General features: G+C 72.0%; 50 protein-coding genes, 1 tRNA gene and 1 pseudogene (1 of these 52 cut by a window edge). 26 read left to right on the top strand and 26 right to left on the bottom strand.

What is annotated here, in order from left to right; all coding sequences use genetic code 11:
* Both ACZ7LV_RS30325 and ACZ7LV_RS30320 read left to right on the top strand, forming a co-directional pair.
* Positions 1-1,166 carry the 3' portion of a M18 family aminopeptidase gene (locus ACZ7LV_RS30325; protein ID WP_471943960.1) on the top strand. Its footprint begins 133 nt before the window's first position, so 1,166 of the gene's 1,299 nt are visible here — the last part of the coding sequence; its start codon lies beyond the left edge, outside the window; its stop codon occupies positions 1,164-1,166.
* Positions 1,167-1,283: 117 nt separating this feature from the next.
* Positions 1,284-1,532 (top strand): DUF6458 family protein, encoded by a 249-nt coding sequence (locus tag ACZ7LV_RS30320; RefSeq protein ID WP_471943959.1) that lies wholly within the window; start codon positions 1,284-1,286, stop codon positions 1,530-1,532.
* Positions 1,533-1,592: 60 nt separating this feature from the next.
* Here ACZ7LV_RS30320 and ACZ7LV_RS30315 read toward each other — a convergent pair whose 3' ends face one another.
* On the bottom strand, positions 1,593-3,422 hold the full coding sequence (locus ACZ7LV_RS30315) for an NHL domain-containing thioredoxin family protein (RefSeq protein WP_471943957.1): 1,830 nt from the start codon (positions 3,420-3,422) through the stop codon (positions 1,593-1,595).
* A gap of 59 nt (positions 3,423-3,481) precedes the next feature.
* A complete protein-coding gene (locus tag ACZ7LV_RS30310) occupies positions 3,482-3,868 on the bottom strand; it encodes a cupin domain-containing protein (protein ID WP_471943955.1) in 387 nt (128 codons plus the stop codon).
* Between the two features lie 52 nt (positions 3,869-3,920).
* On the opposite strand from ACZ7LV_RS30310, the gene ACZ7LV_RS30305 reads away from it, so the two are divergent.
* Together ACZ7LV_RS30305 and ACZ7LV_RS30300 are read left to right on the top strand one after the other, a co-directional pair.
* Positions 3,921-4,919 (top strand): helix-turn-helix domain-containing protein, encoded by a 999-nt coding sequence (locus ACZ7LV_RS30305; protein WP_471943953.1) that lies wholly within the window; start codon positions 3,921-3,923, stop codon positions 4,917-4,919.
* A complete protein-coding gene (locus tag ACZ7LV_RS30300; RefSeq protein ID WP_471943952.1) occupies positions 4,916-5,410 on the top strand; it encodes an LURP-one-related/scramblase family protein in 495 nt (164 codons plus the stop codon). Before ACZ7LV_RS30305 ends, ACZ7LV_RS30300 begins: the two co-directional genes overlap by 4 nt.
* Before the next feature lie 167 nt (positions 5,411-5,577).
* Here the strand turns inward: ACZ7LV_RS30300 and ACZ7LV_RS30295 are convergent, their stop codons facing one another.
* On the bottom strand, positions 5,578-6,390 hold the full coding sequence (locus ACZ7LV_RS30295; protein ID WP_471943950.1) for a carbon-nitrogen family hydrolase: 813 nt from the start codon (positions 6,388-6,390) through the stop codon (positions 5,578-5,580).
* Between the two features lie 218 nt (positions 6,391-6,608).
* Here ACZ7LV_RS30295 and ACZ7LV_RS30290 point away from each other — a divergent pair, with 218 nt between their 5' ends.
* Positions 6,609-7,433 (top strand): maleylpyruvate isomerase family mycothiol-dependent enzyme, encoded by an 825-nt coding sequence (locus ACZ7LV_RS30290; RefSeq protein ID WP_471943948.1) that lies wholly within the window; start codon positions 6,609-6,611, stop codon positions 7,431-7,433.
* 146 nt (positions 7,434-7,579) lie between these two features.
* Here ACZ7LV_RS30290 and ACZ7LV_RS30285 read toward each other — a convergent pair whose 3' ends face one another.
* Positions 7,580-8,881: an MFS transporter gene (locus ACZ7LV_RS30285; protein WP_471943946.1), complete on the bottom strand. Its 1,302-nt coding sequence runs from the start codon at positions 8,879-8,881 to the stop codon at positions 7,580-7,582.
* On the bottom strand, positions 8,878-9,531 hold the full coding sequence (locus tag ACZ7LV_RS30280) for a GntR family transcriptional regulator (protein ID WP_471943944.1): 654 nt from the start codon (positions 9,529-9,531) through the stop codon (positions 8,878-8,880). Before ACZ7LV_RS30280 ends, ACZ7LV_RS30285 begins: the two co-directional genes overlap by 4 nt.
* A gap of 240 nt (positions 9,532-9,771) precedes the next feature.
* On the opposite strand from ACZ7LV_RS30280, the gene ACZ7LV_RS30275 reads away from it, so the two are divergent.
* A complete protein-coding gene (locus ACZ7LV_RS30275; protein WP_471943942.1) occupies positions 9,772-10,671 on the top strand; it encodes a D-alanyl-D-alanine carboxypeptidase family protein in 900 nt (299 codons plus the stop codon).
* Positions 10,672-10,753: 82 nt separating this feature from the next.
* On the opposite strand, the gene ACZ7LV_RS30270 is transcribed toward ACZ7LV_RS30275, so the two are convergent.
* The 3 genes from ACZ7LV_RS30270 to pdhA (ACZ7LV_RS30260) are packed head-to-tail and all read right to left on the bottom strand — an operon-like array spanning position 10,754 to position 14,365.
* Complete coding sequence (locus ACZ7LV_RS30270) at positions 10,754-12,196, bottom strand: dihydrolipoamide acetyltransferase family protein (protein ID WP_471943941.1); 1,443 nt, start codon at positions 12,194-12,196, stop codon at positions 10,754-10,756.
* Between the two features lie 10 nt (positions 12,197-12,206).
* Positions 12,207-13,187 (bottom strand): alpha-ketoacid dehydrogenase subunit beta, encoded by a 981-nt coding sequence (locus ACZ7LV_RS30265; protein WP_401675238.1) that lies wholly within the window; start codon positions 13,185-13,187, stop codon positions 12,207-12,209.
* Between the two features lie 2 nt (positions 13,188-13,189).
* Positions 13,190-14,365, bottom strand: coding sequence for a pyruvate dehydrogenase (acetyl-transferring) E1 component subunit alpha (gene pdhA / locus ACZ7LV_RS30260; RefSeq protein WP_471943940.1), 1,176 nt, complete (start codon positions 14,363-14,365; stop codon positions 13,190-13,192).
* A 321-nt stretch (positions 14,366-14,686) separates the two neighbouring features.
* On the opposite strand from pdhA (ACZ7LV_RS30260), the gene ACZ7LV_RS30255 reads away from it, so the two are divergent.
* Positions 14,687-15,373, top strand: a complete 687-nt coding sequence (locus ACZ7LV_RS30255; RefSeq protein WP_471943939.1) for a response regulator — start codon at positions 14,687-14,689, stop codon at positions 15,371-15,373.
* Between the two features lie 75 nt (positions 15,374-15,448).
* Positions 15,449-16,492, top strand: a complete 1,044-nt coding sequence (locus ACZ7LV_RS30250) for a phosphotransferase (protein ID WP_471943937.1) — start codon at positions 15,449-15,451, stop codon at positions 16,490-16,492.
* A 102-nt stretch (positions 16,493-16,594) separates the two neighbouring features.
* Here ACZ7LV_RS30250 and ACZ7LV_RS30245 read toward each other — a convergent pair whose 3' ends face one another.
* Complete coding sequence (locus ACZ7LV_RS30245) at positions 16,595-18,172, bottom strand: protein kinase domain-containing protein (RefSeq protein WP_471943935.1); 1,578 nt, start codon at positions 18,170-18,172, stop codon at positions 16,595-16,597.
* A 336-nt stretch (positions 18,173-18,508) separates the two neighbouring features.
* Between ACZ7LV_RS30245 and ACZ7LV_RS30240 the strand changes: the two genes are divergently transcribed.
* The gene (locus tag ACZ7LV_RS30240; protein WP_471943933.1) at positions 18,509-20,161 is read left to right on the top strand and encodes a Stk1 family PASTA domain-containing Ser/Thr kinase; all 1,653 of its coding nucleotides are present in this window, start codon (positions 18,509-18,511) and stop codon (positions 20,159-20,161) included.
* A gap of 128 nt (positions 20,162-20,289) precedes the next feature.
* Here the strand turns inward: ACZ7LV_RS30240 and ACZ7LV_RS30235 are convergent, their stop codons facing one another.
* Positions 20,290-20,829, bottom strand: a complete 540-nt coding sequence (locus ACZ7LV_RS30235) for a bacterial proteasome activator family protein (protein WP_401675222.1) — start codon at positions 20,827-20,829, stop codon at positions 20,290-20,292.
* A 180-nt stretch (positions 20,830-21,009) separates the two neighbouring features.
* On the opposite strand from ACZ7LV_RS30235, the gene ACZ7LV_RS30230 reads away from it, so the two are divergent.
* The gene (locus ACZ7LV_RS30230) at positions 21,010-21,468 is read left to right on the top strand and encodes a hypothetical protein (RefSeq protein WP_471943932.1); all 459 of its coding nucleotides are present in this window, start codon (positions 21,010-21,012) and stop codon (positions 21,466-21,468) included.
* A gap of 86 nt (positions 21,469-21,554) precedes the next feature.
* Here the strand turns inward: ACZ7LV_RS30230 and ACZ7LV_RS30225 are convergent, their stop codons facing one another.
* A complete protein-coding gene (locus tag ACZ7LV_RS30225) occupies positions 21,555-22,535 on the bottom strand; it encodes an NAD(P)H-quinone oxidoreductase (protein ID WP_471943930.1) in 981 nt (326 codons plus the stop codon).
* Positions 22,536-22,681: 146 nt separating this feature from the next.
* On the opposite strand from ACZ7LV_RS30225, the gene ACZ7LV_RS30220 reads away from it, so the two are divergent.
* Together ACZ7LV_RS30220 and ACZ7LV_RS30215 are read left to right on the top strand one after the other, a co-directional pair.
* Positions 22,682-23,716, top strand: coding sequence for an ATP-binding cassette domain-containing protein (locus ACZ7LV_RS30220; protein WP_471943928.1), 1,035 nt, complete (start codon positions 22,682-22,684; stop codon positions 23,714-23,716).
* Positions 23,713-24,561 (top strand): ABC transporter permease, encoded by an 849-nt coding sequence (locus ACZ7LV_RS30215; protein ID WP_471943926.1) that lies wholly within the window; start codon positions 23,713-23,715, stop codon positions 24,559-24,561. The genes ACZ7LV_RS30220 and ACZ7LV_RS30215 overlap by 4 nt, the downstream gene beginning before the upstream one ends.
* Before the next feature lie 345 nt (positions 24,562-24,906).
* Here the strand turns inward: ACZ7LV_RS30215 and ACZ7LV_RS30210 are convergent.
* Positions 24,907-25,569: pseudogene (locus tag ACZ7LV_RS30210) on the bottom strand (potassium channel family protein); the annotation flags it as partial.
* A 145-nt stretch (positions 25,570-25,714) separates the two neighbouring features.
* Here ACZ7LV_RS30210 and ACZ7LV_RS30205 point away from each other — a divergent pair.
* The gene (locus ACZ7LV_RS30205) at positions 25,715-26,824 is read left to right on the top strand and encodes a potassium channel family protein (protein ID WP_471943924.1); all 1,110 of its coding nucleotides are present in this window, start codon (positions 25,715-25,717) and stop codon (positions 26,822-26,824) included.
* 19 nt (positions 26,825-26,843) lie between these two features.
* On the opposite strand, the gene ACZ7LV_RS30200 is transcribed toward ACZ7LV_RS30205, so the two are convergent.
* The 5 genes from ACZ7LV_RS30200 to pdhA (ACZ7LV_RS30180) are packed head-to-tail and all read right to left on the bottom strand — an operon-like array spanning position 26,844 to position 33,047.
* Positions 26,844-28,391, bottom strand: coding sequence for a molybdopterin molybdotransferase MoeA (locus tag ACZ7LV_RS30200; protein ID WP_471943922.1), 1,548 nt, complete (start codon positions 28,389-28,391; stop codon positions 26,844-26,846).
* On the bottom strand, positions 28,388-29,296 hold the full coding sequence (locus ACZ7LV_RS30195; RefSeq protein ID WP_471943921.1) for an NTP transferase domain-containing protein: 909 nt from the start codon (positions 29,294-29,296) through the stop codon (positions 28,388-28,390). Before ACZ7LV_RS30195 ends, ACZ7LV_RS30200 begins: the two co-directional genes overlap by 4 nt.
* A 54-nt stretch (positions 29,297-29,350) precedes the next feature.
* A complete protein-coding gene (locus ACZ7LV_RS30190; protein ID WP_471943919.1) occupies positions 29,351-30,910 on the bottom strand; it encodes a dihydrolipoamide acetyltransferase family protein in 1,560 nt (519 codons plus the stop codon).
* Complete coding sequence (locus ACZ7LV_RS30185; RefSeq protein WP_401675198.1) at positions 30,910-31,914, bottom strand: alpha-ketoacid dehydrogenase subunit beta; 1,005 nt, start codon at positions 31,912-31,914, stop codon at positions 30,910-30,912. Before ACZ7LV_RS30185 ends, ACZ7LV_RS30190 begins: the two co-directional genes overlap by 1 nt.
* The gene (gene pdhA, locus ACZ7LV_RS30180; protein ID WP_401675195.1) at positions 31,911-33,047 is read right to left on the bottom strand and encodes a pyruvate dehydrogenase (acetyl-transferring) E1 component subunit alpha; all 1,137 of its coding nucleotides are present in this window, start codon (positions 33,045-33,047) and stop codon (positions 31,911-31,913) included. Before pdhA (ACZ7LV_RS30180) ends, ACZ7LV_RS30185 begins: the two co-directional genes overlap by 4 nt.
* Before the next feature lie 175 nt (positions 33,048-33,222).
* On the opposite strand from pdhA (ACZ7LV_RS30180), the gene ACZ7LV_RS30175 reads away from it, so the two are divergent.
* On the top strand, positions 33,223-33,720 hold the full coding sequence (locus tag ACZ7LV_RS30175) for an Lrp/AsnC family transcriptional regulator (RefSeq protein ID WP_401675193.1): 498 nt from the start codon (positions 33,223-33,225) through the stop codon (positions 33,718-33,720).
* 29 nt (positions 33,721-33,749) lie between these two features.
* Here ACZ7LV_RS30175 and ACZ7LV_RS30170 read toward each other — a convergent pair whose 3' ends face one another.
* Positions 33,750-34,340, bottom strand: coding sequence for a TetR/AcrR family transcriptional regulator (locus ACZ7LV_RS30170; protein WP_471943917.1), 591 nt, complete (start codon positions 34,338-34,340; stop codon positions 33,750-33,752).
* Positions 34,337-35,851 carry a 3-hydroxyacyl-CoA dehydrogenase gene (locus ACZ7LV_RS30165; RefSeq protein WP_471943915.1) on the bottom strand — a complete coding sequence of 505 codons (1,515 nt, stop codon included), beginning with the start codon at positions 35,849-35,851 and terminating at the stop codon, positions 34,337-34,339. Before ACZ7LV_RS30165 ends, ACZ7LV_RS30170 begins: the two co-directional genes overlap by 4 nt.
* A 160-nt stretch (positions 35,852-36,011) precedes the next feature.
* Between ACZ7LV_RS30165 and paaN the strand changes: the two genes are divergently transcribed.
* Positions 36,012-37,703, top strand: coding sequence for a phenylacetic acid degradation protein PaaN (paaN, locus tag ACZ7LV_RS30160; RefSeq protein WP_471943913.1), 1,692 nt, complete (start codon positions 36,012-36,014; stop codon positions 37,701-37,703).
* Positions 37,704-37,706: 3 nt separating this feature from the next.
* Here paaN and ACZ7LV_RS30155 read toward each other — a convergent pair whose 3' ends face one another.
* The 3 genes from ACZ7LV_RS30155 to ACZ7LV_RS30145 are packed head-to-tail and all read right to left on the bottom strand — an operon-like array spanning position 37,707 to position 40,461.
* Entirely contained in the window at positions 37,707-38,489 is a 783-nt protein-coding gene (locus ACZ7LV_RS30155) for a TrmH family RNA methyltransferase (protein ID WP_471943911.1), read from the bottom strand.
* Positions 38,486-39,712 (bottom strand): HTTM domain-containing protein, encoded by a 1,227-nt coding sequence (locus tag ACZ7LV_RS30150; protein WP_471943909.1) that lies wholly within the window; start codon positions 39,710-39,712, stop codon positions 38,486-38,488. Before ACZ7LV_RS30150 ends, ACZ7LV_RS30155 begins: the two co-directional genes overlap by 4 nt.
* Entirely contained in the window at positions 39,709-40,461 is a 753-nt protein-coding gene (locus ACZ7LV_RS30145) for a DUF5819 family protein (protein WP_471943907.1), read from the bottom strand. The genes ACZ7LV_RS30150 and ACZ7LV_RS30145 overlap by 4 nt, the downstream gene beginning before the upstream one ends.
* Positions 40,462-40,700: 239 nt before the next feature.
* Between ACZ7LV_RS30145 and paaA the strand changes: the two genes are divergently transcribed.
* From paaA to ACZ7LV_RS30115, 6 genes are all read left to right on the top strand, one after another.
* The gene (gene paaA / locus ACZ7LV_RS30140; RefSeq protein ID WP_471943905.1) at positions 40,701-41,702 is read left to right on the top strand and encodes a 1,2-phenylacetyl-CoA epoxidase subunit PaaA; all 1,002 of its coding nucleotides are present in this window, start codon (positions 40,701-40,703) and stop codon (positions 41,700-41,702) included.
* Positions 41,699-41,986: a 1,2-phenylacetyl-CoA epoxidase subunit PaaB gene (gene paaB / locus ACZ7LV_RS30135; RefSeq protein ID WP_401675172.1), complete on the top strand. Its 288-nt coding sequence runs from the start codon at positions 41,699-41,701 to the stop codon at positions 41,984-41,986. The genes paaA and paaB overlap by 4 nt, the downstream gene beginning before the upstream one ends.
* Positions 41,983-42,702 (top strand): 1,2-phenylacetyl-CoA epoxidase subunit PaaC, encoded by a 720-nt coding sequence (paaC, locus tag ACZ7LV_RS30130; RefSeq protein WP_471943903.1) that lies wholly within the window; start codon positions 41,983-41,985, stop codon positions 42,700-42,702. The genes paaB and paaC overlap by 4 nt, the downstream gene beginning before the upstream one ends.
* Positions 42,696-43,232: a 1,2-phenylacetyl-CoA epoxidase subunit PaaD gene (gene paaD / locus ACZ7LV_RS30125; protein WP_471943901.1), complete on the top strand. Its 537-nt coding sequence runs from the start codon at positions 42,696-42,698 to the stop codon at positions 43,230-43,232. The genes paaC and paaD overlap by 7 nt, the downstream gene beginning before the upstream one ends.
* Positions 43,232-44,290, top strand: coding sequence for a 2Fe-2S iron-sulfur cluster-binding protein (locus ACZ7LV_RS30120; RefSeq protein WP_471943899.1), 1,059 nt, complete (start codon positions 43,232-43,234; stop codon positions 44,288-44,290). Before paaD ends, ACZ7LV_RS30120 begins: the two co-directional genes overlap by 1 nt.
* 116 nt (positions 44,291-44,406) lie before the next feature.
* Entirely contained in the window at positions 44,407-45,543 is a 1,137-nt protein-coding gene (locus tag ACZ7LV_RS30115) for an acyl-CoA dehydrogenase family protein (protein WP_471943898.1), read from the top strand.
* A gap of 204 nt (positions 45,544-45,747) precedes the next feature.
* On the opposite strand, the gene ACZ7LV_RS30110 is transcribed toward ACZ7LV_RS30115, so the two are convergent.
* From ACZ7LV_RS30110 to ACZ7LV_RS30095, 4 genes are all read right to left on the bottom strand, one after another.
* Entirely contained in the window at positions 45,748-46,092 is a 345-nt protein-coding gene (locus ACZ7LV_RS30110; RefSeq protein WP_471943896.1) for a rhodanese-like domain-containing protein, read from the bottom strand.
* 55 nt (positions 46,093-46,147) lie between these two features.
* A complete protein-coding gene (locus ACZ7LV_RS30105) occupies positions 46,148-46,993 on the bottom strand; it encodes a hypothetical protein (RefSeq protein ID WP_471943895.1) in 846 nt (281 codons plus the stop codon).
* A 159-nt stretch (positions 46,994-47,152) separates the two neighbouring features.
* The gene (locus ACZ7LV_RS30100; protein WP_471943893.1) at positions 47,153-48,613 is read right to left on the bottom strand and encodes a DUF2252 domain-containing protein; all 1,461 of its coding nucleotides are present in this window, start codon (positions 48,611-48,613) and stop codon (positions 47,153-47,155) included.
* Between the two features lie 395 nt (positions 48,614-49,008).
* Positions 49,009-49,092, bottom strand: a tRNA-Leu gene (locus ACZ7LV_RS30095).
* Positions 49,093-49,527: 435 nt separating this feature from the next.
* Here ACZ7LV_RS30095 and ACZ7LV_RS30090 point away from each other — a divergent pair.
* The 5 genes from ACZ7LV_RS30090 (at position 49,528) to ACZ7LV_RS30070 (ending at position 55,541) form a co-directional block, all read left to right on the top strand.
* Entirely contained in the window at positions 49,528-50,409 is an 882-nt protein-coding gene (locus tag ACZ7LV_RS30090) for an FhaA domain-containing protein (RefSeq protein WP_471943891.1), read from the top strand.
* 10 nt (positions 50,410-50,419) lie between these two features.
* Positions 50,420-50,929, top strand: a complete 510-nt coding sequence (locus ACZ7LV_RS30085) for an FHA domain-containing protein FhaB/FipA (protein WP_401675146.1) — start codon at positions 50,420-50,422, stop codon at positions 50,927-50,929.
* Positions 50,930-51,069: 140 nt separating this feature from the next.
* The gene (locus ACZ7LV_RS30080; RefSeq protein ID WP_471943980.1) at positions 51,070-52,605 is read left to right on the top strand and encodes a Stp1/IreP family PP2C-type Ser/Thr phosphatase; all 1,536 of its coding nucleotides are present in this window, start codon (positions 51,070-51,072) and stop codon (positions 52,603-52,605) included.
* Between the two features lie 27 nt (positions 52,606-52,632).
* Positions 52,633-54,072 (top strand): FtsW/RodA/SpoVE family cell cycle protein, encoded by a 1,440-nt coding sequence (locus ACZ7LV_RS30075; protein WP_471943889.1) that lies wholly within the window; start codon positions 52,633-52,635, stop codon positions 54,070-54,072.
* A complete protein-coding gene (locus ACZ7LV_RS30070; RefSeq protein ID WP_471943887.1) occupies positions 54,069-55,541 on the top strand; it encodes a penicillin-binding transpeptidase domain-containing protein in 1,473 nt (490 codons plus the stop codon). Before ACZ7LV_RS30075 ends, ACZ7LV_RS30070 begins: the two co-directional genes overlap by 4 nt.
* Positions 55,542-55,640: the final 99 nt, after the last annotated feature.

Below are 55,640 nucleotides of genomic sequence, written 5' to 3'. Positions count from 1 at the left end.
CGGAGACGGACGCCTGGGACGGGACGAGCGGCGGCAGGTTCGTGCTGCGCGGCGGCGCGATCGTGGCCTGGTACGTCCCGGAGGGCGCCGCGCCGCACACCCCGTTCCGGATCATCGGCGCGCACACCGACTCCCCCAACCTGCGCGTCAAACCGCAGCCCGACAGCGGTGCGCACGGCTGGCGCCAGGTGGCCGTGGAGATCTACGGCGGCCCGCTGCTGAACTCCTGGCTGGACCGCGACCTCGGCCTCGCCGGCCGGCTGACGCTGCGCGACGGCACGACCCGCCTGGTGAACATCGACCGGCCGCTGCTGAGGGTGCCGCAGCTGGCGATCCACCTGGACCGCTCGGTGTCCTCGGAGGGCCTCAAGCTCGACAAGCAGCGCCACCTCCAGCCCGTCTGGGGCCTCGGCAACGACGCGCGCGACGGCGACCTGATCGCCTTCCTGGAGGCGGAGTCGGGGATCGCCGCGGGCGACACCACCGGCTGGGACCTGATGGTGCACTCCGTCGAGCCGCCGGCGTACCTCGGCCGCGACCAGGAACTGATGGCCGCCCCACGGCTCGACAACCTGCTCTCCGTACACGCCGGCGTGGCCGCGCTGACCGCCGCCGCGACCGGCGGCGCGGAACCGACCTCCATCCCCGTGCTCGCCGCCTTCGACCACGAGGAGAACGGCTCCCAGTCGGACACCGGCGCCGACGGCCCGCTGCTCGGCGGCGTCCTGGAGCGCTCCGTCTTCGCCCGCGGCGGCACGTACGAGGACCGCGCACGCGCCTTCGCGGCGACCGTCTGCCTCTCCTCCGACACCGGCCACGCGGTGCACCCCAACTACGCCGAACGCCACGACCCGACGCACCACCCCCGGGTCAACGGCGGGCCCATCCTCAAGGTCAACGTCAACAACCGCTACGCCACCGACGGTTCGGGCCGCGCGGTCTGGGTCGCGGCCTGCGAGAAGGCCGGCGTGCCCTTCCAGTCCTTCGTCTCCAACAACTCCATGCCCTGCGGCACCACCATCGGCCCCATCACCGCGGCCCGGCACGGCATCCGCACGGTCGACATCGGCGTGGCGATCCTGTCGATGCACAGCGCCCGCGAACTGTGCGGCGTGGAGGACCCCTTCCTGCTCACGCGCGCGCTGGCCGCCTTCCTGGAGGGCTGAGACACCCGCCGCGGGGCGGGAGTTGACGGGCGGTGAGGACTGCATTCCGGGGGCGCGGGTACCCGACGTCCACCGGAAGCTCCGGAATCACCGGACCGGAACAGGGAGGCAACACTCATGGGCCTCGGCGGGTGCATCATCCTCATCGCCGTGGGAGCCATCCTCACGTTCGCCACCGACTGGGACATGCAGGGTGTCAACCTCGATCTGGTCGGCGTCATCCTGATGATCGTCGGATTGATCGGGGTCACGACGTTCAGCAGCATCGCGCGGCGCCGCCGTGTCGTGATGCCGCCCTCGCAACCGGTCGTGGAAGAGGAACGGCACCACCGGCGCGACGGCTACAGCGACGGGTACGGCGTCTGACGCACGGCGCCTGACGCACGGCGCCTGACGCCGTGTGCCGGCCGGCGGCGCCCCGCGAGGTCAGGCGTCCAGACCGGCCAGCACCAGCGGCAGACGGTCCGTCCCCCGCTCGGTGAGACGGACCGGGACACCCCAGTCCTGCTGGTGGACATGGCAGGCCGGGTACTCGTTCGCGGGGTCGTCGTCGCAGGACGCGGCCATCGCGGAGACATGCAGCACGCCTTCCGCCACGGTGGGATCAAGCTCCACGGTGCGGGACAGGTCGGTCCCCGCGCCCTCGCCGTGCGCCAGCAGCTCCGCAGGCGTGGCGGAGACCAGCAGACGGGTCGAGGGACCGTAGCGGGTGTCGAGCTTCTGGCCCGCGGGCGCCTCGAAGATCACGTCCAACCGGAGCCGCCCGGGGGCCACTTCGGTCGCCGCGCGCTGCGTGCGATGGGCGACCGCCTCCACCCGGACCGCCTCCTCCGGCAACCGCAGCCGGGTCAGGCGGTGCCGCGCCGACTCCACGACGACGATGTCGTCACCGGCCAGCACCGCGTCGCTCGGCTCCCGCAGATCCGTGGCCAGGGTGGTGACCTCGCCGGTCGCGGGGTCGAAGCGGCGCAGGGCGTGGTTGTAGGTGTCGCTGACGGCCACCGAGCCGTCGGGCAGGGCCGTGACGCCCAGCGGGTGCTGGAGCAGGGCCTGACCGGCCGGCCCGTCGCGGTGGCCGAAGTCGAAGAGGCCGGTGCCGACGGCGGTGTGCACCGCGCCGTCGAGATCCACCCAGCGCAGGGCGCTGGTCTCCGAGTCCGCGAGCCACAGCCGCTCCGGCGTCGCCGCGAGGCCGGAGGGCTGGGCGAACCAGGCCTCGACGCCGGGCCCGTCGACCAGCCCCTCGTTGGTGGTGCCAGCCGCGACGGCGACACCGCCGCCCACCGGGTCGTAGGCCCACAGCTGGTGCACTCCCGCCATGGCGATCCACACCCGGCCGCCGAAGAGCGCCACGTCCCACGGCGAGGACAGGTTCACCTCGCGCGCCGGACCCGACGTGGCGTCGCCCTGCATCCACTGCCTGCCGGTCCCGGCCAGGGTGACGACCTCGCCGGAGACGGGGTCCAGGCGCCGCAGGGCGTGATTGACCGTGTCGGCGACCACGACCGAGCCGTCGTCGAGGAGGGCGAGTCCCTGCGGCTCGTTGAAGGACGCCGTCGCGGCCGGACCGTCGGCGAACCCGCGCACGCCGGACCCGATCCGCCGCACCACGCTCTCCCCGTCCTGCGCCAGCTCCACCAGCTGATGCCGGGTCGTGTCGCTGACCAGGAACGTCCCGCCGGGCAGCAGCAGCGCCTTGCCCGGGAACCGCAGCACCGTCGGCTCCGGCTCCGGCGCCACGTACGGCCCGTCACCCCGGCGCAGGGTGCCCTTCGCGGCGTGCTCCGCCTCCAGCTCGCTCACCAGCCGCTCGATCGCGTGCACATGCCCCTCACCGGCGTGCTGCGCCACAACGTACCCCTCGGGGTCGATCACCACGAGCGTCGGCCAGGCCCGCACCGCGTACTGCTTCCAGGTGCCCAGCTCGGGGTCGTCGAGCACCGGGTGCTCCACCCCGTACCGCTCCACGGCGTCCGCGACCGCCGCGTGATCGGCCTCGTGCACGAACTTCGGCGAGTGCACCCCGATGACCACGAGCGTGTCCCGATGCCTGGCCTCCAGCTCCCGCAGCTCGTCGACGACGTGCAGGCAGTTGATGCAGCAGAAGGTCCAAAAGTCCAGAACGACAATGCGTCCGCGCAGGTCGGCAAGGCTGTACTGCTTCCCGCCCGTGTTCAGCCAGCCGCCCTTGCCGATCAGCTCGGGGGCACGGACACGGGCACGGCGGCGGCTCGGGGCCGGGGCGGAGTCGTTCATGCATCAAGAGTGCCACTCGCCACTGACAGTCACGTGACCGGCCGTCTCGCGACCCTCGGTCACCCCAGCGCGTGGCCCGTCGTCGCGTCCACGTGTGCCGGGACGTCGTCGTGGCGGTCGCCGACGGTGAGGGTGCCGGTCGGTTCGAACAGGAGGATCGCGGTGGGGACGGGGGCGTACGGCTTGTGCTCGGTGCCGCGCGCGACGGTGAAGAGGGAGCCCCGGGGCAGGACGACGGTCCGCTCGCCGGTGGATTCCCGCAGGGCGATGTGCAGTTCGCCCTCGACGACGAGGAAGAACTCGTCGGTGTGGTCGTGCACGTGCCACACGTGCTCGCCCTCGACCTTCGCGACGCGTACGTCGTAGTCGTTGACGGCGGTGACGATACGGGGGCTCCAGCGGTCGGTGAAGGACGCGAGGGCCTTGTCCAGGGCGATGGGTTCCATGCGGGCATCGTCGGCCGTGGTGCCCGCGCCGGACGAGTGCTAGGAATTGCATATGCCGCAAGGATCCTCTCAGCCGACGGGACCGCATCGCGTCGTCCTGATCGTCGACGACAACTCCAACCCCTTCGAGATGAGCTGCGCGATCGAGGTCTTCGGGCTGCGCCGCCCCGAGCTGGGGCGGGAGCTGTACGACTTCCGGCTGTGCGCGGCCGAACCCCGCACCCGGATGCGGGACGGCTTCTTCACGCTGACGGGAGTGGCCGGACTGGAGGCCGCCGAGGAGGCGGACACGCTGATCGTGCCGAACCGGCCGGACACCGACGCCCCGCGCGCGACGGCGGTGCTCGACGCGGTACGCCGGGCACACGCGCGCGGGGCCCGGCTGGTCGGGTTCTGCTCGGGCGCGTTCACCCTCGCCGAGGCGGGGCTGCTGGACGGACGCCGGGCGGCCTGCCACTGGATGTGGGCGGAGTCGTTCCGGGCGAGGTTCCCGCAGGTGCGTCTGGAGCCGGACGTGCTGTTCGTGGACGACGGCGACATCCTGACCGCGTCCGGCAGCGCCTCGGCGCTGGACCTGGGCCTGCACGTCGTACGGCGGGACCACGGTGCCGAGGTCGCCAACGCCGTGTCCCGGCGCCTGGTGTTCGCCGCGCACCGGGACGGGGGCCAGAAGCAGTTCGTGGAGCGGCCCGTGCCCGATGTGCCCGACGAGTCCCTGGGGCCGCTGCTGGCGTGGGCCCAGGAGCGGCTGGGCGAGCCGCTGACCGTGGCCGGCCTCGCCGCGCGCGCGGCGGTGTCCCCGGCGACCCTGCACCGGCGTTTTCGCGCGCAGCTCGGCACGACCCCGCTGGCGTGGCTGACCGGGGAGCGGGTGGCCCTGGCGTGCCGGCTGATCGAGCGGGGCGAGGAGCGGCTGGACGTGGTGGCCGCGCGCAGTGGACTGGGCACGGCGGCGAACCTGCGGGCCCGGCTGCGGCGCGAGACCGGCCTCAGCCCGTCGGCCTACCGGCGGCGTTTCGGACCGGCCGCGGGGGAACCGGTCATGGCATGAGATTCCTCGTGCGCGAAAGGCTCCTCGGCTTCGGCGACGACTACTGGATCGAGGACGACAGGGGCAACAAGGCCTATCTGGTCGACGGCAAGGCGATGCGGCTGCGTGACACCTTCGAGCTGAAGGACACCCAGGGGCAGGTCCTCGCCGACATCCGGCAGAAGATGTTCGCCCTGCGGGACACCATGGTGATCGAGCGGGGCGGCGAGCCGCTGGCCCGTATCAGGCGCAAGCGGCTGTCCCTGCTGCGCAACCACTACCGGGTGAGCCTGGTCGACGGCACCGAGCTCGACGTCAGCGGCAAGATCCTCGACCGGGAGTTCGCCGTCGAGTACGACGGTGAGCTGCTCGCCGTGGTCTCCCGGCGTTTCCTGCACGTCCGGGAGACCTACGGCGTGGACGTCGTCCGGGACGACGCGGACCCGGCGCTGCTGATCGCGGTGACGGTGTGCGTGATCCATCTGGCGGACAAGGAGCGGGACGACGACTGAGGACGGTTGAGGACGACAGGGGACGGCTGAGGACGACAGGGGACGACAGGGGGCGGCTGAGGACGACAGCGACGACCGAGGACGGCCAGGGCCTGTTCCCGTCCGGACGTGACCGCCTCCGGTCCTGTCCCGTCCGGACCTGACCGCCTTGGATCCGCGCCGCGGGCTCAGACCTCGCGCGTCCGGCGTCGAGGGCGTTCCAGCCCCAGGACCCGGTCCTTCAGGGCGGGGAACTGCTCCCGGGTCGTCGCCACCCTGCCGGGGTCGAACTCCACGGTGAGGACCTCCTGGCCGGGGCCGGCCTGCGCCAGCACCTCGCCCCAGGGGTCGACCACGATCGAGTGACCGGCCTGCGGAACTCCGGCGTGCGTCCCGGCCGTTCCACACGCGAGGACGAACGCCTGGTTCTCCACCGCCCGTGCCTGAGCCAGCAGCGTCCAGTGGGAGCGTCGGCGCTCCGGCCACCCCGCCGGGACGACCAGGGTCTCGGCCCCGGCGTCGACGAGCCCGCGGAACAGCTCGGGGAACCGGAGGTCGTAGCAGGTGGCCAGACCCAGTGTCGTCGCGCCCGGCAGACGGACCGTCACCAGGTCGTCGCCCGCGCCCATCAGCACGGCCTCGCCCTTGTCGAAGCCGAACCGATGGATCTTGCGGTAGGCCGCGACCAGATCGCCGGAAGGGGACAGGACGAGCGAGGTGTTGTAGAGCGGCCCGTCGGGGTCGCGCTCCGGGATCGACCCCGCGTGCAGCCACACGCCTGTGTCGCTCGCCGCCTTGGCCATGGCCTCGTACGTCGGTCCTTCGAGCGGCTCGGCCTGCTGGCCGAAGTCCTCGTAGGCGAAGGCCCCGGTCGTCCACAGTTCGGGCAGCACCACGAGATCGGCGCCGGCCTGCTCTCTTACCAGAGAGACCGCCCGCTGTCGACGTTCCGCGACCGATTCGCCCTCGTCTACGGCGATCTGGATCAGAGAGGCGCGCACACTACCACCGTCCTGGCATTCGAGCCGTCCACACGGGCCTACGATCGTCACACGAAAGCACTGCCGTGGTGCCTCACAGCAGCGTAACTTGGGGGTCCCCTGCTCGAGCGCAGCCGAGAGTCCGGGGGAGTTTCGAGACACCCGCCGAGTGCAGCCACCTCCCACTGGCACCGCCGCCACAATTTGCCCGTGTACCGACCGCCGAGGGGTCCCGTTCCGTGAGTCTGCATCCCACCCTCCAGCCCTACGCCGACGCCTGGACCCACTCCATCGAAGCGATATCCGAACTGGTGCAGCCCCTGGTCGAGGGCGAGTGGAACCGGCGGACGCCGTGCCCGGGCTGGTCCGTGCGGGACGTCGTCTCGCATGTGATCGGGCTGGACTGCGAGATGCTCGGCGACCCGCGCCCGATCCACACCCTTCCGCGCGACCTGTTCCACGTCACCAACGACCATCAGCGCTACACGGAGATGCAGGTCGACGTCCGGCGGCACCACACGGCTCCCGAGATGACCTCCGAGCTGGAGTACACGATCATCCGGCGCAACCGGCAGCTCCGTAACGAGACGCGCGACCCCGGCACCAAGGTGCGCGGCCCGCTCGGCACCGAGCTCACGCTGGAGGAGGCCATGCGGGGGCACGCGTTCGCGGTGTGGGCGCACGAGCAGGACCTGCGCGTGGCCCTCGGCCATCCGGGCAACCTCGACTCCCCCGGCGCGCACATCGCCCGCGACGTCCTGCTGGCCGAACTCCCGGAGGTCGTCGCCGGCAAGGCGAACGCCCCGCGCAGCTCGGCGGTGGTCTTCGACGTGCACGGCCCGGTCGAGTTCCTGCGCACGATCCGCGTCGACATCCAGGGCCGCGGGACCCTGGAGACGGCCCCGGCCCTCGGCCCCGCCGCGACCCTCACCCTGGACTGGGAGACGTACGTCCGCCTGGCCTGCGGGCGCGTCACGGTCGAGGCGGCCAAGGACCGGATCAAGGCGGAGGGCGACCCGGACCTGGCGTCGGCGATCCTGCGCAACTTCACGGTGACGCAGTAGGAGTCACGCGATCCGCGGGGGACGCGATCCGCGGGACGCGGCAGGGATGACGCCGGAGAACTGACGCCGTCGGGGTCCGGGGGCGCATGCCCCCGGGACGCCCGCGCGGACGCGCCGCCCGGACACCCGAAGGGCCCGCCGGGGGCCTAGGCCGGGACGTGCACCGTCTCCACCCGGCTGGCCACCAGCCGCTCCCGCTCCCGTCGCGCCGCCTGCTTGCGCAGCCGCAGCACCTGCGAGAGCCCCAGCGCCTGGAGCACGAACACGGACGAGAAGGCCACGGTGTAGTCGTCGCCGGTCGCGTCCAGCAGCGCGCCCACCGCGAACAGCGTGGTCATCGAGGCGACGAAGCCCCCCATGTTGGTGATCCCGGACGCGGTGCCCTGCCGCTCCGGCGGATTCGCCGGACGGGCGAAGTCGAACCCGATCATCGAGGCCGGCCCGCACGCGCCGAGCACCACGCACAGCACGATCAGCAGCCACATCGGCGCCCGGTCGGCCGGGAAGAACACCGTCGCCGCCCACAGCAGCGACGTCGCGGCCACCGTGCCGAGCGCCAGGGGCAGGCGCGCCCCGTGGTGCCGGGCGACGATCTGGCCGTAGACGAGTCCGACGGCCATGTTCGACAGCACGACCAGGGTCAGCAGTTCGCCGGCGGTGGCCCGGGACAGTCCCTGGGCCTCGACCAGGAACGGCAGTCCCCACAGCAGCAGGAAGACCATCGCCGGGAACTGGGTCGTGAAGTGCACCCACAGCCCGAGCCGGGTCCCCGGTTCCCGCCAGGACGCGGCGATCTGCCGTCGGACGTAGGAAGCCCCCAGGTCCGGCACCGGATCCGGCTCGTGCCCCTCGGGGTGGTCCTTCAGGAACAGCAGGAGCAGCACGAAGACCACGACCCCGGCGAGCGCGCTGCCCGCGAACGCGGCCGTCCAGCCGACGCCGTGCAGCAGCCGGGCGAGGACGAGGGTGGAGACCAGGTTGCCCGCCATGCCGGCGAGGCCGGCGAGCTGGGCGATCAGCGGGCCGCGCCGGGCCGGGAACCAGCGGGTGCCGAGCCGCAGCACGCTGATGAACGTCATCGCGTCACCGCAGCCCAGCAGCGCGCGCGAGGCGAGGGCCATGCCGTAGGTGGGCGAGAAGGCGAAGCCCAGTTGCCCGGCCGTGAACAGGACGACGCCGAGGCCCAGCACCTTCTTGGTGCCGAGCCGGTCGACCAGGAGGCCGACGGGTATCTGCATGCCGGCGTAGACCAGCAGCTGGAGGATGGAGAACGTCGACAGGGCGGAGGCGCCCACGTCGAACCGGTCGGCGGCGTCGAGGCCGGCGACCCCCAGCGAGGTGCGGAAGATGACGGCGACGAAGTAGACCGAGACGCCGGTGCCCCAGACCGCGACGGCGCGCCGGCCGCCGGGAGGATCACCGGGCAGGGAGAGCGCCGCGGAGGTCATCGGACCTCCCCCCGCGCGAGGTGCGAGAACCAGCCGATGTGCCGGTGGACCACGTCGACGGCCGCGTCGGGGTCCCCGGAGCGCAGCGCGTCCAGGATGTCCTGGTGCTCGGCGAGCGTCTTGGCGATCCGGTCGGGGTGGGAGTGCATGACGGCGACGCCCATCCGCAGCTGCCGGTCGCGAAGTTGGTCGTAGAGCCGCGAGAGGATCTCGTTGCCGCCGCTGCGGACGATCTCGGCGTGGAAGCTGCGGTCGGTGACGGCGGCGCCGGCCAGGTCTCCGGCGGCGGCCTGCTCGCGCTGCTGTTCCAGCAGTTCCGCGAGGCGCGCGATGAGTCCGGAGGGCGCGGGTACGGCCTTGCGCGCCGCGTGTTCCTCCACCAGCAGGCGGGTCTCGACGACGTCCGCGATCTCCTGTGCGGAGACCGGCAGCACCAGGGCGCCCTTCTTCGGGTAGAGCTTGATGAGGCCTTCGGCCTCCAGTCGCAGCAGCGCCTCGCGCACCGGGGTGCGCGAGACCCCGACGGCGTCGGCGAGCTCGCCCTCCGTGAGGAGGGTGCCGCCCTCGTAGCGGCGGTCCAGGACGCCTTGCTTGACGTGGGTGTAGACACGGTCGGCGGCAGGGGGTTGTCTCACGGCTGCCAGGGTCATGCCGACAGGATAGATACAACACGTACGCATGGCCTGGTCCGTCCATCATGCGGACCCTGTGCGCGGCCTCGCGGAGCATGCCCGGGAGCCTCGCGGGGCGTTTTCGGGAACTTCCTCACCCCGGCCCGGTTCTCAACACAACCATTGGTACTACTTACGTGTCACACCCATGCGGCCTGCTGTACTCCCGTTCAACTCGGCCGCGCCATAGGGGCATTCGACGTATTCGGGGTATCTCAGTTGATAACCGGCATCAAGGGCATTCGTATCCGCAGAGCCGTCGCCGTCACCGCGACCGCCGGCGCTGTCTTCACCACCGGAGCCCTCACCGCGGCACCCGCGCAGGCCGTGGCCACGCCCACGATCGTCGCCAAGGGCGGCTACATCATGGACAACGCCAACGGCAGGACGCTGTTCGACAAGTACGCGAACACCAAGCGCGCCACCGGCTCCACCACCAAGATCATGACCGCCAAGGTCGTGCTGTCCCAGCCGAACCTGAACCTGGACGCCAAGGTCACGGTCCAGAAGGTCTACAGCGACTACATCGTGTCGAACAACGCCTCGTCCGCCCGACTGATCGTCGGCGACAAGGTCACCGTCCGCCAGCTGCTCTACGGGCTGATGCTGCCGTCCGGCTGTGACGCCGCCTACGCGCTCGCGGACAAGTTCGGCACCGGCTCGACCCGGTCCGCGCGCGTGAAGTCGTTCATCGGCAAGATGAACACCACGGCGCGTTCGCTCGGCCTGACGAACACGAAGTTCGACTCGTTCGACGGCATCAGCAACGGCACGAACTACTCGACGCCGCGCGACCTGACGAAGCTCGCCAGCAACGCGATGAAGAGCGCCACCTTCCGGGCCCTCGTGAAGACGAAGACCACGAAGCAGAAGGTCACCACCCAGAGCGGCGGCTACCGCTACTACACGTGGACCAACACCAACACGCTGCTCAGCAACTACAGCGGCGCGATCGGCGTGAAGACCGGCTCCGGCAGCATCGCCAAGTACTGCCTGGTCTTCGCCGCCACCCGGGGCGGCAAGACCGTCATCGGCACGGTGCTGACCTCCACCTCGGCCGCCCAGCGCGAGGCGGACGCGAAGAAGCTCCTGAGCTACGGCTTCGCCCGACTGGGCTGAGGCTCTACGGACGACGAACGGGCCCACACCCCGGCTTGCGCCGAGGGTGTGGGCCCGTTCGTGTGCGGCGGTGGGCCGGCCGTCACGCCCAGGTGATCAGCCTCTTCGGCTGTTCCAGGATCGCCGCCACGTCGGCCAGCACCTTGGAGCCCAGCTCCCCGTCCACCAGGCGGTGGTCGAAGCTGAGGGCCAGCGTGGTGACCTGGCGCGGCTTGACCTTGCCCTTGTGGACCCAGGGCTGGAGCTTGATCGCGCCGACCGCGAGGATCGCGGATTCACCGGGGTTGAGGATCGGTGTGCCGGTGTCGACGCCGAAGACGCCGACGTTGGTGATGGTGACCGTGCCGGCCTGCATCGCCGACGGCGAGGTCTTCCCCTCGCGGGCCGTGGCGACCAGCTCGCCGAGGGAGGCGGCCAGTTGCGGGAGGGTCTTGTCGTGCGCGTCCTTGATGTTCGGCACGATCAGACCCCGCGGGGTGGCCGCGGCGATGCCGAGGTTCACGTAGTGCTTGACCACGATCTCCTGGCGGGCCTCGTCCCAGGAGGCGTTGATGTCCGGGTTGCGCTTGATCGCCACCAGCAGGGCCTTGGAGATCAGCAGCAGCGGGTTGACCCGCAGGCCCGCGAACTCCTTGTCCTCCTTGAGCTCCTCGACCAGCTTCATCGTGCGCGTCACGTCGACGGTCACGAACTCCGTGACGTGCGGCGCGGTGAAGGCCGAACCGACCATCGCGGCGGCGGTGGCCTTGCGGACACCCTTGACCGGGATGCGCGTCTCGCGCGCCGTGTCCTGCGCGGGCACGGGCGCCGCGTCGGCCACGGGCGCGGGCGCCGCCACCGGCTCGGCGACCGGCGCCGGAGCGGGCGCCGCCGCCGCGTGCACGTCCTCGCGCGTGATGACGCCGTCCGGGCCGGTCGGCACGATCACCGCCAGATCGACACCGAGGTCCTTGGCGAGCTTGCGCACCGGGGGCTTGGCGAGCGGGCGCTCCCGCGGCACCGCCGCGGACTCCGCGGCGGCCGGGACCGGGGTGGCGGCGGGAACCGGGGTGGCCGGGACCGGCGCGACCGGACCGCCGTGCCCGTTCAGCTCGGACTGCAGGGCCGCGGAGGCCGCCTGGACGGGGACCTCGGGGCCCTTGCGCGGGCGGCGCTTGGTGGAGGACGTGGCCACGCCGTAGCCCACCAGCACCGGCTGGCGGCCCTCCGGCTTCGGCTCCTCGGCCACCGGCTCGGCGGGCGTCTCCTCGGCGGGTGCCGCCCCGCCGCTCACGTCCACCGCGATGATCGACGTGCCGACGTCGACCGTGGTGCCCTCGGGGAAGTGCAGCGCGCGCACGACGCCGTCGTACGGGATCGGCAGCTCGACGGCCGCCTTCGCCGTCTCGACCTCGCACACCACCTGGCCGTCGGTGACCGTGTCACCGGGCTGGACGTACCACTTGAGGATCTCGGCCTCGGTCAGGCCCTCGCCCACGTCGGGCATCTTGAACTCGCGCACGGAAGCTTCCGTCATCGTCGTCACGACCCTCTCCTCAGTACGCCAGCGAGCGGTCGACGGCGTCCAGCACCCGGTCGAGGCCGGGCAGGTACTCCTCCTCCAGGCGGGCCGGGGGGTACGGGGCGTGGTAGCCGCCGACCCTGAGCACCGGGGCCTCCAGGTGGTAGAAGCAGCGCTCGGTGATCCGGGCGGCGATCTCCGCGCCGGAACCGAAGAACACCGGCGCCTCGTGCACGACGACCAGGCGGCGGGTCTTCTCGACCGAGGCCTGGAGGGAGTCGAAGTCGAGGGGGGAGATCGAGCGCAGGTCGAGGACCTCCAGCGACTTGCCCTCCTCGGCGGCCGCGTCGGCGACCTCGTGGCAGAGCTTCACCATCGGGCCGTAGGCGGCGAGCGTGAGGTCGGTGCCCTCACGGGTGACGCGTGCCTTGTGCAGCGGGCCGGGGATGGCCTCGGTGCTGACCTCGCCCTTGTCCCAGTAGCGCCGCTTGGGCTCGAAGAAGATCACCGGGTCGTCGCTCTGGATGGCCTGCTGCATCATCCAGTAGGCGTCCGAGGAGTTCGACGGGGAGACGATCTTCAGGCCCGCCACGTGCGCGAAAAGCGACTCCGGGGACTCCGAGTGGTGCTCGACCGCGCCGATGCCGCCGCCGTACGGGATGCGCACGACGACCGGGAGCTTGACCTTGCCGAGCGAGCGCGCGTGCATCTTGGCGAGCTGCGTGACGATCTGGTCGTACGCCGGGAAGACGAAGCCGTCGAACTGGATCTCGACGACGGGGCGGTACCCGCGCAGGGCGAGGCCGATCGCCGTACCGACGATGCCGGACTCGGCGAGCGGGGTGTCGATGACGCGGCTCTCGCCGAAGTCCTTCTGCAGGCCGTCGGTCACGCGGAACACGCCGCCGAGCTTGCCGACGTCCTCGCCCATGACGACGACCTTGGGGTCGGCCTCCAGGGCGTGGCGGAGCGACTCGTTGATCGCCTTGGCCAGGGCCATCTTCTCCACAGCCATGTTCAGACCCCCTCTACGTCCGCGAACGACGCCTGGTAGGCGGCGAACTGGGCTCGCTCCTCGTCGACGAGCGCGTGCCCGTCCGCGTACACGTTCTCGAAGATGGCGAAACGGTCCGGGTCCGGCATCGCGCGGACCGCTTCGCGCACTCGCCTGCCCAACGCCTCGCTCTCCGCCTCCAGTTCCGCGAAGAATCCCTCGTCCGCGTGGTTTGCGGCCTCCAGGTGGCGGCGCAGGCGCAGGATCGGGTCCTTCGCCTCCCAGGCGGCGCGCTCGTCGTCGTGCCGGTAGCGCGTCGGGTCGTCGGAGGTGGTGTGCGCACCCATGCGGTACGTGTACGCCTCGACCAGCGTCGGGCCCTCGCCGCTGCGCGCCCGCTCCAGCGCCCACTTGGTGACCGCGAGACAGGCGAGGACGTCGTTGCCGTCGACGCGGACGCCCGGGAAGCCGTAGCCGCGGGCGCGCTGGTACAGCGGCACACGGGTCTGCTTCTCGGTCGGCTCGGAGATCGCCCACTGGTTGTTCTGGCAGAAGAACACCACCGGGGCGTTGTAGACCGCCGAGAAGGTGAACGATTCAGCCACGTCGCCCTGGCTGGACGCGCCGTCGCCGAAGTAGGCGATCACGGCCGAGTCCGCGCCGTCCTTGGCGACGCCCATCGCGTAGCCGGTGGCGTGCAGCGTCTGGGAGCCGATGACGATCGTGTAGAGGTGGAAGTTGTTGCCGTTCGGGTCCCAGCCGCCGTTGTTCACGCCGCGGAACATGCCGAGCAGGTTGGTCGGGTCGACCCCGCAGCACCAGGCGACGCCGTGCTCGCGGTAGGTCGGGAAGACGTAGTCGTCCTCGCGGGTGGCCCGGCCGGAGCCGATCTGGGCGGCCTCCTGGCCGAGCAGGGACGCCCACAGGCCCAGCTCGCCCTGGCGCTGCAGGGCGGTGGCCTCGGCGTCGAAACGACGGGTGAGCACCATGTCGCGGTAGAGGCCGCGGAGCTCGTCGGGGGTGATGCCGTCGACGTACCGGTCGTACTCGGCGTTCTTGACGCGCTCACCCTCGGGCGTCAGCAGCTGTACGAGCTCAGGGTCGGTGTCCTGGGCGGTGTTGCGGGTGGTGCGCTTGGTGCCGGCCTTGCCTCCGGCGCTGCGTCGCGGCTTGCGCGCGGCAGTGCTCTCCACGGTCACGTGTGCTCCTCCGTCGGTCCGGCCCCCGGGATTGCCGGGAAAGCCAGTGCGGCTCACCTGTTCCGTTCCCGTGCACGGGGTGGGTGCCGCTCGGCCGGAACAGGCGTGACAGGTGCCCCGGCGAGCGCCCTGCAACAGTCACGTTACCCAGTGCTCCACATTTCTGTGAAACCCCTCTTGACCTGCGTTTTTGCTTGGAAATCCAAGTAAATCGAAAAGCCGGGGAGGGGGCCCTGGTCACAGCCTTGCAGGGGGCCGGAACACCGGCACGTTATCCCGCTCACCCAGCTCTCGGGAAGAGCTGTATGTGAGACTGACCTCGTGCGCGAAAACCGAAAAATACGGGTATTTCTGCTCGACGACCACGAGGTCGTCCGGCGTGGCGTGCACGAGCTCCTCTCGGTCGAGGGCGACATCGAGGTGGTGGGCGAGGCCGGCACGGCCGCCGACGCGCTGGTGCGGATCCCGGCCACCCGGCCGGACGTCGCGGTGCTGGACGTACGCCTGCCCGACGGCAGCGGCGTCGAGGTGTGCCGCGAGATCCGCTCCCGGGACGACACGGTCGGGTGCCTGATGCTGACGTCCTTCGCCGACGACGAGGCCCTCTTCGCGGCGGTCGTGGCGGGCGCGTCCGGGTATCTGCTGAAGGCCGTGCGCGGCGACGAGCTGCTGTCGGCCGTGCGGGCGGTGGCGGCCGGGAAGTCCCTGCTGGACCCCGTGGCGACGGCCCGGGTGCGGGAGCGGCTGCGCGACGGCGGGAGCGCTACCGAGGACGACGAGCGGCTGACACGGCTCACCGCCCAGGAGCGCCGCATTCTCGAACTGATCGGCGAGGGACTCACCAACCGGCAGATCGGCGGGCAACTGCACCTCGCCGAAAAGACGATCAAGAACTACGTGTCGAGCCTGCTCGCCAAACTCGGAATGCAGAGGCGTTCCCAGGCCGCGGCATACGTCGCGCGCATGCAGGCCGGGAAACAGTGGCCGCCTTTGTCGCCCCACTTGTGACCGAAAGCGACCGCCGACGACTTCCTGTGACAACGCCCAGCTCACGCGCCTGAATCGTGCCCTAGCATCTGCCGCGTGCCGCGCCCTTGTGTACCACCCCCCGCACCCCACGCGCCCCCGCTGGGCGCCCTGCTGCGCCAGTACGCCGCCGGTTCCGCCGTCGCCTGCGACCCCGTCGACCAGGGCCTGCTCAACCGGGGCTACCGGCTCTGCACCACCCGCGGCCGCTACTTCCTCAAGCACCACTTCGACCCCGACACCGCCGACCCGGCCGCCATCGAACGCCGGCACCGGGCCACCCAGCGGCTGGCGGACCTGGGCGTCCCGGTGGCCCCGCCGCTGGCCGGGCGCGACGGGCGCACGGTCGCGGTGGTGGGCGGCCACGCGTACGCCCTGCACCCGTGGATCGACGGGCGGCACCGGCACGGCGGGCAGCTCAGCACCGGGCAGTGCGCCCGCCTCGGAGCCCTGCTGGGCGCGGTCCACGCGACGCTGGAGCGCGTGATGCCGCCGAAGGGGCGCACCGCCCCGGCGACCAGTCCGCATCCCGTGGAGAGCGCCGACCCCGCGAAGACGTTCGACCTCATCGACGACCTCCTCGCGCGCGTGCGCCGGCACCGTCCCGCCGACTCCTTCGACGAGCTGGCCCGGCACCGGCTCCTGGAGCGGCGCGCGCTGCTGGAGCGGCACGCCGACCGGCGTCCCCCGCGCGGGGGCTCGGTGGGCTGGGTGCACGGCGACTTCCACCCGTTCAACCTGCTCTACCGGGGGGACGCGCCGGCCGCGATCGTCGACTGGGACCGGCTCGGGGTCCAGCCCCGCGCCGAGGAGGCCGTACGCGCCGCCGCGATCTTCTTCGTACGGCCCGGCGGCACCCTCGACCTGCCGAAGGTACGGGCGTACGCGCGCGCGTACCTGCGCACGGCCGGCGCCACGCCCTCGGAGCTCGCCGCGGCGGTGCACCGGGTGTGGTGGGAGCGGCTGAACGACTTCTGGATGCTCCGCTGGCACTACGAGCGCGGCGACACCCGTGCCGATCCCCAGTTCCCGGCGGCGTCCGCGCTGGCCGTGTGGTGGACACGGCAGTACGAGGCGGTGTGCGGGGCGTTCGTGGACTGAGCCGGGAGGCGGCGCCGCCGGCCTCGGCAACGGCCGCGCGCGTGGGCCCGGTCGGGCCGCACGCGCGCGTGGTGGGGTCTTCGGTGGGGGAAGGCCGGTGGATCAGCCGCCCGTGGTGCCCTCGGTGAGGCCCTCGATCGTGCCGCCCGTGGGCTCCTCCGTCGGCTCCTGCGGTTCCGAGGGCTCCGGGTCCGAGGGCTCCGGGTCCGAGGGCTCCGTGGCCGTCGGCTCCGGGTCGGTCGTCCCGGGGTCCGTCGGCTCGTCGGTCGGAGTGTCGGAGGGGGTGTACGACGGGGTGTACGACGGCGGGTTCTCGCCCCATCCGGAGCCCGAGTTGTCGCCCTCGTCCTCGGTGGACGTGTCCGTGGACTCGTCGCTCGCCTTGTCGCTGGGCGTCTCGTTCGACGTCTCCTTGTCGTCGGTCTGCGAGCTGGTCGGCGTCGGCTTCGTGCCCGTACCGCCCTGTTCGCCACCGCCGTTGTTCAGCGCGAGCGCGACCCCGGCCGAGATCGCGATCACCGCGAGCACCGCGAGGATCCACAGCTTGCCGCGGCCGCTGCCCCGGTTGCCCTGGCCCTCGAAACCGCCGTCGTCACGGCCGCCGTTGCCGGGGATCATCGGCTGCGGGATCTGCGCGGTGCCCTCGGCCGAGTGCGGCAGCACGGCGGTGCCCGCCATGCCCATCGCCGGGGTCTTCCCGGAGTCGTGCCCGGTGACCGGGCCGGTGTTCCAGGTGCCCGTGTGGGGACCCTGGTCGTAGAGCATCTGCAGGCCGTACTGGACCAGCCCGCGCATCTCCTCGGCGGTCTGGAAACGGTCGTCGGGCTCCTTCGCGAGCGAGCGCATGACCAGGCCGTCCAGCTCCGGAGGGCAGCCCTCGTGGATCCCGGACGGCGGGTTCGGGATGTCCTGGACGTGCTGGTAGACCACCGACAGCGGGGTCTCACCGACGAACGGCGGGCGCAGCGCGAGGAGTTCGTACAGCAGGCAGCCCGTCGCGTACAGGTCGGAGCGGTGGTCGACGGCCTTGCCGAGCGCCTGCTCCGGGGAGAGGTACTGCGGGGTGCCCATGACCATGCCGGTCTGCGTCATCGTCGTGGACGCGCCGTGCAGGGCGCGGGCGATGCCGAAGTCCATGACCTTCACGGCGCCGTTGTTCGTGATGATGACGTTCGCCGGCTTGATGTCGCGGTGCACGATGCCGTGCTGGTGCGAGTAGGCGAGCGCCTCCAGGACGCCGGACACGATGATCAGCGCCTGCTCCGGGCCGGGGGCCTCGGCGTTGTGCAGCAGATCGCGGATGGTGCGGCCCTCGACCAGCTCCATCACGATGTACGGCACCGACTGGCCGCCCACGAAGTCCTCGCCGGAGTCGTACACGGCGACGATGGCGTGGTGGTTGAGGCCGGCCACCGACTGTGCCTCACGCGTGAAGCGGGCCTTGGACACCGGGTCCTCGGCGAGGTCCGCGCGCAGCAGTTTGACCGCCACGGTGCGCCCGAGGCGCACGTCCTCGGCCGCGAACACCTCGGCCATGCCGCCCCGGCCGAGTCTGCCGGTCAGCCGGTACCGGCCGTCCCCGACAAGTCCGCCGTTACCCCACATCTCCGGCGCATCTGACATTCCGCCGCCAGTCGCCTCGGGGTCGGACGGGCCCTGAGCGCGCTGCTGCTGTGCCATCGGTCCTCGCCGTCGTTTCTGCCCGCGGTGCGCGCGGTGTTGTTACGGTCTCCGTCGGCCACGCTACAGCCTTCGCGCAAGCCGCCGGTCCGAGATGGATACAGGGACCGGTCCAGGACGGACGGGCCGTCGAACCGGTCATGAAACCCTCGTGCCGTCGCGTCGTGCAAATCCTGTGTACCGGCGGTACGGCCGCTGTAACGCTTCCGCGACGCTTCTTTCGCGTACGGTCACGGAACGGGCACCGAGCTTGACGTGTCGGTGCCCTGGGGCAGACTTGGCCGGGAATAGCACTTTCGATCAACGGCGCCTCAAGGCCCACGGGGGATACGGAACATGAGCCAGGACGGCGCACAGGGCCGGTACACGGGGCGGGCACTCGCCGGTGGCCGGTATCAGCTGCGTGACTTGCTCGGCCAGGGCGGCATGGCCTCGGTGCACCTCGCTTACGACGCCGTGCTGGACCGTCAGGTCGCGATCAAGACCCTGCACACCGAGCTGGGCCGCGAGCAGGCGTTCCGCGAACGCTTCCGCCGCGAGGCGCAGGCCGTGGCCAAGCTCACGCACACCAACATCGTCTCGGTCTTCGACACCGGCGAGGACGACCTCGACGGTCTGACGACGCCCTACATCGTCATGGAGTACGTCGAGGGCCGTCCGCTCGGCTCCGTGCTCGACGAGGACGTGCGGCGGGCCGGGGCGATGCCCGCGGACAAGGCGCTGAAGGTCACCGCCGACGTGCTCGCCGCGCTGGAGATCAGCCACGAGATGGGCCTGGTCCACCGGGACATCAAGCCGGGCAACGTCATGGTGACCAAGCGCGGTGTGGTCAAGGTCATGGACTTCGGCATCGCCCGCGCCATGCAGTCCGGCGTCACGTCGATGACGCAGACCGGCATGGTCGTCGGCACCCCGCAGTACCTCTCGCCGGAGCAGGCGCTCGGCCGCGGCGTCGACGCCCGCTCCGACCTGTACTCGGTCGGCATCATGCTCTTCCAACTGGTCACCGGACGGCTGCCGTTCGACGCCGACTCACCTCTCGCCATCGCGTACGCGCATGTGCAGGAGGAACCCGCCGCCGCGTCCTCGATCAACCGCGCGCTGCCCCCGGCCGTGGACGCGCTGATCGCCCGCGCGCTGAAGAAGAACCCGAACGAGCGCTTCCCGACGGCCGAGGCCATGCGCGACGAGTGCCTGCGGGTGGCGGCGTCCTTCCAGGCGGCCCCGCCGAGCATCGTGCCGGGCGCACCGACGCAGAGCGGCGCGGGCGTCGGCTCCGCGGTGTTCCCGCCGGTCGACCAGACGACCGGGGCGCCGCCGCACGGCAGCGTGCAGACCCCGTACCAGCCCCACCCGACGCCCCATCCGTACGGCACTCCGACGCCCAACCCGGCGCCCTCGCCCGCGTACGGCTACCCGCAGCAGGGCGGCTACCCGACGCCGCACGCCGCGTACGGGCCGCAGCCGACGTCGAGCACGCCGCCGCCGTACAACCTCACGCCGCAGTCGCAGACGCCCACGGGCGGCGGCCGGAGCAACAAGTCGGTGATCATCGCTTCGGTCGTCGTCGCCGCGCTCGCGGTCGGCGGCCTGGTCACGGCCCTCGCGCTGAACGGCGGCGACAAGGACGACAAGGGTGGCGGGGGCGGCGGCGGCCGGACCAGCTCCTCGGCGTCGTCGACCGAGGTCCCGGGCTACCGGGGGCCGGACCCGTCGAAGACGATCGAGAAGGAGGAGTGCTCGGAACCGGAGGAGGCGTACAACGACCCCGAGAAGATCCGGATTCCGAACTTCCAGTTCAAGAACCTCACCTCGGTCAGGGAGTGCCTCCAGGCCGCGGGCTGGCAGCTGAAGACCAAAGAGGTCGACGAGAACACCTACGGCAAGGACGCCGTCATGAACCAGTTCCCGTCCGCGGGGACGGACGTGGACCCGGAGGACATGCCGGAGATCCTGCTGGAGGTCTCGACGGGGTACCCGCCGTCCTGAGCCGTCGCCACCGGACGACGGTGTCGCCACCGGACGACGGTGGAGACGCAAGAGACGCAGGAGCGGGAAAAGAGGAAGGGCCCGGCGGATGCCGGGCCCTTTTTGCGGTGTCCTGCGGGGTGCGGCGCCTAGAGGTACGGGCCGCCCGAGCGGCCGACCGTCCGGGGGTCGTCGCCTTCCTGGCCGATGCCGGGCGGCAGCGCGCGCCGCATCTGCTCCAACTGGGCGCGCGCCGCCATCTGCTGGGCGAACAGCGTGGTCTGGATCCCGTGGAACAGGCCCTCCAGCCAGCCGACCAGCTGGGCCTGCGCGATCCGCAGTTCGGCGTCGCTGGGCGTTCCCTCGTCGGTGAACGGCAGGGAGAGCCGCTCCAGCTCCTCCACGAGCTCCGGCGCCAGGCCGTCCTCCAGCTCCTTCACCGAGCTGGCGTGGATCTCCTTGAGCCGGACCCGGCTGGCCTCGTCCAGAGGAGCCGCGCGCACCTCCTCGAGCAGCTGCTTGATCATGCTGCCGATCCGCATCACCTTGGCCGGCTGCTCGACCTGCTCGGTCAACGGAGTCTCATGGGAGTCGTCGTCCCCGCCGCCGCCGAGTGCCATGCCGTCCTGGCCCACGACCAGGATCTTCTGGGCGTTCTCCGACGACCGTTCGTTCCTCGGCATCTCCATGCCGTCATTCTCTCGCACCCGTCCACCTCATCACCGAGGCGGCCCCCCTCGCAGGGTGATCCACAGATGACGCCCCTTCGTTACGTCCGCTCGGCGGCGCCCGGAATGCCGGGTTCCTAGGGTGATGTGAGGCTTGTGCCGTCGATTGTGGCGATCTGTTTGCGGGAGGGGGTCACCGACGTGACTCCAGGACGGCGCGCGAGGCGGGCGGCGGCAGCGGTGTCGGTGGTGGCGCTGAGCACGGTGCTGCTCGCGTGCGGCCCCGTGGCCTCGTACGGAACGGCCGGGTCCTCGTACGACAGGGACGAACCGTCCGCCGCCCCGTCCCCCTCTGCTTCCGGCTCCGTGGCCCCGAGCTGGGCCGGCAGCAGGGCCGGGGAGGGGCGGCTGCGCCCGGGACGGCCCGAGGAGCCCGGGACGGAGACCGCGCCCCCGAGCCGGAGCGGCACCGCCGACAAGGGGTCCGCGTCCCCGTCGGCGTCCGAACCCGGGACGGACGAGGACGTGCAGGCCGTACCGGACGCCGACCCATCCGGACCGGTGCTGCGGATCCTGCCGCTGGGCAGCGGACTGGTACTCATCGGCCTGGGCCTGGGCATCGCCTTCGTGGCGCTGCGGGTGCGCCGGGTGCGGGGGTGAGGCGCGACGGTCTCGACGGTGTGCGGCGCGAGGGCCCCGCAAGGGCGCGGCGCGAAGGCCCCGAGGCTGCGGCTCGGGGCCGTTCGTCACGCCGTGACCAGCAGGATCTTGCCGATGTGACCGCTCTCCTCCAGCAGGCGGTGGGCTTCGGGGGCCTCCCGCATCGGCAGCTCGCGGTCGACGACCGGGCGGACCTGGCCGGATGCGAGCAGCGGCCAGACGTGCTCGCGGACGGCCGCCACGATGGCCGCCTTCTCACCGAGCGGGCGGGCCCGCAGCGAGGTCGCGCTGATCGCGGCGCGCTTGGCGAGCAGCGCACCGATGTTCAGCTCGGCCTTGACGCCGCCCTGCATGCCGATGATGGCCAGCCGGCCGTTGACGGCCAGTGCCTGGACGTTGCGGTCGAGGTACTTGGCGCCCATGTTGTCGAGGATGACGTCGGCACCCTCGCCCGCCGTGGCCTGCCGGATCTCCTCGACGAAGTCCTGTTCGCGGTAGTTGATCAGGATGTCGGCGCCCAGCTCGGCGCAGCGCTCCAGCTTCTCCTTGGTGCCCGCCGTCACGGCGACCTTGACGCCGGCGGCCTTGGCGAGCTGGATCGCCATGGTGCCGATGCCGCTGGAGCCGCCGTGCACGAGGAGGGTCTCCCCGGGGCGCAGGTGGGACACCATGAAGACGTTCGACCAGACCGTGCAGGTCACCTCGGGCAGTGCCGCCGCCTGCCGGACGTCGAGGCCGGCGGGCACGGGCAGCAGCTGACCGGCCGGAACGGCGACCTTCTCGGCGTACCCACCGCCGGAGAGCAGCGCGCACACCTCGTCTCCGACGGCCCAGCCGGAGACGCCGGCGCCGAGCGCGACGATCCGGCCGGAGCACTCAAGGCCCGGATAGGGGGACGCGCCGGCCGGCGGGTTGTAGTGGCCCTGACGTTGCAGGACGTCGGCACGGTTGACGGCGCCGGCCACCACCTCGACCAGCACCTCGCCCTCCTGGGCGACCGGATCCGGGACCTCGTCCCACACCAGCGCCTCGGGCCCACCAGGTTCGGGAATCGTGATCGCATGCATGAGGGGGACGCTACTCCTCCGTCTTCGGGCCGGGCCGACACCGCCGTCGGTCCGGTTCGCCGACAAATCCCTGCGCGACCGATGAGTTTGCGCGACGGTAAAGGTCTCCTCATGCGTTACCCAAGTACGGGGAAGGACAACACACCATGAGCCAGCAGACGCCCGGTCTGGCCATCGAGACCGCGGGCCTGGTGAAGACGTTCGGCGACACGAGGGCCGTCGACGGCGTCGACCTGGCCGTTCCCACCGGAACGGTGTACGGCGTCCTCGGTCCCAACGGCGCCGGGAAGACCACCACCGTGAAGATGCTCGCCACCCTGCTGCGGCCGGACGGCGGCGAGGCCCATGTCTTCGGCCACGACGTCGTCCGCGAGGCGGACGAGGTACGCGGCCGGGTCAGTCTGACCGGGCAGTACGCGTCCGTGGACGAGGACCTGACCGGCACCGAGAACCTCGTGCTGCTCGGTCGCCTCCTCGGTCACCCGAAGAAGGCCGCGCGGGAGCGCGCCGCCCAGCTGCTGGAGGCGTTCGGACTTGCCGAGGCGGCCGCGAAGCAGGTCAAGAACTACTCCGGCGGCATGCGGCGCCGCATCGACATCGCCGCGTCCATCCTGAACACGCCCGACCTGCTGTTCCTGGACGAGCCGACCACGGGCCTCGACCCGCGCAGCCGCAACCAGGTGTGGGACATCGTGCGCGCGGTCGTCGCCCAGGGCACGACGGTGCTGCTGACCACGCAGTACCTGGACGAGGCCGACCAGCTGGCCTCCCGGATCGCCGTCATCGACCGGGGCAAGGTCATCGCCGAGGGCACCAAGGGCGAGCTGAAGGCGTCCGTCGGTGCCGGCTCCGTGCATCTACGGCTGCGCGAGGCGGAGCAGCGGCCGGAGGCCTCGCGGGTGCTGCGGCAGGTGCTCAGGGCGGACGTCCAGCTGGAGCCGGACCCGGTGGCGCTGACCGCGCGCGTCGGAGCCGAGGGCGCGGACGGCCGGGGCGCCGCCGAGCAGGCCGCCGCGGCGCTCGCCGAACTGGCCCGCGCCGGTGTCGTGGTCGACAACTTCTCCCTCGGCCAGCCGAGCCTGGACGAGGTCTTCCTCGCCCTCACCGGACACGACACCCAGGCGCACGACGCGCCGCAGGCCCACGACGGACACGACGCGAAGGACGGGGCAGCCGCATGAGCACCGCGACCAGCACCGAGACCAAGGAACTCGCCCCCGTCAGCACCGAGTCGCTGGCCGCCCTGCTGGTGGCCAAGGAGCGGCCACCCCGGCCGAGCGCCCTGTCGGCGTCACTGACCTTCGGCTGGCGGTCGATCCTGAAGATCAAGCACGTACCGGAGCAGCTCTTCGACGTCACCGCCTTCCCGATCATGATGGTGCTGATGTACACGTACCTGTTCGGCGGGGCGCTGGCCGGTTCGCCGAAGGAGTACATCCAGTTCCTGCTGCCGGGCATCCTCGTGATGTCGGTCGTGATGATCACGATGTACACGGGCGTCTCGGTCAACACGGACATCGAGAAGGGCGTCTTCGACCGGTTCCGCAGCCTGCCGATCTGGCGGCCGGCGACCATGGTCGGCTATCTGCTCGGCGACGCGCTGCGCTACTCCATCGCGTCCGTGGTGATGCTGACGGTCGGCATGATCCTCGGCTACCGGCCGGACGGCGGCGTCGGCGGGGTGCTCGCCGGGATCGCGCTGCTGGTGGTCTTCTCGTTCGCGTTCTCGTGGATCTGGACGATGTTCGGGCTGATGCTGCGGACCGAGAAGTCGGTGATGGGCGTCAGCATGATGGTGATCTTCCCGCTGACCTTCCTGTCCAACGTCTTCGTCGACCCGCGGACGATGCCGGGCTGGCTCCAGGCCTTCGTCAATAACAGCCCGGTCACCCACCTGGCGTCCGCGGTGCGGGGCCTGATGGGCGGCGACTGGCCCGCCGACGAGGTCGCCTGGACGCTGGGCTGGACGGGCCTGTTCATCCTGGTCTTCGGACCGATCACGATGCGGCTGTACAACCGCAAGTAGCCAGGACTCCGCGGGCAGAGGATTCCGTAACCGCTACGGGCTTTCCCTGTCCGCGTCGTGCGGTGTCTCCGGCCCAGGGGTCCCTGGCTTCTCCGTCCCCGGCTTCTCCGTCCCCGCGGGGCGTGGCTTCTGGGGGGCGGCGGTGCGGGGGGTCTTCGGGCCCTCCGTCCGGGGCCTGTCCGGTGCCGCGGTCCGTGTCCTGTCGGATGCGGCGGAGGGCCGGGGCCGGTCGGACGCCGAGGTCCGGGGCCTCTCCTGGCCGGTGGTCCGGGGCATCTCGGGGGCGGCGCTGCGCAACGCCGCCTCGGGGGCGGCACCGCGCGGCTTGTCGGAGGTGGGCCGGGGCACGATGGTGATCACACGGTCGGTCAGCTCCAGCGTCCGGACGGCCGGGTCGTCGTAGTGCAGCACCCGGTGCCCGCGCACCACGCTGATCACCAGATCCTCGGTCTCGCGCGGGCTCCTGCCCACCTCCGCCCGGGTCACCGGCCGGTCGACCACGTCCAGCCCGCTGCCCTGCCGGATCAGGTCCTCCATGACCAGCCCCGCGGTGGGACTGAGCACGGACAGCCCGAGCAGCCGCCCGGCGGCACCCGCGCTGGTGATGACCTCGTCGGCACCGGACTGCCGCAGCAGCGGCGCGTTCTCCTCCTCGCGCACCGCGACCACGATCGTCGCGGCCTGGTTGAGCTGGCGGGCCGTCAACGCCACCAGCACGGCCGTGTCGTCCCGCTGGGTGGCGATGATGATCTGCCGCGCCCGCTGCACCTCGGCCCGCTTCAGCACGTCACTTCGGGTCGCGTCCCCGAGCACGGCGTCGTAGCCCTGGGCCGTCGCGGCGTCGACGGCCTTGGCGCTGGGGTCGATCACCACGACCCGGTCCTTGTTCAGCCCCGTGGCGCAGACGGCCTGGATCGCCGCCCGGCCCTTCGTGCCGAAGCCGACGACGACGGTGTGCTCGCGCAAGGAGGACCTCCAGCGGGAATTGCGGGCAGCCGAGCGGGTACGGCTCGGACGTCGGGTCCGACGCTACCCAGCGGCCGGACACGCGCCCACCCCGGTCGGCGTGTCGGGGCGGGGGGCACGACGTCCGCAGCAGGCGCGGTGCGGAACGATGGACCCGACAGCCGGACGGAGCCGCAGGGGGCAAGCCATGAGGGACGACGAGCAGCCGACCACGCGGGGCGCGAGGTCCGCACTGCTGCGGTCCCTGTGGAGCCGCTCGCGCAAGGAGGCCCGCGCCGACGCCGAGGCCGGCCGGTCCATCACCATGCCCGTGCTGAACGTGGTGCCCCCGCTCCAGCAGGTCCTCAAGCGCCTGTTCGTGGCCATACTGGTGCTGGCCCTCACGGTCCTGATCGTCTACCTCGACCGCGCGGGGTACAACGACAACTCCGACGGCTCCGTGGACCTCCTCGACGCCGCTTACTACGCCACCGTCACGCTCTCCACCACCGGCTACGGCGACATCACGCCGGTCAGCGAGACCGCCCGGCTCACCAACATCTTCGTCATCACACCGCTGCGGGTGCTCTTCCTGATCATCCTGGTCGGCACCACGCTGGAGGTGCTCACCGAGCGCACCCGCCAGCAGGTCCGCATCCACCGCTGGCGCGCCCGCACCCGCGACCACGTGGTGGTCGTCGGGTACGGGACCAAGGGCCGACACGCCGTGGAGACCCTGGTCGGCCAGGGCATCGGCAAGGAGCGGATCGTCGTCGTCGACGCCCAGCGCAAGACGGCCGACGCGGCCGGCGACGACGGGCTGGTCGCGGTGACCGGCGACGCCACCCGCTCGGAGACCCTGCTCAAGGCGGAGATCCACCGCGCCACCCGCGTGATCATCGCCCCGCAGCGCGACGAGACGGCCACCCTGATCACTCTCACCGCGCGCCAGCTGAACAAGCACGCCACGATCGTCGCGGCGGTCCGCGAGGACGAGAACGTGCCGCTGCTCAAGCAGAGCGGCGCCGACACCGTCGTGACCAGCTCCAGTTCGGCCGGCCGCCTGCTCGGCACGTTCACCGCCAGCCCCGCCGTGGCCCGGACGCTGGAGGACCTCATGACCCTCGGCAGCGGCATGGACCTCATCGAACGGCCGGTCACCCCGGCCGAGGTGGGTCGGACTCCCCGCGAGTGCGCCGATCTGGTGGTGGCGGTCGTACGGGACCGGAAGATGCTGGGCTACACCGACGGATGGCGGACGGAGCTGCGGGCGGGGGACCGGGTCATCACGGTCAGCCGCCCGGTCACCGTCGCCTGACGGGCCTTCCGCCCATGTTTCACGTGAAACGCCCGCCAGGGGCGTCCGTGGCCCACGGCAGCTGAAGGATCTCCACCGCCTGACCGGGCCGTGCGCCGCCGGGCGGTACGACCGCGAGGGCGTCGGCAACGGCCACGCCACGCAGCATCGCGGGGCCGTTGTAGTGCAGCGGCACCGCGCGCTCGGCGCGCAGGACCACGGGCACGAGCCGTGTGTCGTACGGATGCCCCTGCACCGTGTCCCGCAGGGGCAGCGCGTACGGCTCCCGCGCCGGCCGGGCCGCGAGCGTGCGCAGCAGGGGTTCGGCGAGGGTGAGCAGCCCCGAGACCGCTGCCAGGGGGTTGCCGGGCAGGCCGACGAGGTGCTGGTTCTCCTTGGTGCGGGCCAGCAGCATCGGGTGGCCCGGTCGCACCTTGACGCCGTTGACGAGGAGTTCCGCGCCGCTGCGGCGCAGCGTGGGTTGGACGTGGTCGACGGGGCCGGAGGCGGTGCCGCCGGTGGTGACGACGAGGTCGGCCTCGCTGGCCGTGATCGCCTCGTACAGGGCGTCGGCGTCGTCGCCGATCCTGCGCACGGACGTGACGTCCGCCCCGATCGCCTTCAACCAGGACGGCAGCATGGGACCCAGGGCGTCGCGGATGAGGCCGTCGTGCGGGAGGCCCTCGGTGAGCAGTTCGTCGCCGAGGACGAAGACGTCGGCGCGCGGACGGGGGACGGCGGTGAGGGTGTCGTACCCGGCCGCCGCGGCGAGGCCCAGCACGGCGGGGGTCACAAGGGTGCCGGGGGGCAGCAACTGGTCGCCGCTGCGGCACTCCTGGGCCCGCGGGCGGATGTCCTGACCGTGCCCGAGGTCACGGGTGGCGTGCAGCCTTCCCCGGTCGTCCGTGCGGCCGTGCTCGCTGCGCAGCACGGCGGTGGTGTCGGGCGGGACCCGGGCGCCGGTCGCGATCCGGACGGCCTCGCCGTCGCCGAGGCGCTCGGGTGCGGCGTGGCCCGCGAGGACGCCCTCCTCCTGGACCATCCAGGGTCCTGGTCCGGCGACCGCCCAGCCGTCCATGGCCGAGGTGTCGAAGGACGGGAGGTCGGTGAGGGCGGTGAGCGGAGCGGCCAGGCCGAGGCCGAGCGCGGCGTCGAGGGGGAGCGTGACGGGCGCACCGCGCCGGCCGTTCCTGGCGGCCCGCGTGGCGATCTCGCGGGCCTCGGGCCAGGGTGTGGCCTGGTGATGACGGTCCTGACGGCCGCCGGACCGGGAAGACTCGGAGGGGGCCTGGTGAGGGGCGCCCGGTTCGGAGGTGCGGTCCTGAGGGTGCGGCGCGCGGGCGTCCCGGGCGGAGGCGCTGTCCCGGGCGGAAGCGCTGTCCCGGTGAGGAGCGCTGTCCCGGCGCGAGGCGGCGCCAGGGCCGCCGGTGTCCTCGCGTCGAGGGGCGTCGGCACGGTCAGGTGCGTCGCCCCGGTGACGGGCCTTGTCCCGGTCCTCCTTCACGAGCGCCAGCGCCTCCTCGACGTCCCGGTCCGCGATGCCCCTGCCCCCGACGGCCTCGCCGTCCTGGAGTCCGGGGCCGGTCATCCGGCGTCCGGGCGGGACTCGGTGGAGGGCCCGCCGTCCCCGCCGGAGCCGTCCTCCTCCGCCCACCGCAGCGCCAGCGCGGCGGCCTTGCGGGAGGCCTCGGCGACGGCTTCGGGTCCGCCGCCGGCGCGTGCCGCGGCGTAACCGACGAGGAAGGTCGTCAGCGGTGCCGCGGGGCGTGCCACCCCGTGGGCCGCGTCGCGGGCGAGATCGAGCAGGACACCGGTGTCGACGTCGATGTCGATGCCCAGTTCGTCCTTGACTGCGGAGATCCATTCGTCCAACACGAGCCCATGCTCCCTGATGCGTGATCTGGCAGTGGCGATGTCGTCCCAGGTGTCGCAGTCGAAGGACGCGACGGGGTCGAGGACGCGGGTGAGGCGGAGTTCGGCGGTGAGGAGCCGCAGCGGCAGACCGGTGAGCCCGCCGTGCCGGGCTCCGAGGTGTGCGAGCGTGGCGCGCAGGCGCTCCGCGCGATAGGCGGCCACGAGCGGCTGGTCGCGGCCGTCGGGGTCGGTGAGCAGCACGCCGTCGCCGGTGCCCGCGTCCAGCTCGGCGAGCAGCCCCTTGACCGTGGGCGCGCCGAGGAAGGGCAGGTCCGCGGAGAGGACCACCACCCGGCCGGTGCCTGCTGACGGCAGACCGGCCGCGAGGGCGGCCAGTGGTCCACCGCCCGGCGGGTGCTCACGTGCCCAGGCCACCGGGCGTGCCGTGGGTCTGGGGTCGGCGACGACGACGGTGGTCCGGGCGTCGGCGCAGGCGGCGAGCACCCGGTCCAGCAGCGAGCGGCCGCCCACGCGCACGCCGGGTTTGTCGGCCCCGCCGAGCCGCCGGGCGGCACCGCCGGCGAGCACCACGGCGTCGTAGCCGGGGTCACCGGACGCGGTGCGCTGCTTCTCGCTCACCCCCTGAGTATGGGGTCCGCCGGCCGTCTCAGGGAACGCGGGCGGACCGCCCGATCACAACGTGCGCAGCAGTACCGCCGGCTGTTCCACGCAGTCGGCGACATAGCGCAGGAAACCGCCCGCCGTGCCACCGTCGCACACCCGGTGGTCGAAGGTGAGCGAGAGCTGGACGACCTGGCGCACCGCCAACTCGCCCTCGTGCACCCAGGGCTTGGGGATGATCCGGCCGACGCCGAGCATGGCCGCCTCGGGGTGGTTGATGATCGGTGTGGAGCCGTCGACGCCGAACACTCCGTAGTTGTTCAGCGTGAAGGTGCCGCCGGTCAGATCCGCGGGGGTGAGCCGCCCAGCCCGGCCCGCCTCGGTCAGCCGGGCGAACTCCGCGGTCAGGCCCTCGGCGTCCCGGGTGTGCGCGTCCCGGACGACCGGGACGACCAGTCCCCGCTCGGTCTGCGCGGCGAAGCCCAGGTGCACCTGGTCCAGCCGGACGATCTCCCGGGCCGCCGTGTCCACGGTGGAGTTCAGCTCGGGGAAACGGGCGAGGGCGGCGGTGCAGATCCGGGCCAGCAGCGCGAGCAGGGAGATCTTGGGACCGCCGGACGCGTTCATCGCGGTGCGCGCCCGCATCAGCTCGGTGGCGTCGGCGTCGACCCAGCAGGTCGCATCCGGGATCTCCCGCCGGCTGCGGGAGAGCTTGTCGGCGACGGCGCCCCGGACGCCCTTGAGCGGCACGCGGGTGCCGGAGGTGAGGCCCGAGGTGGTCGGTTCGGCCGTCCGGACGGTGTCCGCCGAAGCGGGGACCGCGACCGGCGCGGCCGGTGCGGGCGTCACCCGGGTCTGCGGACCGGTCTGCGCCGGGGCGAGGCGGCCCTGGGCGGCGGCGGCCCGCAGCGCGTACTCCACGTCCGCGCGCAGGATCAGCCCGTCGGGGCCGGAGCCCGTCAGTTCCCGCAGGTCCAGCCCGTTCTCGCGGGCGAGCCGCCGCACGAGCGGCGAGATCACCGGCAGGGGGCCCTCGCCGCGGCCGCTGTCACCGCTGACGCGGTCGTCGTCCGGGGCTTGTGGTGCCGGGGCGGCGGCCTGGGTGTCCAGGGCCGCCGCGGCCCGCTGGGGAGCTATCGGGACCTGCGGACGCACCCTTCGGCGCCGCGCCGGAGGCGCACCGGTGCCGTAGCCGACGAGGACGTTGCCGGAGCCGCCACCGGAGCGTGCGCCGGAGCCGTTGGCCGAGACCGTACCGGAACCGCCGGAGCCCGAAGGGGAGCCGGGCCCCGCCCCCGGGGCCGAGCCGTTCGCCGCACCGGGAGCGATCTCCACGGCCGCCCCGGAACCGTGGTCCGCGCCCTCGCCGCCCGTGCCGGAGGCCTCCGCGCCCACCGCCACGGTCAGCAGCGGCGCCCCCACCGGGAGTTCGGCGCCCTCCTCACCGAAACGGGCCGTGACCACGCCGCCGTAGGGGCAGGGGACCTCGACCATCGCCTTGGCCGTCTCCACCTCGACGACCGGCTGGTCCACGACGACGACGTCGCCGACCTGCACCAGCCAGCGCACGATCTCCGCCTCGGTGAGTCCTTCTCCGAGGTCGGGGAGCTTGAACTCCAGCACCTGTGCCATCAGCTCTCGGCCTCCCATTGCAGACGCGCCACGGCGTCCAGGATGCGGTCGACGCCAGGAAGATGGTGCCTCTCCAGCATCGGCGGCGGGTAGGGGATGTCGAATCCGGCCACGCGCAGCACCGGCGCCTCCAGATGGTGGAAGCAGCGTTCCGTGACCCGGGCCGCGATCTCGCCGCCCGGTCCGCCGAACCCGCCCGACTCGTGGACGACGACCGCCCGCCCGGTCCGTCGCACCGAGGCCGCGACCGTCTCGTCGTCGAACGGCACCAGCGAGCGCAGGTCGACGACTTCGAGGTCCCATCCCTCGGCCCGGGCCGCCTCGGCGGCTTCGAGGCAGACAGGTACCGACGGGCCGTACGTGATGAGCGTGGCGCTCCGGCCGGAGCGCCGCACCACCGCGCGGCCGATGGGTTCAACGGTCGCCGGCTCCTCCGGGTTCCAGGCGTCCTTCGACCAGTACAGACGCTTGGGTTCCAGGAAGACGACCGGGTCGTCGGAGGCGATGGCGGCGCGCAGCAGACCGTAGGCGTCGGCGACGGTCGCGGGCGTCACGACATGGAGGCCCGGGGTCGCCACGTAGTACGCCTCGGACGAGTCGCTGTGGTGCTCGACGCCGCCGATGCCGCCGCCGTAGGGGACGCGGATGGTGATCGGCAGGGGCATGGCCCCGCGCGTGCGGTTGCGCATCCGCGCCACATGGCTGACGAGCTGTTCGAACGAGGGGTAGGCGAACGCGTCGAACTGCATCTCGACGACCGGCCTGAGCCCGTACATCGCCATGCCGACGGCCGTGCCCAGGATGCCCGCCTCGGCGAGCGGGGTGTCCGTGCAGCGGTCCTCGCCGAACTCCTTGGCGAGCCCGTCGGTGACGCGGAAGACGCCCCCGAGGGTGCCGACGTCCTCGCCCAGGACGTGCACGGACGGGTCGGCGGCCATGGAGTCGCGCAGCGCGCGGGTGAGGGCCTGGGCCATGGTCGCGGGCTTCACGGCAACCGTGGTCATGACAGCTCCTCCTCCTGGCCCGCCTCCAGCTCGGCCCGCAGCAGGGCCTGCTGCTCACGCAGCTGCGGGGTCGGCTCGGCGTAGACGTGGGCGAACAGGTCCATGGGGTCGAGCCCGGGGTCCTGGTTCAGCCGGGCGCGCATGTCGGCGGCGAGCGTCTCGGCGTCCTCGCGCGCGGCGTGCACACCGGCCTCGTCGAGCCAGCCACGCTCGGTCAGCTCCCGCTCCAGGAGCGTGATCGGGTCGTGGTCGCGCCAGGCGTCGAGCTCGGAGTCCGCGCGGTAGCGCTTGTCGTCGTCGGCGTTCGTGTGCGCCTCCAGGCGGTACGTCACCGCCTCGACGAGCGTCGGACCGCCACCCGCGCGCGCGTGCCGCACGGCGTCGGCGAGCACCTCGTGGACCGCGGCGGCGTCGTTCCCGTCGACCAGGCGGCCGGGCATCCCGTACCCGACGGCCTTGTGGGCCAGGGAGGGGGCGGCGGTCTGCTTGGCGAGCGGGACGGAGATCGCGAAGCCGTTGTTCTGGACCAGGAAGACGACCGGTGCGCGCCAGACGGCGGCGAAGTTCAGTGCCTCGTGGAAGTCGCCCTCGCTGGTGCCGCCGTCCCCGACGATCGCGAGCGCGACCACGTCGTCGCCCTTGAGGCGGGCGGCATGAGCGAGCCCGACGGCGTGCGGCAACTGGGTGGCGAGCGGGGTGCACAGGGGGGCGACGCGGTGGGCGTGCGGGTCGTAGCCGGTGTGCCAGTCGCCGCGCAGCAGGGTGAGCGCGTCGACGGGGTCCACCCCGCGGACGACGGCGGCGAGGGTGTCGCGGTAGCTGGGGAAGAGCCAGTCGCGCTCCTCCAGGACCAGCGCGGCGGCGACCTCGCAGGCCTCCTGGCCGGTGCTGGAGGGGTAGACGGCGAGACGGCCCTGCTTGGTGAGGGCGGTCGCCTGCGCGTTGTACCGGCGGCCGCGCACCAGCTGTGCGTACAGCCGGCGCAGCAGCTCGGGGTCGGCCTTGGCGGCGGCCTCGGTGCCGAGCACGCGGTACGGAGCCGCGTCGGGCAGCAGCGGCGTGGGGTCGGTGCGGGGCTGCCAGGCGGGCGGTGGCGACGGCCGATACGCGCCACGCTGCTCCATGACCGTCATGACGGCACCTCCTCGTGGGAGCGGCTTCGGGGAGGCGCGCGTCTGTGATGCGCCTCACCTACCGATTGTTCGGTCGACGGCACATTTTGGCTACAGGCGCCCCAGGGCTGTGGACAAACGGTTCTCCACAACCTGAGATGGACGCATTACGTCCATGGTAGAGAGGCGGGGGGACATGGCATCTGAACAAATGGCCGAAGGGACGGAGCCCGCCGCCCCGCCGCCGCCCCGTCCCCTCGACGCGATCGACGAGGACATCCTGCGGATGCTCCAGGCGGACGGCCGCGCGTCGATACGCTCCGTGGCCGAGCGGGTCCACGTCTCGCGGGCCAACGCCTACGCGCGGATCAACCGGCTCCTCGAGGACGGCGTCATCCGCGGCTTCGGAGCCCGCGTCAACCACGAACGGGCGGGGCACGGCACCTCGGCGTACATCACCTTGCAGATCGTCCAGAACTCCTGGCGCACGGTGCGCGAACAGCTCAGACAGCTGCCCGGCGCCTCTCACATCGCCCTCGTCGGGGGCGATTTCGATGTGCTGCTGCTGGTGCACACCTCCGACAACCGGGCGCTGCGCGAGGTGGTGCTGACCCGGCTCCAGGCGATCCCCGAGGTCCTCAGCACGCGCACGCTGCTGGTGTTCGAGGAGGAGGACCTGGAGCCCCAGGGCTGAGCCGCCGGGGTGACGGCCGGAGACGGCGTTCAGCGCGCCCGGCGCAGCCCCTCGAACACCAACTGCGTGACCGCGTCGGCCACTTCGCGCTCCCCCATGCCACGCCCGTCGGGCCGGTACCACTCGACGATCGAGTTGATCATGCCGAAGACCAGCCGGGTGGCCAGCCGCACCTCCACGTCGCCGCGCACGTCGCCCTCCGCGGCGGCGGCCTTCAGCAGCTCGGCGACCCGGTGGTCGAAGTCCCGGCGCCGCTCCAGCGCCCACCGCTCGGTGCCCGTGTTGCCCCGCACCCGCAGCAGCAGCGTCACGTACGGCAGTTCGGCGATGAGCACCTCGACCATACGCCGGACGACGTACTCCAGCCGCGCGGACGCGGGCCCCCCGCGCGCGTGCTCCTCGTCGAGGATCCCGAAGAGCCCGTCCAGCGCCCGGCTCACCGCCCGGCGCAACAGCTCCTCCTTGCCCGTGACGTGGTGGTAGATCGACGACTTGGAGATGCCGGCCGCCTTGGACAGGTGCTCCATGGAGGTGCCGTCGTAGCCGCGCTCGTTGAAGACCCGGACGGCGACCGACAGCAGAGTCTCCGGGGTGTACGTGTCGCGCTTGGCCGTGGTCATGGGGTGCCCTCCCGCTTGTCGGTGGAGTGTCCGTGGCGGTAGAGCGCCAAGGAGGGCGCGTAGCGGCCCGACGGCTCGCGCAGGTGCAGCTCCTCCAGCAGGTCGTGGGCCCAGACCCGGCCGAGCCGGCGGCTCCACTCGAAGGGGCCGAGGGGGTAGTTGACACCGAGGCGCATCGCGGTGTCGATGTCCTCCTCGGTGGCGACGCCCTTGGCGACCGCGTCGTACGCGAGGTCGACGATCCTTGCGACCGTGCGGGCGACGATCATGCCGGGCACGTCCCCGATGACGCTGACGTCCTTGCCGAGCGCCTGGAAGAGGCCGACGGCCTCCGCGAGGGTCTGCGAGGAGGTGTCCTTGGAGGCGGACAGGGCCACGCGGGTGGCCTTGCGGTAGTCCAGGGCAAGGTCGAAGTGGACGACGTCCCGGAACTCCACGGAGGTCTGACCGTCGGCGAGGACGAGCCGGCCGCCGCTCGGCAGCACCAGACACGCGCCGCTGTCCTCGTCCTCCTCGCGCACGAGGATGCCCGCCTCACGGATCAGCGCCGGCAGTTCGGAAGCGGGACCCAGGTCCCCCTCCGCGACGACGTACGCGGGCGGCGGGGCGGCCTCGGCGGTGTGCGGTTCGGGGCGTTCGGCGCCCTCCCGGTAGTCGTACCAGCCCTGTCCGGACTTGCGGCCGAGCCGGCCGGACTCGACCAGGCGGCGCTGGGCGAGCGAGGGCGTGAAGCGCACGTCCTGGAAGAAGGACTGCCACACGGACTGCGTCACGGACTCGTTGACGTCCTGCCCGATGAGGTCGGTCAGCTCGAAGGCGCCCATCCGGAACCCGCCGCTCTCGCGCAGCACGGCGTCGATGGTGGCGGGGTCGGCGCCGTGGGCCTCGTAGACGGCGAAGCTCTCGGCGTAGAAGGGCCGGGCGATGCGGTTGACGATGAATCCGGGGGTGTCGGCGGAGGCCACCGGCGTCTTGCCCCAGGCGCGGGCCGTCTCGTACGCGCGCGTGGCCGAGCCGACGTCGGTGGCGAAGCCGGAGACCACCTCGACCAGCGGCAGCAGCGGGGCGGGGTTGAAGAAGTGCAGGCCCACGAAGCGGCCGGGGGTGCGCAGGCCGCCTCCGATGGCGGTCACCGACAGGGAGGACGTGTTGGTGGCCAGCAGACAGTCCTCGCTGACGACGTCCTCCAGCTCGCGCAGCAGGTGCTGCTTGACGTCCAGGCGCTCCAGGACGGCCTCGACGACCAGGGTGGCGTCGGCGAGCTCGGCAAGGGTCCGGGCGGGCAGCAGACGGGCGCGTGCCGCGTCCCGGTCGGCGCCGCTCAGCCGTTCCTTCTCGACGAGCCGGTCGAGCCGGGCACCGATCGCGGCGGCGGCCTCCTCGGCGCGCCCGGGGACGGCGTCGTACAGCCGTACGGGGTGGCCCGCGACCAGCGCCACCTGGGCGATGCCCTGGCCCATGGTGCCGCTGCCGACGACTGCCACGGGGCTGCTGAGGTCGAGTGCTGTCATGAACGCGATCCTCCCGCACGGGGTTTTCCACAGATGCGGCGGACCCCCTTGAACCGACCGATCGTTCGGTTACTCTAACCCTGACCGCCCGATCCCGCCCCTGTTTCTGCCCAGGTCATGAGCTCGACGAGGAGCTCACAAGACGAGGAGTTGGTCCCGCATGGCCGCCGAACTCACCGCCCACGAGCTGATCGCCCAGCACCGGCCCACCCTCGACCAGGCGCTGGAAGCGATCCGCACGCGCGCGTACTGGTCCCCGCATCCCGAGCACCCGAAGGCCTACGGGGAGAACGGCAGCCTGGACGCGGCCGCGGGCAAGGCCGCCTTCGACGCCCTGCTCGGCACCCGGCTCGACCTCGGCCAGCCGGGCACGGACGGCTGGGTGGACGGCGAGACCTCGCCCTACGGCATCGAGCTGAGCGTCAGCTACCCGCACGCGGACGTCGACGTGCTGCTGCCCGCGATGCGCGCCGGACAGCGTTCCTGGCGCGACGCGGGGCCGGAGGCCCGGGCCATGGTCTGTCTGGAGATCCTCAAGCGGATCAGCGACCGGACGCACGAGTTCGCGCACGCGGTCATGCACACCTCCGGCCAGGCCTTCATGATGGCGTTCCAGGCGGGCGGCCCGCACGCGCAGGACCGCGGCCTGGAGGCGGTCGCGTACGCGTACGTGGAGCAGGTCCGCACCCCCGACACCGCCGAGTGGACCAAGCCGCAGGGCAAGCGTGACCCGCTCGCGCTGACCAAGGCCTTCACCGCGGTCCCGCGCGGGATCGCCCTGATGATCGGCTGCAACACCTTCCCGACGTGGAACGGCTACCCGGGCCTGTTCGCCTCGCTGGCCACGGGCAACGCGGTCCTGGTCAAGCCCCACCCGCGCGCGGTGCTGCCGCTCGCGCTCACCGTGCAGGTCGCCCGCCAGGTGCTCACGGAGGCCGGCTTCGACCCGAACCTGGTCGCGCTGGCAGCGGAGGCGCCCGGTGAGGGCATCGCGAAGACCCTCGCGGTCCGCCCCGAGGTCCGGATCATCGACTACACCGGCTCGACGGCGTTCGGCGACTGGCTGGAGGCCAACGCCCGCCAGGCGCAGGTCTACACGGAGAAGGCCGGCGTCAACACGGTGATCGTGGAGTCGACCGCCGACTACAAGGGGATGCTGTCCAACCTGGCGTTCTCGTTGTCGCTCTACAGCGGCCAGATGTGCACGACCCCGCAGAACCTGCTGATCCCCCGCGACGGCATCCGCACCGACCAGGGCCCCAAGTCCTTCGACGAGGTGACCGCCGACCTCGCCCAGGCCGTCGACGGCCTGCTCGGTGACGACGCGCGCGCGAACGCGTTGCTCGGCGCCATCGTCAACCCGGACGTCAAGGCCCGCTTGGAGGCCGCGGCCGGTCTCGGCGAAGTCGCCCTCGCCTCCCGCGAGATCAGCAACCCCGAGTTCCCGGGTGCGGTGGTTCGGTCGCCCGTCCTCGTGAAGCTGGACGGCGCCAAGCCGGACGACGAGGCCGCCTACATGAGCGAGTGCTTCGGCCCGGTCGCCTTCGCCGTCGCCGTCGACTCGGCCGCCGACGCGGTCGAGTTGCTGCGCCGGACCGTCCGTGAGAAGGGCGCCATGACGGTCGGCGCCTACACGACCGACGAGGACGTCGAGCGGGCGATCGAGGAGGTCTGCCTGGACGAGGCCGCGCAGCTCTCGCTGAACCTGACGGGCGGGGTGTACGTCAACCAGACCGCGGCCTTCTCCGACTTCCACGGCTCGGGCGGCAACCCGGCGGCCAACTCGGCGCTGACCGACGGGGCCTTCGTGGCCAACCGGTTCCGCGTGGTGGAGGTGCGCCGCGAGGCGTGACCCTCAGGCCGACGCGCCCCCGGAGGCGCTCCAGTGGTACAGCGTCATGGCCACACTGGTCGCGAGGTTGTAGCTGGAGACCTGGGGGCGCATCGGCAACGCCACCAGCTGGTCGGCACGCGCGCGTACGTCCGCGGACAGGCCGCTGCGCTCCGAGCCGAAGGCGAGCAGGGCGTCGTCGGGCAGTTTCAGTCCGCGGATGTCCTCGCCCTCCGGGTCCAGGGCGAACAGCGGCCCGGGCGGCAGGTCCACGACGTCCAGCCGCTCCACGGCGGTGGCGAAGTGCAGCCCGGCGCCGCCGCGGACGACCGTGGGATGCCAGGGGTCGAGCGTGCCCGTCGTGACCACACCGGTCGCCCCGAAGCCGGCCGCGAGCCGGATCACGGCCCCGGCGTTGCCGAGGTTGCGCGGCTGGTCGAGGACCACGACGGGGGCGCCGCGGGGCGTGCGGGCCAGCGTCCGCAGACTGCCCTCGCGCGGCGGGCGTACGGCCAGGGCGGCCACGGCGGTCGGATGCGAGCGCGGCACCAGGGAGGCGTAGACCGCCTCCGGGACCTCCGTGAGCAGCGCGGCGAGCGACTGTCGTACGTCCGGGGCGAGCTCGTCGGCGAGCGCGAGGGTGGCCTCGCGGTCCGCGGTCACGGCGAGGGGCACCTCGGCGCCGAAGCGCAGGGCGTGCTTGAGCGCGTGGAAGCCGTCGAGCAGCACGGAGCTCCCGGCGAGACGGTGCCAGGCGCTCACCGGCTGCGACGGGGAGCCGGTGACCCTGTCCGCGGGGTCGTTCATGCCCTGAAGCCTACGTGGGTCTGCGCGGCGTCCCCGTGGCGCTCGGCGTCGTCCGGCGTCCGCTGCGCGGGCACCTTGGGAAGGCGGGGCCGGGACAGGCGCCCGCGCGCGCGGGCGCTCCAGTGGCCGAGGCGGCGCAGGAACGACGTCGGCAGGAAGACGGCGTCAGCCGCGATCATCGCCAGCGAGAAGAACGGCAGCCCGAGCAGCACGGCGATCACCGCGTGTTCGAGGATCATGACGGCCAGCAGCACGTTCTTGACCCGGCGGTGGAACAGCGTGAACGGGAAGGCGACCTGCACGATCACGGTCCCGTACGTCACGAGCATGACCACGATGCCGCTGGTGGACATCAGCTCGGCCAGGGCGGGCCAGGGCGAGAAGTAGTCCAGTTGCAGCGGGTAGTAGACGGCGGTGCCGTCCTGCCAGCGGGAGCCCTGGATCTTGTACCAGCCGGCCGTGGCGTAGATCAGACAGGCCTCGGCCATGATCACGAACAGTGCGCCGTTGTGCAGGATGTTGGCGATCACGTCGAGCATGATCCGGGGCTCGCCGGTGCGGGTGAGGCGGCCGACGAGCCACCACAGGGCCTGCGCCACCCACACGCCCCACAACAGCGCCGGGACCATCCAGTCGCCGTCCAGCCGGCCCAGAGCGGTCACGCCGGCCAGCACCAGCCCCAGGACGCCCCACAGCAGCGGGCCGGTCCGGTCGGCGACCCGCTCCCCGCGCGCGTGCGCCTCGCGGGTGCCCCGGGCACGGCGGGCGTCCAGCGACCAGACCTGGCCGCAGCGCGTGAACACCAGGTAGATGCACATCAGGTGCAGGACGTTGTCGCCGCCGTCGCCCATGAAGACACTGCGGTTCTGCAGCGAGAGCACGCCGACCATGAAGAGCACGGACATCGTGCGGGTACGCCAGCCCAGCATCAGCAGCAGGCTGGAGAGCACGCCGAGCGCGTAGACGGCCTCGAACCACAGCCGGCCGTCCGACCACAGCAGGGCGGTGAAGGCACCGTTCGCGCCGACCAACTGCTCGGCGAGATCCCAGCCCCACGGGCCGTCGGGGCCGTACAGCTCGTGCCGGTGCGGGATCTCCCGCAGCAGGAAAAGCAGCCAGGTGGCGGCGAAGCCGATCCGGATCACGGCGGTCTGGTACGGGCCGAGCGGGGACCCGGTCACCCGGGCGATGCCCCGGGAGAGGGCCAGGGCGAAGCGGCTCACCGGTCGCCTCCCCGCGCCTCGTCACGTGACACCGACCACCAGGGCAGCTCGCGGTACACCGGCTTGAGCGAGATCCGCTCCTCGCTCCAGTGCGGCGGGCGGACGCTCGCGGTGCGCGAGCGTATCTGGACCCGCTCGACGGCACCGCCCGGCCCGGCCGCGTCCACGCGGTCCAGGCGCATCAGCACGATCCGGCGCATGTAGGTCTCGCTCAGCGCGCCGCGCAGGCCCGACGGGCGGTTGCCGCCGTCGTGCGTGGCGGTGAAGAAGTCCCACGCCCGGCGCAGCTCGTTCTGCTGGGTGTGGCTCGGCAGCAGGTTGCCGTCGATGGCCTGGCCGTCCTGCGCGGACAGGTCGTACCAGCCGGTGACACGGCTGCCGCCGTCACCCGTTCGGATCTGGGCACGGACCTGGACGGCGATGTTCTGCTGGAGTGGGTTCGGTGCGAACAGTTTCCAGTTCTGTTCGAACTCCGGGTAGATCCAGTCGTCGATCGTCGCGCTGTGCTGCTTGGTGATCGTGTTCGACGGGGCGACGTGCAGAAAGACCATGCCGATGTGCACACAGACGGCGATCGCCACGACGGCGAGGGCCAGTGCGACGCCGACCTGGTAGCGCGGGGAGAGGGCCGCGACCCCGGTGCGGGGTTCCGCCAGGGGCGCGCGCACGTCGGGTGTGCCCGGCTCGTCCCGCGCGTGCGGGACGCCTGCACCCCTGTCGTACGTGTCCTTCGCGCCCTGCGCGTCCATTCCGCCCCGATTCCGTTCCCGATCCGGTCCTCGTCCGCCGCCCGCAGCCCCCTCGCACGCGAACGCTACTCAGGCCGACCCGTCGGGCACAGCCCCTTCGATCAGCTCGCGCGGGGCCGCGCCGACGGGTTTTCCACAGCGGTTGACACCTTACGGCGCCCGTCCGACCATGGAACCGCACGAACCGAACGATCGGTCGGGAGCATGCTCCGGACGGACCCACAGGTCGAGGGGGCCACATGGCGACAGCAGCCGCGCAGAAGACGGACCGGACCGCGCCGTACGGCGAGGGGGACAGCACCCTCGCCGGGTACGAGCACGCCTTCGACGCCGCCGTGGCCGCCGACGAGCGCATCGAGCCGCGCGACTGGATGCCCGACGCCTACCGGGCGACGCTGGTCCGGCAGATCGCCCAGCACGCGCACTCCGAGATCATCGGCATGCAGCCGGAGGCCAACTGGATCACCCGTGCGCCCTCGCTGCGCCGTAAGGCGATCCTGATGGCCAAGGTCCAGGACGAGGCCGGCCACGGCCTGTATCTGTACAGCGCGGCGGAGACCCTCGGCACCAGCCGCGACGAACTGCTCGACAAGCTGCACAGCGGCCGCCAGAAGTACTCCTCGATCTTCAACTACCCCACGCTGACCTGGGCCGACGTCGGCGCGATCGGCTGGCTGGTGGACGGCGCGGCGATCACCAACCAGGTGCCGCTGTGCCGCTGCTCCTACGGCCCGTACGCGCGCGCGATGGTCCGCATCTGCAAGGAGGAGTCCTTCCACCAGCGCCAGGGGTACGAGCTGCTCCTCGCCCTCAGCAAGGGCACCCCCGAGCAGCACGCGATGGCACAGGACGCGGTGGACCGCTGGTGGTGGCCGTCCCTGATGATGTTCGGCCCGCCCGACGACGAGTCGCAGCACTCCGCACAGTCGATGGCCTGGAAGATCAAGCGGCATTCCAACGACGAGCTGCGCCGGCGCTTCGTCGACATCTGCGTCCCCCAGGCCGAGTCCCTCGGCCTCACCCTCCCCGACCCGGACCTGCGGTGGAACGAGGAGCGGGGACAGCACGACTTCGGGGCGATCGACTGGACCGAGTTCCGCGACGTCCTCAAGGGCAACGGCCCGTGCAACGACCAGCGCATCACACAGCGCAGGCAGGCCCACGAAGAGGGCGCCTGGGTCCGGGAGGCGGCCGCGGCGTACGCGGTCAAGCACAGCGAGACAGGAGCAACGCGCGCATGACGAACACCGACTGGCCCCTGTGGGAGGTCTTCGTGCGCTCGCGCCGGGGCCTGTCCCACACCCACGCCGGCAGCCTGCACGCCCCGGACGCGGAGTTCGCCCTGCGCAACGCGCGCGACCTCTACACCCGCCGCGGCGAGGGCGTCTCCCTGTGGGTCGTGCCCTCCTCCGCCATCACGGCGTCCTCCCCCGACGAGAAGGACCCCTTCTTCGAGCCGGCCGCCGACAAGCCCTACCGCCACCCCACCTTCTACGAGATCCCCGAGGGGGTGCAGCACCTGTGACCACCACGGTTCCCACGACGGCCGCCCTCGCCCTGGGCGACGACGCCCTGGTGCTCTCCCACCGCCTGGGGGAGTGGGCCGGCCACGCCCCCGTCCTGGAGGAGGAGGTCGCCCTCGCCAACATCGCGCTCGACCTGCTCGGCCAGGCCCGCGTGCTGCTGTCGCTGGTCGGCGACGAGGACGAGCTGGCCTACCTGCGCGAGGAGCGCGCCTTCCGCAACCTCCAGCTGGTGGAGCAGCCCAACGGCGACTTCGCCCACACCATCGCCCGCCAGCTGTACTTCTCGACCTACCAGCACCTGCTGTACGCCGAACTGGCCACCGGCGACGGCCCCTTCGCCCCGCTCGCCGCGAAGGCCGTCAAGGAGGTCGACTACCACCGCGACCACGCCCGGCAGTGGACCCTGCGCCTCGGCGACGGCACGGACGAGAGCCATGAGCGCATGCGCCGGGCGTGCGAGGCGCTGTGGCGCTTCACCGGCGAGATGTTCCAGCCCGTCGAGGGCCTGGACGTCGACGGCGAGCAGCTGCGGACGGCCTGGCGGGAATCCGTCGGCGAAGTGCTCCAGCGCGCCACCCTCACGGTCCCCGAGGGGCCGCAGACGGGCGCCTGGCGCGCCGGAGCGGGCCGTCAGGGCCTGCACACCGAGTCGTTCGGGCGGATGCTCGCCGAGATGCAGCACCTGCACCGCAGCCACCCGGGGGCGTCATGGTGACCACCACCCCGCTGGAGGAGCGGCTCGTCGCGATCGCCGGCTCGGTGCCCGACCCCGAGCTGCCGGTCCTCACCCTGCGGGAACTGGGCGTCCTGCGCGCGGTGCACCTGCGCGGCGAGGACGCGGTCGAGGTGGAGCTGACCCCGACGTACACGGGCTGCCCCGCCGTCGAGGCCATGTCCCTGGACATCGAGCGCGCGCTGCACGAGCACGGCGTACGCGACGTCACCGTGCGCACGGTGCTCTCGCCGGCCTGGTCGACGGACGACATCACGCCCGAAGGGCGCCGCAAGCTGCGCGAGTTCGGCATCGCGCCGCCGCGCGCGGGGGCGCGGTCCGGGCCGGTGCCGCTGGAGCTGGGCCCGGTGCGCACACTCACCGCGGCACGCGAGGAGGCCGAGCCGGTCCTCTGCCCGCACTGCGGCTCCGCCGAGACCGAACTGCTGAGCCGCTTCTCGTCCACGGCCTGCAAGGCACTGCGCCGCTGCCTGTCCTGCCGTGAACCGTTCGACCACTTCAAGGAGTTGTGATGGCCCGCTTCCACACGCTCCCGGTGACCGCGGTCGACCGGCTCACCGACGACGCGGTCGCCGTCACGCTCGCCGTCCCCGAGGAGTTGCGCGAGGAGTTCCGGTACGCGCCCGGGCAGCACATCGCGCTGCGACGCACGGTCGACGGCGTCGACATCCGCCGGACGTACTCGATCTGCTCCCCGGCACCGCGGGACGGCGCGGCACCGCGCGCCCTGCGGGTGGGCGTGCGGCTGGTGGAGGGCGGGGCCTTCTCCACGTACGCGCTGAAGGAGATCGACATCGGGGACGAGCTGGAGGTGATGACACCGGCCGGCCGTTTCACCCTCGATCCCGCGCCCGGGCTGTACGCGGCGATCGTCGGCGGCAGCGGCATCACACCGGTGCTGTCGATCGCGTCGACACTGCTGGCCCGCGAGCCGAAGGCCCGCTTCTGCCTGATCCGCAGCGACCGTACGGCCGCCTCGACGATGTTCCTGGAGGAGGTCGCCGACCTGAAGGACCGCTTCCCTGAGCGGTTCCAGCTGGTGACGGCGCTCTCCCGGGAGGAGCAGCAGGCGGGACTGCCGACCGGACGACTCGACCACGAGCGGCTGTCGGGGCTGCTGCCGGCGCTGCTGCCGGTGGCCGAGGTGGCGGGCTGGTTCCTGTGCGGGCCCTACGGGCTGGTGCAGGAGGCCGAGCGGGCGTTGCGCGGACTCGACGTGCCGCGCGGCCGCATCCACGAGGAGATCTTCCATGTGGACGCCGCTCCGGCGGCCGCCCCGTCGGCGGCGCCCGCCCACAGCACGGTGACCGCGCGCCTCGACGGCCGCGGGGGCACCTGGCCGGTGCGATCCGGTGAGTCGCTGCTGGAGACGGTGCTGCGCAACCGTTCCGACGCCCCCTACGCGTGCAAGGGCGGGGTGTGCGGCACGTGCCGGGCCTTCCTGGTCTCCGGGGAGGTCCGCATGGACCGCAACTTCGCGCTGGAACGCGAGGAGACGGAGGCGGGGTACGTGCTGGCCTGCCAGTCCCATCCGGTGACGGAACAGGTGGAGCTGGACTTCGACCGGTGACCGGCGCGGGCGCCGGCGCCGCCCCTGTTCGGGCGCCGACGCCCATTCCCTTCTCCTAGAACCTGTTCTATCTTGACGCACCGTCAGACAGCGGGAGCCGCCGGGAGGACAGGACCGTGGACTTCACCTTCACCGAGGAACAGCAGGCGGCTGCCGAGGCGGCGCGGGGGGTGTTCGCCGACGTCGCGCCGGACACGGTGCCGAGCCCCACTCTGACCAGGGGCGCCGTGGCCGACGACTTCGACCGCGCCCTGTGGGGCAGGCTCGCCGACGCCGATCTGCTGGGCCTGCTGCTCGACCCGGAGCACGGCGGACCGGGCCTCGACGCCATCGCGCTGTGCCTGGTGCTGCGCGAGGCGGGCAAGGTGCTGGCGCGGGTGCCGCTGCTGGAGAGCAGTGCGGCACTGGCGGCCGTACAGGCCTACGGCGGGGCAGAGTTGAAGGCCGCGCTGCTCGAACGGGCCGGGCGGGGAGAGGTCGTGCTGACCGTCGCCGCGCAGGGGCGTACCGGCGGCCACGATCCGGCCGAGCGGGCGGTGACCGCTCGGCGGGACGGGGACCACTGGGTCCTGGACGGGGTGCAGACGGCGGTGCCATGGGCCTACGACGCCGACTTCACCGTCGTACCGGCGCACACCGGCGCCGACTGCGGGGTCCTCGCGCTCGTCCCCCGGGGCCACCAAGGGGCCGCGCTCGCCGAGCAGTTCGCGACCAACGGCGAGCGGCTCGGGGAACTGCGGCTGGAGTCGGCGCGGATTCCGGAGCGGTACGTCCTCGTGGCCGAGGGGGCCTGGGAGTGGCTGCGGCAGCTGCTGGCCACCGGGACCTGTGCGCTGGCGCTGGGGCTCGGGGAGCGAGTGCTGCGGATGACCGGCGAGTACACCGGGAAGCGCGAGCAGTTCGGCCACCCGGTCGCGACGTTCCAGGCCGTCGCCGTGCAGGCCGCCGACCGCTACATCGACCTGCGGGCGATGGAGGCCACGCTGTGGCAGGCGGCGTGGCGGATCAGCTCCGCGGCGTCCGGCGCGCTGCCGGCCGCCGCCGATGTGGCCGTCGCCAAGATCTGGGCGGCGGAGGGGGTGCGGCGGGTGGTGCAGACGGCACAGCATCTGCACGGGGGGTTCGGAGCGGACGTCGACTATCCGCTGCACCGCTACCACGCCTGGGCCAAGCACCTGGAGCTGTCCCTGGGACCGGCGGCGGCCCATGAGGAGACCCTGGGCGACCTGCTCGCGGCGCACGCACCTGGGTGAGCATCCTCGCGGACCCGCGGACCCGCGGACCCGCGGACCCGCCGCTCCGTCGGCCGCAGCGCCGGCCCGGTGGGTGGCGCCGCGAGGCCGTAGCCCAGGCGCACGGCGACCGTGGTGCACGCCCGGTCGGCCGCGCCGGAGAACGGGAGCCACGGCATCCGCGTGACGGGCGCGACACCGCGCCCGTACCTCACCCGGCCGGACTCAGACGACCGCTCCCGGCTCCCCCGCGTCCGTGACCACCGGGCGCCCGGTCGCCTGCCAGGCCTCCATGCCGCCCGCGACGTTCACGGCGTCGACGCCCTGCTGGTTGAGGTACATCGCGACCTGGGCCGAGCGTCCGCCGGAACGGCAGATCACGTGGACGCGGCCGTCCTGCGGGGCGGCCTCGGTCAGCTCGCCGTACCGGGCCACGAACGCGCTCATGGGCAGGTGCAGCGCGCCCGCCGCGTGACCGGCCTGCCACTCCTCGTCCTCACGGACGTCCAGCAGGAAGTCGTCGTCCTTGAGGTCGGTGACCCCGACCGTGGGAACAGCTCCGAAGTTCATGGTCCCGACGCTACCCGAAGCGCTCCCCAGGGCGGCTCGGAGGCCGCCCGGCCGCTCACTGGCCGACCAGCGCCGCCAGCTCCGCCTCGCGCCCCGCGACCTCCTTGAGCAACTGCTCGGCGATCTCGTCGAGCAGGCTGTCCGGGTCGTCGGGCGCCAGCCGCAGCATGGAGCCGATCGCGCTCTCCTCCAGGTCACGGGCGACGACCGAGAGCAGTTCCTTGCGGCGGGCGAGCCAGTCCAGCCGGGCGTAGAGCTCCTCGCTGGGGCCCGGCCGGCGCTCTTCGGGCACCGGACCCGCCGCCCATTCCTCGGCCAGCTCCCGCAGCAGCGCCTCGTCACCGCGGCCGTAGGCGGTGTTCACCCGGGTGATGAACTCCTCACGCCGCTTGCGCTCACCGTCCTCCTGCGCGAGGTCGGGGTGGGCCTTGCGGGCCAGCTCGCGGTAGAGGCGGCGGGCCTCGTCGCTGGGGCGCACCCGCTGCGGGGGCCGGACGGGCCGGTCCGTCAGCATCGCCGCGGCCTCGGGGAACAGGCCGTCGCCGTCCATCCAGCCGTGGAACAGCTCCTCCACGGAGGGCATGGGCAGCACCCGGGCCCGCAGCTCCTGCGCGCGGCGCAGGTCCTCGGCATCGCCCGTGCGGGCCGCCTTCGCCTCGGCTATCTGCGCGTCCAGCTCCTCGAGCCGGGCGTACATCGGCCCGAGCCGCTGGTGGTGCAGCCGGGAGAAGTTCTCGATCTCGACCCGGAAGGTCTCGACCGCGATCTCGTACTCGATCAGCGCCTGCTCGGCCGCCCGCACGGCCCGCTCAAGCCGCTCCTCGGGCCGGGGGGCGCCGTCCTCGGGCGTCGCCTGCGCCTCATGGGCGACACCACCCTGCTCAGCTTCCGGGGTCGTCACCCGACCAGCGTAGGCCACGCCACCGCCGGCTCCCGGAACCCCGGCCACACCCGCCCGCTCCACAGCACGGGAAGACCCCTCGCCGACAAGGGCAGCCCCCTCGCCGACACGGGCAGCCCCTTCTCCGTGCACGAGCCCTTCATCGCCGATCACCCGCGCTCACACCCCTTCCTCCGCCGGGACCCGCCCCGCCCGGACGGCCGCGACCAGCTCCGAGTGATCGGCCTCGGTCCGGTCGGCGTACGCGACGGCGAAGGTGGCGAGCGCCTCGTCCAGCTCCTCGTTCTTGCCGCAGTAGCCGGAGACCAGGCGCGGGTCGGCGCTGTGGGAGTGGGCGCGTGCCAGGAGCGCGCCCGTCATGCGGGCGTAGTCGTCGAGCTGGTCGACCGAGAGGGCCGCCGGGTCCACACTGCCCTTGCGGTTGCGGAACTGGCGGACCTGGAAGGGGCGGCCCTGGACGGTCGTCCAGCCGAGCAGGATGTCGCTGACCACCTGCATCCGCTTCTGCCCGAGGACCACCCGCCGGCCCTCGTGATCGACGGACGGCGTCTCGAACCCGGCGGTCCGCAGATGCGGCAGGAGCGCCGATTCGCGGGCCTCCTTCACCTGGAGGATCAGCGCCTCACCGCGGTGGTCCAGCAGCAGGACGACGTACGAACGCAGGCCGACGCTGCCCGTGCCGACGATGCGGAACGCCACGTCGTGCACCGCATGCCGGGACAACAGCGGCAGCCGGTCCTCGGACAGCGTCGTCACGTACTCCTCCAGGGCGCCGGCGACCGCCGCCGCCTCGGCGTCCGGGACGCGGCGCAGCACCGGCAGCGCGTCCACAAAGCGCCGGCCGCCCTCCTCGGACGGCTCGGTCGACCGCGCCGCGAACCGCCCGCTGGTGTTGGCCCGCGCCTTCTCCGAGACCCGCTCCAGCGTGCCGAGCAGATCGTGGGCGTCGGTGTGGGAGACCAGTTCCTCGTCCGCGATGGCGTTCCACGCGTCCAGCACCGGGAGCTTGGCCAGCAGCCGCATCGTGCGGCGGTAGGCGCCGGCCGCGTCGTGGGCGGCCGACCGGCAGGTGTCCTCGTCGGCGCCCGCCACCCGGCCCGCGAGCACCAGCGAGGCGGCGAGCCGCTTGAGGTCCCACTCCCAGGGGCCGTGCACCGTCTCGTCGAAGTCGTTCAGGTCGATGACCAGGCCGCCGCGCGCGTCGCCGTACAGACCGAAGTTCGCCGCGTGCGCGTCGCCGCAGATCTGCGCGCGGATGCGGGTCATGGGGGTGCGGGCGAGGTCGTACGCCATGAGGCCCGCCGCTCCGCGCAGGAAGGCGAACGGGGTCGCCACCATCCTGCCGACCCTTATCGGCGTGAGCCCGGGGATACGGCCCTGGTTGGACTCCTCGACCGCGGTCACCGCGTCGGGCCGGGCACCGTCGACGTCGAGGGTGGCGTGGGCGCTGCGCGGCACCCGCTCCCGCAGGGCCTTGCCCTCCGCCTTGGGCGAGCGCGCGCCCTGCGCGGACGGCTCGGCGAAACCCCGCACCCGCGGAATCCGCACCGACCCGGAACCCGCCTCCCGCACACCGGTCTCGGTCACCGCGACCGCCTCCCCCGTGACTCGCCGGAACATCAACTCGTGCCGACCGTACAACCGGCGGACGGCATCCCGTCAGACCCTGTGGACAACTCCCCACCTGTGGAAAACCCCGGCGCACGTCAACTCCCCGACCTGCCCGACCCGGTCCTGCGGCAGGTGGCCGACGCCGGTCCCGCAGCCGCACGTCCGCCTGTCGGCCCTCGTCCTTGAACGCGGGCGGCATCGGCCCGTCCGACACCACCACGCCCGACATCACCGCCACGGCACGGACCCCCCGCACGACCACCACGACCTGAGACGTTGCTCACACAGGAACAGGCAGCACGGTGAGGGGCTTCACGGGGTACGCCTCCGAAGGCCCGGGAGAACGACGGGAGAACAAAGAGAAGCGGTCGGCATCGTGATCACGATGCCGACCGCTTCAGCTGTGCGCGAGGGGGGAGTTGAACCCCCACGCCCTTGCGGGCACTGGAACCTGAATCCAGCGCGTCTGCCTATTCCGCCACCCGCGCATTGGGTGTGTCTCCGGCCCCGTCCCCTTGGGGTTGGCGCCTTCCGACACCCAGAACATTAGCACGCTGGACGGGGTGGGTTCACATGCCTTATCCAGGGCAGGGGCACCCTCACATGGGCACGCCGACCGGCCGGAACGCCTCCGCACGTATCAACCTCGTACCGGTCCTGCCCGTCTGCCCAGGAGCCGGACCGAGTCCGCAGTCCGGTGCGGGACACTTGTTTGCGACCCCCTCTACGATCCATGCCAGAAGTTCGAAGGGGAGCGCCGCAGGGAACTTCGTCAGGCGTCGACACCCGTCGACACCCGTCGACCGGGCTGACAGGGGGAACCAGCCGATTAACCGGGGCGTGGATACGATCAGTAAGCAGTACCGGGTAGGCAGTGCACGGGTAGGCAGTACACAGGACGGCAACGCCGGAGGAGGTGCCCCATGGGAGTCCTGAAGAAGTTCGAGCAGCGTCTCGAAGGTCTGGTCAACGGCACCTTCGCCAAGGTGTTCAAGTCCGAGGTGCAGCCCGTGGAGATCGCGGGAGCGCTCCAGCGGGAGTGCGACAACAACGCGACCATCTGGAACCGCGACCGCACCGTCGTGCCCAACGACTTCATCGTGGAGCTGAGCGCCCCGGACTTCGAGCGCCTCAGCCCCTACTCGGGCCAGCTGGGCGACGAGCTCGCGGGCATGGTCCGCGACTACGCCAAGCAGCAGCGCTACACCTTCATGGGAGCGATCAAGGTCCACCTGGAGAAGGCGGACGACCTGGACACCGGTCTGTACCGGGTGCGCAGCCGTACGCTCGCCTCCTCCACCGACCAGCAGGCCCCCGGCTCCGCGGCCGGCGGCGTCCGCCCCCCGGCCGCCGCGGGTGGCTACGGGTACCCGCCCGCTGCTGCCCCGCCGCAGCCCGCCGGCGCTCCCCCCATGCCTTCGGCACCCCCACCCGGCGCCCGCCCCGGCGGGTACGGCTATCCGCAGCCGGCCCAGCCCGCCGCGCAGCGTCCCGGTGCCGCGCCCGGCGCCTCCCCTGGTTCCCGCACCAGGTACTGGATCGAGATCAACGGTGCTCGCCACCAGATCTCCCGCCAGACCCTGGTAATGGGCCGCAGCACCGACGCCGACGTGCGGATCGACGACCCCGGCGTGTCCCGCCGGCACTGCGAGATCCGGACCGGAACGCCCTCGACGATCCAGGATCTCGGGTCCACCAACGGCATCGTGGTGGACGGGCAGCACACCACCCGCGCTACGCTCCGCGACGGCTCGCGGATCGTCGTGGGCAGCACCACCGTTATCTATAGGCAAGCCGAAGGGTGATCCGGGGGCAATGTCAGAGCTGACCCTCACGGTCATGCGGCTGGGTTTCCTGGCCGTACTGTGGCTGTTCGTGATCGTGGCCGTGCAGGTCATCCGCAGCGATCTGTTCGGAACGCGCGTCACACAGCGCGGATCCCGACGGGACGCGGGCCGGGCGCAGCAGGCCACGCGCCAGGCGCCTCCGCAGCAGCGCCAGCAGCCGGCCGGCGGCCGGTCGCGGCGGAACGCCCCGACCAAACTGGTGGTGACCGAAGGCACACTCACCGGCACCACCGTCGCGCTCCAGTCCCAGACCATCACCCTGGGCCGGGCGCACGACAGCACCATCGTGCTGGACGACGACTACGCCTCGAGCCGGCATGCCAGGATCTACCCGGACCGGGACGGTCAGTGGATCGTCGAGGACCTCGGGTCCACGAACGGCACCTATCTCGACCGGACCCGCCTCACGACCCCCACGCCGATCGCGTTGGGTGCACCGATCCGCATCGGCAAGACCGTCATCGAGCTGCGGAAGTAGTGCTACATCATGAATGAGCGCGAGCGGAGCGAGCACGCAGCGGCGGTCCACACCCGGGGCCCCGGCGCGCTCCCGACCGGAGGGTGGGCAGTGTGGCTCGACACGATCGGCTGTACCCGGAGCCGACGGGCGAGGTGCGCATGAGTCTGTCACTGCGCTTCGCCGCCGGTTCGCACAAAGGCATGATCCGCGAGGGCAACGAGGACTCCGGATACGCCGGTCCGCGCCTGCTCGCGATCGCCGACGGCATGGGCGGCGCCGCGGCCGGCGAGGTCGCCTCCTCCGAGGCGATCTCCACCATCGTCCAGCTCGACGACGACATCCCCGGCTCGGACGTCCTCACCTCGCTCGGCACCGCCGTCCAGCGCGCCAACGACCAGCTGCGTCAGATGGTCGAGGAGGACCCCTCGCTGGAGGGCATGGGTACGACCCTCACCGCTCTGCTGTGGACGGGCCAGCGGCTCGGCCTGGTGCACGTCGGCGACTCGCGCGCGTACCTGCTGCGCGACGGTGTCCTCACCCAGATCACACAGGACCACACCTGGGTGCAGCGCCTCGTCGACGAGGGCCGGATCACCGAGGAAGAGGCCACCACCCACCCGCAGCGCTCCCTGCTGATGCGCGCGCTCGGCAGCGGCGACCACGTCGAGCCCGATCTGTCGATCCGCGAGGTGCGGGCCGGCGACCGCTATCTGATCTGCTCCGACGGCCTGTCCGGCGTCGTCTCCCACCAGACGATGGAGGAGACGCTCGCCAGCTACCAGGGTCCGCAGGAGACCGTGCAGCAGCTGATCGAGCTGGCGCTGCGCGGCGGCGGCCCGGACAACATCACCGTGATCGTCGCCGACGTGCTCGACCTGGACACCGGTGACACCCTCGCCGGGCAGCTGTCCGACACCCCGGTCGTGGTCGGCGCCGTCGCCGAGAACCAGAACCACCTGCACGACAACGGCATCATGCAGACCCCGGCCGGCCGGGCCGCCGGCCTCGGCCGCCAGGTGCCCGGACAGGGCGGCGGGGGCGGCGAGTTCGGCCCGCCCGGCTCCGGCGACACCACCGGCTACATCCCGGCGGACGGCTTCGGCGGCTACAGCGACGACGACTTCGTCAAACCACGGCCGCGGCGCCGCTGGCTGAAGCGATCCTTCTACGGCGTCCTCGCGCTGGCCGTCATCGGCGGCGGCCTGTACGGGGGCCACCGCTGGACGCAGACCCAGTACTACGTCGGCACCAACGACGAGCACGTCGCCCTGTACCGGGGCATCAGCCAGGACCTGGCCTGGGTCTCCTTGTCGAAGGTCGAGAAGGACCACCCCGAGATCGAACTCAAGTACCTGCCGCCCTACCAGCAGAAGCTGGTCGAGGCGACGATCGCCGAGGGCGGGCTGAAGAACGCCCAGGCCAAGATCGTCGAGTTGGGCGTGCAGGCCTCCGCGTGCAAGAAGGAGGCGCAGCGACGCGCCGCCGAGAGCGAGAACAGCGCGCAGACCGGCCAGGGCGAGGCAGGCGGCACCACGGGAACCACCCGTACCTCTGTCACGTCCAAGGCCACACCGACACCGTCGGCCACCGGTTCCACGTCCCCGAGCCAGTCCGCGACCGCGCCCACTCCCAGCCCCGGCCCCAGCCTCTCGGAGGAAGAGCAGAAGGTCGTCTCGCTGTGCGGTAAGCAGTAGGCAAGCCGTGAGAGGCCCCGTCACACGATGAGCAGTACTCCCAATCCGTCGACGCAGCACACGTCCACGATCGGCTCGATCGGCACGCCGAGCCGGCGCAACACCGAGCTCGGGCTCCTGGTGTTCGCCGTCCTCATCCCGGTCTTCGCCTACGCCAACGTCGGTCTCGCCATCAACGACGAGGTACCGGCCGGCCTGCTGAGCTACGGGCTCGGTCTGGGCCTGCTGGCCGGCGTCGGCCATGTCGTCGTCCGCAAGTTCGCGCCGTACGCGGACCCGCTGCTGCTGCCGCTGGCCACCCTGCTCAACGGGCTGGGCCTGGTCGCCATCTGGCGGCTGGACCAGTCCGAGCTGCTGCAGGACATCGGCCAGGCCGGCACCGCCGCCCCGCGCCAGCTGCTGTACACGGCGATGGGCATCGCGCTGTTCATCGTGGTGCTGATCTTCCTCAAGGACCACCGCGCGCTGCAGCGCTACACGTACATCTCGATGGTCGGCGCGCTGTTCCTGCTGCTGCTGCCGCTGGTGCCGGGCCTCGGCCAGAACATCTACGGCGCCAAGATCTGGATCAACGTCGGCGGATTCTCCATCCAGCCGGGCGAGTTCGCGAAGATCGTCCTCGCGGTCTTCTTCGCCGGGTACCTGATGGTCAAGCGGGACGCGCTCGCCCTGGCCAGCCGCCGCTTCATGGGCCTGTACCTGCCGCGTGGCCGCGACCTCGGCCCGATCCTCGTGGTCTGGGCGATCTCGATCCTGATCCTGGTCTTCGAGACCGACCTCGGTACGTCGCTGCTGTTCTTCGGAATGTTCGTCATCATGCTGTACGTCGCCACCGAGCGGACCAGCTGGATCGTCTTCGGTCTGCTGATGTCCGCGGTCGGCGCCGTCGGCGTGGCCTCCTTCGAACCGCACATCCAGCAGCGCGTCGACGCCTGGCTCGACCCGATGCGCGAGTACACGCTCTCCCGCCAGGGCGTGGGCGGCCACTCCGAGCAGGCGATGCAGGCGCTGTGGGCGTTCGGCTCCGGCGGCACCCTGGGCACCGGCTGGGGCCAGGGGCACTCCGAGCTGATCCGGTTCGCCGCCAACTCCGACTTCATCCTCGCCACCTTCGGCGAGGAGCTGGGCCTCGCCGGCGTGATGGGCCTGCTGCTGCTGTACGCACTGATCGTGGAGCGCGGCGTGCGCACCGCCCTCGCCGCCCGCGACCCGTTCGGCAAGCTGCTCGCCATCGGCCTGTCCGGCGCCTTCGCCCTCCAGGTGTTCGTCGTCGCCGGCGGTGTGATGGGGCTCATCCCGCTGACCGGTATGACGATGCCGTTCCTGGCCTACGGCGGCTCGTCCGTGATCGCCAACTGGGCCCTGATCGGCATTCTGCTGCGCATCAGCGACACCGCGCGCCGCCCGGCGCCCGCCCCCGCCCCGAACCCCGACGCCGAGATGACCCAGGTGGTCCGCCCGTCATGAACAAGCCCCTGCGCCGGATCGCGATCTTCTGCGGACTGCTCGTCCTGACGCTGCTGATCCGCGACAACTGGCTCCAGTACGTCCGGGCGGACGAGTTGGCCACCGACACCGACAACCGCCGGGTGGCGATCGAGCGGTACGCCACCCCCCGCGGCGACATAATCGTCGACGGCAAGGCCATCACCGGCTCCAAGCGGGCCGCCAGCGGCGACTTCGAGTACGTCCGCACCTACAAGGACGGCCCCATGTGGGCCCCGGTCACCGGCTACGCCTCCCAGGCCTTCGGCACCAACCAGCTGGAGAACCTGGAGGACGGCATCCTCACCGGCAACGACGACCGGCTGTTCTTCCGCAACACCCTCGACATGCTCACGGGCAAGAAGAAGGCCGGCGGCAACGTCGTCACCACCCTCAACGCGGCCGCGCAGAAGGCGGCGTACGAGGGCCTGGCCAAGCGCGGCAAGGGCGCCGTGGTGGCGCTTGACCCGGAGACCGGCGCGATCCTGGCGCAGGCCTCCTACCCGTCCTACGACCCCTCGACGATCGCCGGATACTCCGACGACGACCAGAAGGCCTGGAACAAGCTCCAGAAGAAGGACGACGCGAACGACCCGATGCTCAACCGGGCGCTGCGCGAGACCTACCCGCCGGGCTCGACCTTCAAGGTCGTCACCGCGGCGGCGGCCCTGGAGCACGGCCTGTACCCCGAGGCGGACTCGCCCACCAAGACGCCGCTGCCGTGGACGATGCCGGGCACCACGACCGAGCTGAAGAACGAGGGGACCATCCCCTGCAAGAACGCGACCCTCCGGGTCGCCCTGCAGTGGTCCTGCAACACCGTCTTCGGCAAGGTCGGCTCCGACCTCGGCAACGACAAGATGCTGGAGACGGCGAAGAAGTTCGGCTTCACCGAGGAACAGTTCACGCCGGTCCGCGCGAACGCCTCCGTGTTCTCCGAGGACATGGCCCCCTCCGAGGTGGCGCTGTCCTCGATCGGCCAGTTCAACACCGCGGCGACACCGCTGCAGATGGCCATGGTCGCCGCCGCGGTCGCCAACGACGGCACGCTGATGAAGCCGTACATGGTCGACAAGCTCCAGGCGTCCAACGTCGACACCATCGAGCAGACCGAGCCGGAGGAGCTCAGCAAGCCGCTGTCCTCGGACAACGCGCAGGTGCTGCAGTCGATGATGGAGACCGTCGTCGACAAGGGCACGGGAAGCAACGCGAAGATCGACGGCGTGACCGTGGGCGGCAAGACCGGTACCGCCCAGCACGGCGTCGACAACAGTGAGAAGCCGTACGCCTGGTTCATCTCGTACGCCAAGCTCTCCGACGGCAGCTCGCCGGTGGCCGTGGCCGTCGTGGTCGAGGACCAGGAGGCGGACCGTGGCGACATCTCCGGCGGCGGCCTCGCGGCGCCCATCGCGAAGAGCGTGATGGAGGCGGTCATCCAGAGCAAGCAGTGAGAGCCCCGTCACGTCGCCTTCACATTGATGCACGTTGCGATACCGGTCCTGTATCGGCTGACGGGCTTGGCCAGGTCATACAAAGCGAGCCGGGTACGG

It is taken from the genome of Streptomyces sp. NPDC107562 (assembly GCF_055657325.1).
Note: the sequence above shows the minus strand (reverse complement) of the source record. Positions and strands in the feature narration are given on the sequence as shown.

Excerpts from the sequence above, each read along its gene's own strand:
- ACZ7LV_RS30120 (WP_471943899.1), top strand. The coding sequence starts at position 43,232 with ATGGCCCGCTTCCACACGCTCCCGGTGACCGCGGTCGACCGGCTCACC.
- paaN (WP_471943913.1), top strand. The coding sequence starts at position 36,012 with ATGGCCGCCGAACTCACCGCCCACGAGCTGATCGCCCAGCACCGGCCC.
- ACZ7LV_RS30280 (WP_471943944.1), bottom strand. The coding sequence starts at position 9,531 with ATGACCCTGGCAGCCGTGAGACAACCCCCTGCCGCCGACCGTGTCTAC.
- ACZ7LV_RS30155 (WP_471943911.1), bottom strand. The coding sequence starts at position 38,489 with ATGAACGACCCCGCGGACAGGGTCACCGGCTCCCCGTCGCAGCCGGTG.
- ACZ7LV_RS30070 (WP_471943887.1), top strand. The coding sequence starts at position 54,069 with ATGAACAAGCCCCTGCGCCGGATCGCGATCTTCTGCGGACTGCTCGTC.
- ACZ7LV_RS30100 (WP_471943893.1), bottom strand. The coding sequence starts at position 48,613 with ATGTTCCGGCGAGTCACGGGGGAGGCGGTCGCGGTGACCGAGACCGGT.
- ACZ7LV_RS30200 (WP_471943922.1), bottom strand. The coding sequence starts at position 28,391 with ATGACCGGCCCCGGACTCCAGGACGGCGAGGCCGTCGGGGGCAGGGGC.
- ACZ7LV_RS30170 (WP_471943917.1), bottom strand. The coding sequence starts at position 34,340 with ATGACCACGGCCAAGCGCGACACGTACACCCCGGAGACTCTGCTGTCG.
- paaA (WP_471943905.1), top strand. The coding sequence starts at position 40,701 with ATGGCGACAGCAGCCGCGCAGAAGACGGACCGGACCGCGCCGTACGGC.
- ACZ7LV_RS30190 (WP_471943919.1), bottom strand. The coding sequence starts at position 30,910 with ATGGCACAGGTGCTGGAGTTCAAGCTCCCCGACCTCGGAGAAGGACTC.
- paaD (WP_471943901.1), top strand. The coding sequence starts at position 42,696 with ATGGTGACCACCACCCCGCTGGAGGAGCGGCTCGTCGCGATCGCCGGC.
- ACZ7LV_RS30310 (WP_471943955.1), bottom strand. The coding sequence starts at position 3,868 with ATGGAACCCATCGCCCTGGACAAGGCCCTCGCGTCCTTCACCGACCGC.
- ACZ7LV_RS30110 (WP_471943896.1), bottom strand. The coding sequence starts at position 46,092 with ATGAACTTCGGAGCTGTTCCCACGGTCGGGGTCACCGACCTCAAGGAC.
- paaB (WP_401675172.1), top strand. The coding sequence starts at position 41,699 with ATGACGAACACCGACTGGCCCCTGTGGGAGGTCTTCGTGCGCTCGCGC.
- ACZ7LV_RS30285 (WP_471943946.1), bottom strand. The coding sequence starts at position 8,881 with ATGACCTCCGCGGCGCTCTCCCTGCCCGGTGATCCTCCCGGCGGCCGG.
- ACZ7LV_RS30080 (WP_471943980.1), top strand. The coding sequence starts at position 51,070 with ATGAGTCTGTCACTGCGCTTCGCCGCCGGTTCGCACAAAGGCATGATC.
- ACZ7LV_RS30205 (WP_471943924.1), top strand. The coding sequence starts at position 25,715 with ATGAGGGACGACGAGCAGCCGACCACGCGGGGCGCGAGGTCCGCACTG.
- ACZ7LV_RS30075 (WP_471943889.1), top strand. The coding sequence starts at position 52,633 with ATGAGCAGTACTCCCAATCCGTCGACGCAGCACACGTCCACGATCGGC.
- ACZ7LV_RS30225 (WP_471943930.1), bottom strand. The coding sequence starts at position 22,535 with ATGCATGCGATCACGATTCCCGAACCTGGTGGGCCCGAGGCGCTGGTG.
- ACZ7LV_RS30300 (WP_471943952.1), top strand. The coding sequence starts at position 4,916 with ATGAGATTCCTCGTGCGCGAAAGGCTCCTCGGCTTCGGCGACGACTAC.
- ACZ7LV_RS30320 (WP_471943959.1), top strand. The coding sequence starts at position 1,284 with ATGGGCCTCGGCGGGTGCATCATCCTCATCGCCGTGGGAGCCATCCTC.
- ACZ7LV_RS30245 (WP_471943935.1), bottom strand. The coding sequence starts at position 18,172 with ATGGCACAGCAGCAGCGCGCTCAGGGCCCGTCCGACCCCGAGGCGACT.
- ACZ7LV_RS30215 (WP_471943926.1), top strand. The coding sequence starts at position 23,713 with ATGAGCACCGCGACCAGCACCGAGACCAAGGAACTCGCCCCCGTCAGC.
- ACZ7LV_RS30145 (WP_471943907.1), bottom strand. The coding sequence starts at position 40,461 with ATGGACGCGCAGGGCGCGAAGGACACGTACGACAGGGGTGCAGGCGTC.
- ACZ7LV_RS30315 (WP_471943957.1), bottom strand. The coding sequence starts at position 3,422 with ATGAACGACTCCGCCCCGGCCCCGAGCCGCCGCCGTGCCCGTGTCCGT.
- ACZ7LV_RS30175 (WP_401675193.1), top strand. The coding sequence starts at position 33,223 with ATGGCATCTGAACAAATGGCCGAAGGGACGGAGCCCGCCGCCCCGCCG.
- ACZ7LV_RS30185 (WP_401675198.1), bottom strand. The coding sequence starts at position 31,914 with ATGACCACGGTTGCCGTGAAGCCCGCGACCATGGCCCAGGCCCTCACC.
- ACZ7LV_RS30165 (WP_471943915.1), bottom strand. The coding sequence starts at position 35,851 with ATGACAGCACTCGACCTCAGCAGCCCCGTGGCAGTCGTCGGCAGCGGC.
- ACZ7LV_RS30090 (WP_471943891.1), top strand. The coding sequence starts at position 49,528 with ATGGGAGTCCTGAAGAAGTTCGAGCAGCGTCTCGAAGGTCTGGTCAAC.
- ACZ7LV_RS30085 (WP_401675146.1), top strand. The coding sequence starts at position 50,420 with ATGTCAGAGCTGACCCTCACGGTCATGCGGCTGGGTTTCCTGGCCGTA.
- ACZ7LV_RS30235 (WP_401675222.1), bottom strand. The coding sequence starts at position 20,829 with ATGGAGATGCCGAGGAACGAACGGTCGTCGGAGAACGCCCAGAAGATC.
- ACZ7LV_RS30265 (WP_401675238.1), bottom strand. The coding sequence starts at position 13,187 with ATGGCTGTGGAGAAGATGGCCCTGGCCAAGGCGATCAACGAGTCGCTC.
- ACZ7LV_RS30220 (WP_471943928.1), top strand. The coding sequence starts at position 22,682 with ATGAGCCAGCAGACGCCCGGTCTGGCCATCGAGACCGCGGGCCTGGTG.
- pdhA (WP_401675195.1), bottom strand. The coding sequence starts at position 33,047 with ATGACGGTCATGGAGCAGCGTGGCGCGTATCGGCCGTCGCCACCGCCC.
- ACZ7LV_RS30305 (WP_471943953.1), top strand. The coding sequence starts at position 3,921 with ATGCCGCAAGGATCCTCTCAGCCGACGGGACCGCATCGCGTCGTCCTG.
- ACZ7LV_RS30240 (WP_471943933.1), top strand. The coding sequence starts at position 18,509 with ATGAGCCAGGACGGCGCACAGGGCCGGTACACGGGGCGGGCACTCGCC.